Raw genomic sequence first — 43,978 nt, forward strand, 5'->3', positions numbered from 1 at the left:
CGGTACGGGTGCGCTGTTCTCGGCGATGTCCTATCTCGACGATTCCGATGTCCTGCACATCTATCTCGCCTGCGCACTGGTGTTCGCGGCGCTCGTCTTCGACGTGCTCGACGGACGCATCGCGCGGTGGCGTCAGAAGGCGTCGCTGCTCGGCAAGGAACTGGATTCGCTCGCGGACGTGATCTCGTTCGGCGTCGCGCCGGCGATCATCGCGTATGGCTTCGGCATGCGCGGCCTGTATGACCGCGTGATCCTGGCGTATTTCGTGGCGTGCGGCGTGTCACGTCTCGCGCGCTACAACGTGACGACGGAAGAGATGTCGGGCGCCGCCGGCAAGGTCACGCATTTCGAAGGCACGCCCATTCCCACGTCCTTCCTGATCGTGCTGTTGCTGACAGTCGGAGCGGCGCTGGGCGCGATCGGCGAGAACATGTGGTTCGGCTCGGCGCGCATCGGCGGGTTCGTGCTCCATCCGCTCGTGCTGGTCTACGCCATCTCCGGTTCGCTGATGATCAGCCGCATCCGCATCCCCAAGCCCTAAACGCCCGACGGGCTGCGTCAGTGGTGCGACGCGTGATGCCGCCCGACCAGCAGGAAATGCACGAGCGCGAGCAGCGGAAACACCGTCGCGCAGACTGCGACGAGCGGCCAGCCGCCATGCTCGTAGATCTGGCTGGCGAACGCCGAGCCGAATGCCCCGCCCACGAAGATACTTGTCATGTAAACCGCGTTCAGCCGGTTGCGGCTCGCGGCATGCAGCGCATAGATCTCGCGCTGGCCGAGCACCATGTTCATCTGCACCGCGAAGTCGAGCAGGACGCCCGTCACGACCAGCGCGCCCACGCCCCACGCAGGGTGAATCAGAACCGGCAAGTACGCGAGCGCGGCCAGGATCAGCGCGGCGAAGGTGGCGCGCACGGTGTGGCCGGCATCGGCGAGACGTCCGGCGATCGGCGCCGAGGTCGCGCCCATTGCGCCGATCAGCGCGAAGATGCCGATAGCGGTCTGCGAAAGCCCGTAATGCCGCGTGAGTTCGATGGGAATCGCGGTCCAGAACAGGCTGAACGAGGCGAACATCAGCGCCTGATACAGCGAGCGATGACGCAGCACCGGCATCGTGCGGACGAGATGGCCGAGTGAGCCGATCAACTGGAAGTAGGTTGCCTGGTGATTCGGCTGGCGGCGCGGGATCGTGAGCGCCAGGACGGTCGTGATGACGACCATCAGCACGGCGGCTCCGGCGAACATGGCGCGCCAGCCGAAGTGGCCCGCGACGATGCTCGACACCGGCCGCGACAGCAGGATGCCGAGCAGCAGTCCGCTCATGATGGTGCCGACCACCTTGCCGCGCGATTCGTCCGGCGCGAGGTGCGCCGCGAGCGGAATCAGGATCTGCACCGCGACTGACGAAAAGCCGATCAGCAGCGAAATCACCAGGAACCAGCCGGGCGTGTGGGTGAACACGGCGGCCGTCAGGCTCGCGATGGAGACGAGCGCGGTCGCGATCATCAGCTTGCGGTTTTCGAGCAGATCGCCGAGCGGCACGATGAAGAAGAGGCCGAGCGCATAGCCGATCTGCGTGAGCGAGACGATCAGGCTCGCCGTGCCGCCCGCCATGTGCAGTTCGGGCGCGATGAGTTCGGTGATGGGCTGCGCGTAATACAGATTCGCGACGATGGCGCCGCAGCAGAACGCGAACAGCGCGATCAGGCCGCGCGTGAGTTCGATGTGTTTGGTGCCGTCGAGCGTGGTCGATGTGGGTGTCGACATGAGAATTCCTTGAATGGCAGAGAGCGACTATACGGTGTTGCGGCGCAGCCTGCTTGGGACGCCCGCAGCTTGATGGGAAGCGTAATCGTTGCGTCCGGGTGACGGAATCACTCTAGAATGCAAGCTTGCGTTGCGTGCGATGCAACGAAAAAAAGGCACTGAATGGACAAGCTCCAGGCACTCAATACGCTTCTCGAAGTGGCCCGCGAAGGCGGGTTTGCCAAGGCCGCGCGGCGTCTTGGGGTCGCCACGTCGTCGGTGACGCGGCTGATGGACGCGCTCGAAGCATCGCTCGGCGCCGCCTTGCTCACGCGCACGCCGCGCAAGGTGAGCCTGACCGACGCCGGCGTCGCCTATGTGGACCAGGTCGGCCGTCTGCTCGACGATCTCGCCGAAGCCGACGAAAGCGTCTTCGACAGCGGCGCTGCGCCGGTCGGCGTGTTGCGCGTCGCGGTGCCGTCCACCTTCGGGCGGCTGCGGCTGGCCGGGCATCTGGCGGCGTTCATGGCGGAGCATCCGCGCGTGGTGCTCGACCTCGTCGTCGCGGATCACTACGCCGACCTCGTGACCGAGCGTATCGACGTCGCGGTGCGCATCGGCGTGCCGGACCGAGACGGCACGCTGATCGTGCGCAAGCTTGCGGACAATCCGCGCGTCGTCGTCGCGAGCGGCGGCTATCTCCGGCAGCGTGGCACGCCAGCGTCACCCGCGCACCTTGCCGAGCATGAATGTCTGCGTTTCGCCTATGGCGGCGGCCCTCGCGCGCGGCAGGAATGGACCTTTCGTGCGAAAGGCGGTGAGACGCGCGTGGAAGTGCAGGGGCACCTGCTGTCGAACAATCTGGACATGCTGCTTCAAGCCGCGCTCGCCGGACGCGGCATCGCACTGTTGCCCGCCTGGCTCGTGGATGCCGACGTGCGCGCCGGACGGCTCGTGCGGCTGTTCGATAGCCACGAAGCGAGTCCGCACGAGAAGGCCGTGGTGATCCATGCGGCGTATCTGCCGAACCGGCGGCAGTCGAGCAAGGTCCGGGCGCTCGTGCGTTTCCTTGAGGCGCGCCTTGCCGCTCCGGACACGACCTGAACTCGCGTACCGGCTTCCTCTACATATGATTTGCCGCTGCCCGGCCGCTGCGAAAGAGGGACTTCATCGAGCCTGAGGCCGGTCCAGTGCCCGCCGATCTCATCTGCACGGTTCAGGATCACGCCCTCCGAGCAGTGCGGCCAGTCCGCGGCGTCACAGCGAGCGGTCGCGTTCCTCGAGCCCCGTGACGGCCTGCACGCCGTCCTGCGATGCGATTCGGTACGTGCCTCGCGCACACGTCTTCGCTTCGAAGAGCGCGGCGTCGGCGCGCTTCAAGGCGCTTTCGAACAGCTCGCCCGGTCCGGCGAGCGCCATGCCGGCGCTCACGCCCACTTGCTCGGCGATCCCGTCCGTCAGGTCATACGGCTCCGAGAGTTCGCGCAAGATCTTCTGCACGAAGGCCTCGCCGGAGCTGCTCGCGATAAAGGTCGCGACGATCGCGAATTCGTCGCCGCCCAGCCGCGCGGCCAGTTCGCCGCGCCGCATCGCATTGCGCAGGCGGTCGGCGACCTGGCGCAGCAGTTCGTCGCCGGCGTTGTGGCCGTAGGCATCGTTGATGCGCTTGAAGCCGTCCAGATCCACGTACATGACGAAGACTTTCTCGCGTCCCGCGCCGCCCGTCATCAGGCGTTCGGCGTGATCGGACAGATAGCGGCGGTTCGGCAGGCCCGTCAGCGAATCGTGATGCGCCCAGTGCAGGATCTTCGCCTCGGTCCTGCGGCGCTCCGTCACGTCCTCGATGATGATCACCGTGCTGCCGTCCGGCACCGGATTGCGGATCAGCTGGAGCTGGCGGCCATCGCCGAGCGGCAAGTCGAGCGGTGCGTGGCCGTCCTTCAGCCATTGCGCAGATCGCGTGGCGAACTCGCGGCGCAAGGTCTCGCCGAACCTCGCAATGCCCACTTGGCCGATGAAATCCGGCAACGACACGTTCAGGCGCAGCGTGTCGTCGCTCACGCCGAACAGGTCGGCCGCCCGGCGATTCGCGATGATCACCTTGCCCGCCTGATCCACCGTGCACAGGCCGTGCGGCATGTGGGCGAGCGCGGCGTCGAAGCGCGCGGCGATCTCGGCATGGCGATGTTCGGCGGTCATCATCGCGACGAGACCGCGATAGTGGCGGCGCACGACCGCGGACATTGCAGCGAGATAGAGAAAGAGCGGCGGCACCAGAATGCCGTAGCCGGCTGGCGCCAGCAGCGCGCCGATGCCGATCGGCGCCGCGCCCAAGCTGACCTGGGCGAGCGCCAGGTGCGGCGTGCCCGCATTGCGGGAGCCGATGCCGCCGAGCGAGCCGGCTGTCACCATGATCGCGAGGGCGGTCAATACGGCGTCGCCGGACGCGACGCACGCCATCGTGCCGAGACCCGGCGCGAAGCATGCCGCGAGCGCGAACGGCGCATAGCGCCGGGCCCACGGAGCGGGATGCGCCAGCGCGGTGGCGCGCAAGGCGCGATACCGGCACACGATCCCCAGGCGCACGGCGAGCAGCAGGACATCGGTGGCCAGCCAGGCGACGGTCCAGGGCGCATGGAGCCGCACGCAGGCGATGACCGCGACGAACGCGCCCGACAGCCCGGACAGCAGCAGCGGACGCACATCGACGACGAGCGTCGACAGCAGTGCCGCGCGCATGGCGGGCGTGATCGTGCCGTCCTCTGTCGCCGGGGTGGCGAGAATCGAATCGATCAGGGACGGGGTACGTTGCATACAAAGGACCGGCGCGCCGGGAAGAGGAAATGACAGCACCGGCGGTGAGAGTACCGCCGGTGCACGTAATTACGGCAGTGCCTGCAGAAATCTTGAGCGACGGCCGCCGTTCAGCCGTCGCTGGCGCATTGTGCCCGTTCCGCATGATCGTTTGACGACCGCGCGCTGCAAAACACGCGCGACGCGGGTTTTGCCTCATCGAAAGCTTCCGGTTCACGGACGATGATGGATGACGGCCGGCGGCGCGCCGGTCGGTTGCGCCGGGCGCATTGTGATATCGATGTAGAGACAACGTCGTGAAGAAGGCCCGAGAGCCGTCAGGCGATCGATAACAAGGAGACGTCATGAACACGAATTCACGCTCATCCGGCGCACCGGACGGGTCGCACGCCGAACACCGCAAGCAGACCAGGAAGGCCACGGCGAGCGGCTGGATCGGCTCGGCGCTCGAATACTACGACTTCTTCATCTATGCGCAGGCTGCGGCGCTGATCTTCCCGCAACTGTTCTTTCCGTCCGGGAATCCGAAGGTGGCGATCGTCGCGTCGCTCGCCACTTATGGCGTCGGCTATGTCGCGCGGCCCATCGGCGCCTTCGTGCTCGGCCATTTCGGCGATACCCACGGCCGCAAGACCGTACTCGTGCTGTGCATGTTCATGATGGGCTTCTCGACGATGGCCGTCGGCCTGTTGCCGACGTATCACAGTGTCGGCATGCTCGCGCCCGCGCTGCTCGTGATCCTGCGTCTGGTGCAGGGCTTCGCGGTGGCGGGCGAGATTTCCGGCGCGAGCTCGATGATTCTCGAACACTCGCCGTTCGGCCGGCGCGGCTATTTCGCGAGCTTCACGTTGCAGGGCGTGCAGGCCGGCCAGATTCTCGCCGCCGCCGTGTTCCTGCCGCTCGCGTACTACATGCCGGAGGACGCCTTCAATTCATGGGGCTGGCGCATCCCGTTCCTGCTCTCGGCGGTCGTGCTGATCGCGGGCTACATCATCCGGCGTGAAGTGCACGAAACACCGGCCTTCGAGAAGGAAGGCGAGCGGGGCGCGGTGCCGCGTTCCCCGATCGTCGATGCCTTCCGCTACAACCTCGCCGACATGATCCGCGTGGTCTGCATGGCGCTGATGAACGTGATTCCGGTGGTTGCGACCATCTTCGGCGCGGCGTATGCGGTGCAGGCGGCGTACGGCGTCGGCTTTCACAAGAGCGTGTACCTGTGGATTCCGGTGGTCGGCAACATCCTCGCCGTGATCGTCATTCCGCTGGTCGGCAATCTTTCCGACAAGATCGGGCGCAAGCCGCCGATCATCGTCGGAGCGATTGCCTCAGGGCTGCTGTCGTACCTGTATCTGTATGCCATCAGCATTCATAGCGTCGGCATGGCGATCATCGCGTCGCTGCTGATGTGGGGCGTCGTGTATCAAGGCTATAACGCGATCTTCCCGAGTTTCTATCCGGAGCTCTTTCCCACTCGCACGCGCGTGTCCGCCATGGCCATTGCGCAGAATGTCGGCACGACCATCACGGCGCTGCTGCCCGCGCTGTTCGCCACCGTCGCGCCGCCGGGATCGACCAACATCCCGCTGACCATCGGCTCGATCACGCTGGCCGTCACGATCATCTCGGCCATCGCCGCATGGAGCGCGCGGGAAACCTACCGCATTCCGCTCAGCCAGCTCGGCGAGGCCGATGCGCGGGAAGTCGAGAAGTCCGAATACGAGCGGCTGCGCGCGGAGTCGGTGGCGAATGCGCGCGCTTCGTGAGTTTTCTTTGTCATTACACAGGTGAACGCCGGTGATTCCAGCAGCAGGCAAGACGCGCATTGCCGTGGCGGGCGCGGGGTATATCGGTCAGGCGCACATGGGCGTGGCGCAGCACAGTGCGACCTGCACGCTCGCCGCGATCGTCGATCCGGCGCCCGCCGCCGAGGCCATCGCGGCGCAGGCGCAGGTGCCGCTCTACGCGACGCTCGATCAACTGCTCGTTGAAGACCGTCCCGATGGCATCGTGCTCGCGACGCCCAATCAGCTTCATGTGGAGCAGGCGCGCACATGCCTGGCGGCGGGCGTGCCGGTTTTGCTGGAAAAGCCCATCGCGCCGACGGTCGCCGAGGCGCAGGCGCTCGTCGATGACGTGGAGCGCTCGGGCGCGAGGATGCTGATCGGGCATCATCGCGCGCATAGTCCGATCATGGCGCGCGCGAAGCAGGTGATCGAGGAAGGGCGGCTCGGGCCGCTGGTCGCGGTGATGGGCAGCGCCGTGTTCTTCAAGCCCGACGAGTACTACGCCGGCGCGCCATGGCGGCGCGAGCCGGGCGGCGGTCCGATCCTGCTCAACATGATCCACGAGATCCACAACCTGCGGATGCTGTGCGGCGATATCGTCGCGGTACAGGCGTTCGCTTCGCACGCGACCCGCGGTTTTGCCGTCGAGGATACTGTCGCGATCAACCTGCGCTTCGCCAGCGGCGCACTCGGCACCTTCATGCTGTCTGACACGGCCGCGTGCCCGCGCAGCTGGGAGCAGACGTCGCAGGAGAATCCGGCCTACTCGACTTATCCCGACGAAGACTGCTACGTGATCGCCGGCACGTTCGGCTCGCTTTCGGTCCCGACGATGCGCCTCAAGTCCTACGCCACCCCCGCCGACCGCTCTTGGTGGAAGCCCTTCGACGAGGAAATCGTGACGATGCAGCGCGCCGATCCGCTCGCATTGCAGATGGAACATTTCGGGCGAGTGGTGCGCGGCGAAGCTGAGCCTATTGTCAGCGCGCGCGACGGACTGCAGAATCTGCGGATCACCGAGGCCATCGTCGAGGCCGCGCGCAGCGGCAGAATCGTCGAGACCGTCTGAATTTCCCATCCCATCGAGGACAAGTCATGGCAAAAATCCTGACGCTGCACGGCGTCAATCTCAACATGTTCGGCAAGCGCGACCCGAAGCAGTACGGCACGGCGACGCTCGCGCAGATCGATTCCGAAATGAGCGCGCTTGGCAAGGAACTGGGTGTGGACGTGGAGGGCTATCAGACGAACATCGAAGGCGAGATGTGTTCGCGCATTCATCGAGCCTTCGAGGAAAAGGTCGATGCCATCGTCATCAACGCGGGCGCGTGGACGCATTACAGCTATGCGATCCGCGATGCGCTCGCCATTCTGACGGTGCCGGTCATCGAGGTGCACATGTCGCACGTGCATGCGCGCGAGGAGTTTCGCCACAAGTCGGTGTTCGCGGAGATCGCGAAGGGGCAGATCTCCGGCTTCGGCGTGGACAGCTATCTGCTGGGATTGCGAGCCGCTGTTTCCGCGATCGGCGCGGGGAAGTGAGGCTCGGGAAGAATGGCTTCTGAAACGTGTCCGGCGTGGCGGTCAATCAGGCCGCGCCGGTGTCGGGCAAAGGCGTTGCGGTCGGGTGGGTCAGACCGTGTGGCCGAAATCCTTGGGCTTGGCGCCGGATTTGCGTTCCGCCGCACGCACGCGCACCGGTTGTTGATCGCGCCGGGTGGCGCCCCGGATGAACAGCACCGCACAGAGTGCGCTGATGGCCCAGACAGCTGCAATGATCGTCAAGTAGTTCATGTCGTTCTTCCTGATGCTTCTTCGTGCTGCCTGTGCGGTCCGTCGACGCGGGCGGCGGTCCTGAGGTCCAGTCCGTCCCGCGCGCTTTAGCCGTCTTGTCTCAAACTCAAGCCTGCGAGGCCGGCATCGTCAGAAGACGGCCGATCAGCTGTTCCGCGATCGCGTGTTGCTCGGTGAGGGTGATGGCGTCGTCGCTTGCGGCGTCCGGCGCGGCGCGCAGCGTGCCCGCCAGGCGCATGATGTTGTCCGACACCGACTGCAGCTCTTTCAACAACTCGGCTTGCGTCGCCGACACGTTCTGCTGACTGTTCCCTGCAAGCACTTCAGCCGTGCGATGCGGCCTTGCGTTACCTTCCATCGTCTGAAACATGTCGACCCCCGTGAGTGGATGATGCGATTCTCCCGCCGCTGCTCGAAAAGCAATCCTCCGAACAACACCTGATTCCGGCCTCAAATCATTTTGTGGCCCGTAACCGATGCCTCGCTGAAGTTGCAGCAGGTCCGCCCAGCAAGGCTTTGCGGCCATCGGGCAAAAACATCGCGAATTTTTCGTGGCTTCTTTTTCAGACTGACAGCACGAGCGTGCTGGACGGAAAGGGTGGGCCGCTCAAAAAAACAACACTTTTTACACGAAAGGGCGCGGCGGCAGGTGGGCGAAATGACCCAAATTTTTGGGGTCGCAAGAGGCGTGCGGTAAATATTGCGGCGTGGCGCGCGCTTTGGGGGAATCCGCGAGGCGGATAACGGGCGGAATCGGCTACTATCTCGGAACCATAAAGACTCATCAGGCGGTCACGCACTGCGCGTCAATCGTCCCAACCCTCGCTGATCTCTCGTCCTGACACGCTCACCATGTTCGAACACATCGATGCCTATCCCGGCGACCCCATCCTGTCGCTGAACGAAAACTTCCAGAAGGACCCGCGCACCAGCAAGGTCAACCTGAGCATCGGCATCTACTTCGACGACGAAGGCCGTCTGCCCGTCATGAAGGCGGTGCGCGAGGCGGAACTGTCGATCCTGAAGGATCTCGGTCCCAAGCCCTACCTGCCGATGGCCGGTTTTGCCCATTACCGCGACGCCGTGCAGGCGCTCGTGTTCGGCAACGACAACCCGGCGCGCGCCGCCGGCCGCATCGCCAGCGTGCAGACGCTTGGCGGCTCGGGCGCGCTGAAAGTGGGCGCGGACTTCATCAAGCGCTATTTCCCGCAGTCGAAGGTCTGGGTGAGCGACCCGACGTGGGAAAACCACCGCTTCATCTTCGAGCGCGCGGGCTTCGAAGTGAACACCTACCCGTACTACGACGAGGCCAGCGGCGGCCTGCTGTTCGACGCCATGCTCGCCGCCATCGACAAGCTGCCGGCAAAAAGCGTCGTGCTGCTGCACGCGTGCTGCCACAACCCGACGGGCGTCGACCTCGACGACAGCCAGTGGCTCAGGATCATCGACGTATTGCAGAAGCGCGATCTGCTGCCCTTCGTCGACATGGCCTATCAGGGCTTCGGTTCCGGCCTGGATGAAGACGCCTTTGCCGTGCGCGAACTCGCGCGCCGTGGCGTTCCGGGCTTCGTCGCCAATTCGTTCTCGAAGAACTTCTCGCTGTACGGCGAGCGCTGCGGCGGCCTGCACGTGATCTGCGACGACTCCGCCGCCGCCGACCGCGTGCTCGGCCAGCTGACGAGCGCGGTGCGTTCGAACTACAGCAATCCGCCGACGCACGGCGCGAAGATCGTGACGCAGGTGTTGAACACGCCGGAACTCAGGCAGTCGTGGCAGGACGAGCTGGCGTCGATGTGCCAGCGCATCGCGCGCATGCGTCAGGCTATCCATGACGGCCTCAAGGACCACGTTCGAGGCGAAATGCTGACGCGTTACATCAAGCAGCGCGGCATGTTCACCTACACCGGACTCGTGGCGGAACAGGCGGACCGCCTCAAGGAGGAATTCGGCGTGTATATCCTGCGTTCGGGTCGCATGTGCGTCGCGGGCCTGAACGACAGCAACGTGCAGATCGTCGCCGATGCGATCGGCAAGGTGCTGGCGGCCAAGTAAGTCTCCTCCCCGGCGCTACATCGCGGGACAGGACAGTACTTTCTGCGGCGGCAGGCTGCCCGGTCCCGTGTCCACTTTCGTCCCGCGTGTCGGCGTCAGGATGAGCCGCACGCTGTTCGTGCCTTCGTTCGCGAGTACGTAGACGTCGCCGCTTCCCTCCGGCTGCCAGTACACGCGATACACCTCCCCTTCCTTGTAGACATGCAGCGCGCCATGCCGCACCGCGCCGCTGCGCCAGAAGTTCACGCTTTCGCCCTCGCGCAGGGTGATCGGTGCGTCCTGTCCGCCGGTCGCGCTTTCGAGCGTGCCACAGACGGCGTCGTCGGCGCGGGCGGACAGGCTGACCGTAAGCGCCATCAGCGCGCCGGCGCAGATCGTCAGGGATGAGCGTTTCATCGTCATGCGTCTCCTTTCAAGAACACCGGCGCGCGTGCGCCGTGCCGCGCTGGTTGCAAGATACGCGCCGCCGTTCTTTTTCCCGTGTGCTACTTTGAATGAAGCAGGCCGGCCCGGATGCCTGCATGCGAAGGCGGCCGGCCCGGCAGGCGGCGTTCGATCATGGAGGCCCTCATGTCAGTGATCGCACCGGACGAAAGAGCGGAGTTTCTGGCCATCCTGACGCGCCATCGGCTCGACGAGCAGGATTTCCTCGTGCAGGAGGGCGGTCAGAACGATGTCGTCGATGACGTGTATCCGTTACAAGGGCTCGTCACCATCACGCGGCGCTCCACGCTCAAGGAGCGCGAATATCGCATCGGACACGGCACGAACTGGACCGCTGCGTTCGAGAAGGATCTGAACAAGGGCGTGTTCCGTTGAGCAGCACGCCTGAAGGAAGTGAGCTGAAGCAGTCTTCCATCACGCATCTTTTTGACGCGGAGCAGGCGATGAGACCCATCGAATTCAAGTCGTTCAAGGCGCATGTCGCGATGATGCTGCGCGATCTGCCGCGCGGCGTGACCGCCGATCTGACCGACGTCGCCGTCGCGTACTGGAACGGGACCCAGGTGGTGGGCGCCTATCTGCGCGACCACGGCCGCCTCGACGAGGACTTCGACTTCGACGAAAACGCCTGGGGCAACTGGGGCGAAGAGTTCCTGATGTGGCTGGAAGCGCCGCGCTTCACCGAACGCGCCGACCTGAAGGCGGCGTTTGCCGCCGGTGCGGTCGCGGCGTTGCCGCCCGGCGGACTCTGGCCGCGACCACGCTGACTTTTATCGTAAGTCACCTGTAAAGCTTTATCCATGGCGCGCTTTCATCCGCCGAAACGGCACGTTGATTGCTCCTGACGACGACGCGACAGCGTCCGAACCACGACCGCCCGCCGGCCGTGTCTCGCCATTCATCGTCACTGAGGGAGTCCAGCATGGCTGGCAACGGAAGACTTCATTCGCTCACGTTCTTCACGGCCATCGTGTTCGTCGTCATCGGCGTGCTGCTGGGGATCGGCGGCGCTTACCTCGTGGCGGTGAAAGGCTCGTGGTACTACGTGGTCACGGGCGTGGCCATCGTCCTGACCGGATTGCTGCTGCTGATCCGGCGCCGCTCGGCGCTCCTGCTGTTCGCGCTCGTGCTGTTCGGCTCGACGCTGTGGGCCGTCTTCGAAGTGCATTTCGATTTCTGGCAACTGATGCCGCGCCTGTGGGTCTGGCTCGTGCTCGCTATCTGGCTGCTGATTCCGTTCGTGCATCGCGGGGCCATGTTTGGGCCGCCTTCCACCGCGCGGGCCGCGCGTACGCCGCTGGCGGCGGCGATCATTCTCACGTCGCTGCTCGGCGCCGGCACGTATTTCCGCGATCCGCACGACCTGTCCGGACGCATCGACGTGGAAGCCGCCGCCGATGCCAATCAACCCGACACGAACGCCGGCACCGGACGCAAGCCGGGCGACTGGACCGATTACGGCGGCTCGCCGCTCGCGCAGCGTTATGTGCCGCTGACGCAGATCACGCCGGAGAACGCGCATCAGCTGAAAGTGGCCTGGACCTATCGCACCGGCGACATGCCCGGTTCCGGCGATCCCACCGAGACCACCGACGAGAACACGCCGATCAAGGTAGGCGACACGATTTTCCTGTGTACGCCGCATAGCAAGGTGATCGCGCTGGATGCCACGTCGGGCAAGGAAAAATGGCGCTTCGATCCGCAGATCCAGAGCCCGGTCGGCTTCAAGCATTGGGAGCATATGACTTGCCGGGGCGTCGCTTATTACGATCCGGCAATGCATGCGGCTGCTGCTCCTTCCGATGCGGCCGCTTCCGCGCCTTCAGACGCCGCCGCATCAGCTCCTTTGGATGTGGCCGCTTCCGCTCCAGCCGATGCCGCCGCAGCATCAGTACCCGCCGCACCCGCACCCGTAACAACGCCCGCACAAACCACCGCGCTTGCCGAGTGCCCGCGCCGCCTGTTCCTGCCCACCGCCGACGCCCGCCTGATCGCCCTCGACGCCGACACCGGCAAGCCCTGCGCGAGCTTCGGCAAGGACGGCGCGATCGATCTGCGCGCCAACGTCGGCCCGTTCACGCCGGGCGGCTATTACTCGACTTCGCCGCCGGCGCTGTTCCACAACCTCGTGATCGTCGGCGGCCACGTGACCGACAACGAATCGAACAACGAACCTTCCGGCGTGATCCGCGCGTTCGACGTGAACGACGGCCATCTCGTCTGGAACTGGGATCCGGGCAATCCGGACGCCACCGAGCCGATCGCCGCGGGCGGCACCTACGTCCGCAATTCGCCGAACATGTGGTCGATGTTCAGCGTCGACGAGAAGCGCGGCATGATCTACCTGCCAATGGGCAACCAGACGCCGGATCAATGGGGCGGCCAACGCACGCCGCAGGCGGAGAAGTTCGGTGCGGGACTCGTCGCGCTGGACGGCGCGACCGGCAAGCTGCGCTGGAACTATCAGTTCACGCATCACGACCTGTGGGACATGGACGTGGGCGGGCAGCCGACGCTCGTCGACCTGCAGACGGCGCAGGGCACGCAGCCGGCGATCATCGCGTCGACGAAGCAGGGCAGCATCTACGTGCTGAATCGCGAGACCGGCCAGCCGATCGTGCCGATCAATGAAGTGCCCGTGCCGCAGGGCGCGGCCAAGGGCGACCATACATCGCCGACGCAGGCGGTTTCCGCGCTCAACTTCAATCCGCCGCGCATCCGGGAGGCGGACATGTGGGGCACGACGCCGTTCGATCAGCTCTGGTGCCGTATCAAGTTCAAGAGCCTGCGCTATGACGGGCCGTTCACGCCGCCGTCGGAGCAGGGCACGCTGGTGTTCCCCGGCAACTTCGGCGTGTTCGACTGGGGCGGCATCTCAGTCGATCCGGTGCGGCAGATCCTGATCGCGAATCCGGACTATATGGCGTTCGTGTCGAAGCTGATTCCGCGCGAGAAGATCCCGGAAGGCAAGAGCGACGGCGTGGTCAGCGAGACCAGCGGCATCAAGCTGGCGCGCGGTACGCCGTTCGGCTTCGAGATCAACCCGTTTCTTTCGCCGCTCGGCATTCCCTGCCAGGCGCCGCCGTGGGGTTACATGGCGGGCGTCGATCTGCGCACGAACAAGATTGCGTGGCAGCACAAGAACGGCACGATTGTCGACAGCGCGCCCTTGCCCATTCCGATGCCGCTCGGCGTGCCGAGTCTGGGCGGAACGATCGTGACGGCGGGCGGCGTTGCGTTCCTGACCGGCACGCTCGATCAATACGTGCGCGCCTACGACGTCCACGACGGCCGGAAGCTGTGGGAAGCGCGCTTGCCGGCGGGCGGACAGTCGACGCCGATGAGCTATGCAGACGCCAGCGGCAAGCAGTATTTGCTCGTGACCGCAGGCGGACATGGCTCGCTCGGCACCAAGGCCGGCGATTACGTCATTGCCTACACGCTGCAATGACGGTTGGGGCGCGAGATTACTGCGCGCGCCGGTAGGCTTCGGCCATCAGCGCGCTGACCTTGGCGCGGGTATGAAGCGCGTCGCGCGTGGCTGCGCGAAGCTTGGCGGCGAGGAAGGAAACGAGGGCGATCGGGGTGGCGGCGATGATTCCCATGGCGGACTCCATACTAGGGGTAACTAACTAGGTAATAACCCTAGGTTAGCATACTTTGATGCGGTGCAATAAAACGCTTTCATAAAACCGCATCCGTGTGGGCATTTCGTAAGCTGATTAGACGGATCGCCGTCGCGTTGAAGTGTCGGCGCGATGGTTCCAGGTCGTCCCGTCTCTCCGTCGAGGAGTTGCACATGAAAGCGCTCGTTCCTGCCTGTGCCGCTGCTATCGGCGTCACGCTGCTCGCGATCATCATCGGCGCATGCAGCGGGGGCGGCTCCGGCGGGGACGCCTCCTCATCCGCGGCGGGCGGCGGAGCGGCTTCGGGGGCATCGAGCCCAGCGGGGGCATCGAGTGCATCAGGTGCATCAGGCGCCTCGGGCGCTTCCAGTCCTTCCGGCAGCAACGGCAACGGCAACGGCTCGACCACCGCCGTCAGTCATCCGATGGACGTCACCACCTGGCACAACGACATCGCCCGAACCGGCCAGCAACTGGCCGAAACCGTCCTGACGCCGTCGAACGTCAATACGGTGACGTTCGGCAAGGTGGGCGTGTTCAACGTGGACGGCGCCGTCGATGCCCAGCCGCTCTTTCTGGCCGGCGTGCCGATCGCGGGCGGCACGCGCAATGTGCTGTACGTCGCGACCGAGAACGCGAACGTCTATGCCTTCGATGCCGACAGCGGCGCCGTGCTCTGGAAAGTCTCGACGCTCGGCAACGGCGAGTCGCCCAGCGACGACCACGGCTGCGCTCAGATCACGCCGAACATCGGCGTCACGGCGACGCCGGTCATCGACCGTTCGCGCGGCCCGCATGGCGTGATGTACTTGATCGGCATGTCGAAGGACGGGTCGGGCGGCTATCACCAGCGCATCCACGCGCTCGACGTCACCACGGGCGCCGAGCTCTTCAACGGTCCGACCGAAATCACCGCGAGCTATCCGGGCAACGGCGCGGGCAGCCAGAACGGCCAGGTGCCGTTCACGCCGGGCCAGTACGCCGAACGGGCCGCGTTGCTGCTGTTGAACGGCGTCGTGTACACGTCCTGGACTTCGCACTGCGATTTCATGCCGTACACCGGCTGGGTCATCGGCTACAACGCCGACACGCTCCAGCAGGCAAGCGTGCTCAACCTGACGCCGAACGGCCAGATGGGCGCGATCTGGATGAGCGGCGCGGGGCCGGCATCGGACGGGCAGGGCATCTATCTGCTCGATGCCAACGGCACCTTCGACCCGACGCAAAACGCCCAGGAAATGCCGATCAACGGCAACTATGGCAATGGCTTCCTGCGCATCGACCCAAATCCGCTGCGGGTGCAGGATTACTTCCAGGCGTCGAACACGGTGCAGGAGTCGAACGAAGACGAGGATCTCGGCTCGGGCGGCGCGATGGTGTTGCCCGATTTCACCGATGCAAACGGCACCGTCCAGCATCTTGCGGTGGGCGCGGGCAAGAACTCGACCATCTACGTGGTCAACCGCCTGTCGATGGGCAAGTTCGATTCGAACGCCGACCACATCTATCAGGAACTCGTCGGGCAGATCACGGGGCCGATGTTCGCCGGGCCGGCCTACTTCAACAACACGGTGTACTTCGGTTCGATCGGCGACAGCATCAAGGCGTTCGCGGTATCGAACGCTGCGTTGTCCGCGACGCCCACCAGCAAGACCGCGAACACCTTCGGCGCGCCGGGCGCGACGCCGAGCATTTCCGCCAATGGCGCCACGAACGGCATCCTGTGGGCTGCGGAGAACGGCACCATCGCCGGGCTGCGCGCCTACGACGCAAGCAACCTGGCGACCCAGCTCTACAACAGCGGCGACACCAGTGGACGCGACCAGTTTGGTCAGGGCAACAAATTCATCACGCCGACCGTCGCGAACGGCAAGGTCTATGTGGGCACGAAGAGCGGCGTCGGCGTGTTCGGGCTGCTGGCGAAGTGAGCGCGCGATCTCACGGCGCCGGATGCGCCGCGACGAACGACTTGAACGCGCTGTAGGCCGGCTTGGGCGTCTTGCCGTCGTTCAGCATGATGCCGTACGGGCCTTCGCCGCCGCTGGGGTCGTCGTAGAGTTCGTAGACCTGCAGTGACGTGATGCCGTATTGCGTGGAGATCGACTTGAGCGCGCCCAGCATGTTGACCGACAGGTAATCGGCGGCCTGTTGCTGGGTGCCCGGAAAGCTCGGCCGGATACCGACTTCGTTGATCCACACCGGCTTGCCGAAACTCTTCAAGGTGCCGATCACGTTGTAGCAGCCCGTGCCGCCGCACGCGTGGGTGATATCGCCTTGCTCGGAATACCAGTGCCAGGCCGTCACGTCCCAGGTGACTTTCGGATGACCGGTCGTGCCGTCGGGCTGCGTGCCGTTCGCGAGCATGACATCGAAGCCATAGTGCATCCAGGTGTTGCCGCCGATCACGATCTTGCCCAGCGGATCCAGCGACTTGATCCCCGCGATCAACCCGCGCACCACGCCGCGTGCAATCTGGAAGCGCGTGTTGTCGAAGTCGGTGCTGCGCACGCCGTCCACCCAGCCGACGAGACATTGCGCCGCGAGTTCGTTGGTCACTTCGTAGTACGCGTAGCGCTGCACCGCGACGATCTGCCGGGCGATGGAATACGCGGCGCTGTAGGCATCGCTCTCGCCGGCGAAATTGAGTTCGAGCAGGATGACCGGATACACGGTGATGCCGCTGGCGGCCATCGTCCTGGCGACGTTGGCGAGGGTTCGGGCGCCTGGCGCATCGCGCACCTCGATGCGGTACATCTTCACGTTGAGATCGCGCAATTGCGACCGTTGCAGCGCCGGGCTCGAAAGGGCGTACGCGCCGGTGTTGTTGTGGCCGTTGATGCCGTAGGCGATGTCGCGGGCACTCGGGTACGTGAGCGGCGCGGGAATGACCGGGCGCGCGGCATCGCTGACCGCGGCGGGGCCGGCGCTGTCCGAGCCGCCGCCGCACGCCGCGAGCAACAGGGGCAGCGTGAGCGCGCCGAACTTGTGGACGAGTTTCATGATGAGGAAGGACGCGAGAAATATCGAAGCGATACCCCGAACCGTTGCCGATATCGAATTAGTTGGGCGGATGCGAACCGGAGGGACGCGGCGTTGTGATGGTTCGATGGGAATGCGCGTCGGCGGCGGGCGTCTGGCCGGTGCACGCACGTTCTGCGGAAGGGACAGGAAGAGGCCGCGAAGGCCTTGTTTGGCGAAGCTGCGGGAACGTGTGGGAGCGTGCGTAGAAAACTATAGACGCTGGTTGCGCGCGAAATCAAGGCGTGGCGTCGCCAGGCAAACGCACGAAACGGTAGACCTCCGGAAGCCCTGCTTTTGATTGGGCCGAACGGTCGGAATGCCGTGTCGAAGACGGATGCGTTATATTTCAAAATACATAGCGCATTGCATTCGACGCAAAGAACCTGTCACTGGCTACCATGTTGACCCGCACACGATCACGATCACCCGCCACGTCCGCCCCGGCCGATTCCAGCCTGGGCGCCAGCATCATTACCGTGCAGGCCGCGCGCGATCGCGAACGCGCCGAGCCGCTTCGGGATCTCGTCGATGCGCATCGGCGCTTGCAGGGCAGCGTGTTGCGCTTTCTCTCGTTATTCGTGGAGAGCGTGGAGCCCGCGCCGCTGGACCAACTGGTGGCCTGTCTGGAAAAGAAGGCGCGCGCGGCGGGCTTTGCGCGCATGCCGGAATTGAGCGAAGCCGTGCAGGCGACGCGCGAAGCCGCCCGGCAGCGCGAGTGGCTGTTCTCCGATTCCTTCGGCACCGATGCCGCCGCGCTCCGCGAAGCCGCTCGCGCGCTGGAGCGCCTGGACGCGACGCTCGTCGGCTTGTGTGTCGAACATGTGGTGCGGCAGACCGCCTCGCGCGGCGCGAAAGGCAAGGCGCGGCGCGCCTGAGCATCAATCCGGAAGTACGTTCAGGGCGATGGCCTGATCCCGGACGGCACGGCGTCGAGCTGGCGGAATACGCTGAGCCAGTCTTCAAGATGCCAGGTTTTCGAGACGCGGTCGCCGCGTATCTCGTGGAAGGAGTGAATCGCGAAACGAAGCGGCTTGCGGGTGGCGGCGATGCCCATCAGCGGCCCGGCCTGTGTGCCGCTCACTTCGGCGCGTACGCCCACGCGATCATCCTGCACCAGCATGTCCAGGATCTCGATGCGCATGTCGGGCAGCGCAATGGCGAGATCGGCGAAGATGGGAATCATCTGGTCGGGACCTGGACGCTCTCCGGGCGGTTCGGGAAGATACGCCCAGTCCGGTGTGACGGCCTCGCGCAGCAGCATGAGATCGTGCGTGGCAAATGCGCGATAGAGCCGTTCGACTGCGTCTTTCGCAGCCGCGTGGGTAAGCTGGCCTGCCTGCATGGCGCCTCCGTCATGAGCGGGTTGGCATGCGGTGGAAACTGCGGCATAACGTACCCACTGTACCGCAACCTGTCGTGAACGCGCAGGAACGGCCCAGGAGTCATGTTAAGCTCACGGCTCTTCGCTGGGGAGTAGCCGGCTTTCCGTTCGGGAAAGCGTCCATGTCAACACGCTCGGTCGTTCGGACCGTGGCATGGGCAACCGTCAAGGGTTGGCAAGACCATCGACAGATCCGCGACCGGTCGGGCGCGCGTTCTGTCGTTCCATCTTGCCCGACCAGAGCGCTACTCGATGAACCTCGCCTCCACACTATTCCTCGCCTTCGCCATGTCCACCGACGCCTTCGCGGCCGCCGTCGGCAAAGGCGCCACGTTGCACAAGCCGCGCATTGCCGAGGCCCTGAAGACCGGCGTGATCTTCGGTGTGATCGAGGCGCTGACGCCGCTCGTCGGCTGGGCGCTTGGCAAGGCGGCCGCGCAGTACGTCACCGCGTGGGACCACTGGATTGCGTTCGCGCTGCTGGGTCTGCTCGGCGCGCGCATGATTCGCGAAGGCCTGCGCGCCGTGGAGCATGAGGAAGAAAAGCCCAACTCCCACTCGTTCTGGGTGCTCGCGCTCACCGGCTTCGCCACCAGCATCGATGCCATGGCGGTCGGCGCGGGCCTCGCGTTCATCGATGTCGATATCTTCTCCACGGCCGCGACCATCGGCTTCGCGACCATGCTGATGGTGACCATCGGCGTGATGGTCGGGCGGCTCGTGGGCGCGACCATCGGCAAGCGGGCGGAGATTGTCGGCGGGGTGATCCTGATGGGCGTCGGCTGCGTGATCCTGGCCGAGCACCTCGGCTATCTCAACTGAGCTTGCCTGCCTGCCCGCGGCGCGGCGTGAAGTACGCGAGCGCGGCGGCGACGATGAACAGCGCCGGCACATCGCCGGCCAGATGGCCGATATGCGCATGAGACTGCGTGCCGCCGAATGACTGCACGGCCATGATGGCGCCGTGCACGATGCTCGACCACACCGTGAACCAGATGAGACTCAGGTGCCGCAGCGGATCGCGCGAGGCGATCAGCAGGAACACGCCGAGCGTCGCGTAGAGGCCGACGATCATCAGCGCGTACTCCGAGCGGCCTTCGTGCGTGCCTTCCCAGGCCCAGCCGGAAGGCCAGAGCAGCATCAGGGGATAGACGGCGAACAGCGCGATCAGCCCAACGATCACGAGCACGATGCGCAGGCAGGCAAGACGACGGGCGTCGGTCATGGCGATCTCCTTCGCCCCATGCGGCGTGAGCCTCACGATACGCCGGAAAGCACGCGTCGCGAAGCTTGGGCTGCGTGTTTGGCGGGCAGCGTCTTCCACCAAAATTCGGCGCGAATACGATAACAAAAACTGCCTTCCGGCCGATACGATTCGTGCTTCCACTGCCTTCTTTCACAAAAGCAGCATGGCGCGTCCGATCAGGCGGCCCATGCCGGGGAGCACGCATGCCACGTCCGATTTCCGCACGCATTCTTCTCGACGCCATCCGTCACAACCTGCAATTCGTCCGGGACACGGTGCCGACATCGCGCGTGTGGGCCGTGATCAAGGCGAACGCGTATGGTCACGGCATCGAGCGCATTTATCCGGCGCTTGCCGAGGCCGACGGCATCGCGCTGCTCGATCTCGACGAAGCCGTGCGCGTGCGCGAGCTCGGCTGGCACAAGCCGGTGCTGCTGCTGGAAGGCGTTTTCGAACCGGCTGACGTGCTGGTGGCGGACCGGTATCGCCTGCATGTCACCGTGCACTGCGACGAACAGCTCGACATGCTCGAAGCCGCCCGCCCGCGTGAGCGCATCGACATCCAGTTGAAGATGAACTCGGGGATGAACCGGCTGGGCTTCCGTCCGGCGGACTATGAGCGTGCGTGGCTGCGTGCGTCGCGGATCGGGTCGATCGGTTCGATCGGGCTGATGACCCATTTCGCCAACGCCGATGATGGCGCGATCGACTGGCAAGTCGACGCCTTCGACGCCGTCACGCGCAACCTGCCGGGCACGCGGTCACTGTCGAACTCGGCGGCGGTGCTGTGGCACCCGCGGGCGCATCGCGACTGGGTGCGGCCCGGGACGATCCTCTATGGCGCGTCGCCGAGCGGGTGCGCGCGTCATATCGCGGGCAACCCGCTGCGCGCGGCGATGACGCTGGAAAGCCGCATCATCGGCGTGCAGACGATGCAGCCCGGCGAGACGACCGGCTATGGCCGAACCTTCACGACGGATCGACCGATGCGCGTCGGCGTGGTGGCGTGCGGTTACGCGGATGGCTATCCGCGGCACGCGCCGGCCGGCACGCCGGTCATGGTGGCGGGCGTGCGGACGCGGATCGTCGGGCGCGTGTCGATGGACATGCTCACGGTCGATCTCACGCCCTGCCCGGCGGCGGGTATCGGCGCGCCGGTCGAGCTGTGGGGCGCGCATGTCAGCGTCGATGAAGTGGCGGAGCCGTCCGGTACGATCGGCTACGAGTTGCTGTGCGCGTTGGCGCGTCGGGTGCCGGTGCGGTGCGAGGTGGCTGAAGGGGCAGCGGCGATCGTCTACGAGTGACCCGGGTGACGTGCCGCTGCGCGAAGAATCAGCGCGTCGCCGCCATGAAGAACGCCGTGGAACGCTGCGGCGTCACGCCCACGATGCTCATCTGATTGTTCACGACGGTCGCCTCGACCGGCATCGTCACGCCGCCGCCGGTGGCGCACGCGGCGCTGGTGAAGTTGAGCGAGCCGTCGAGAATGTGCTTGCCGGTCGCGCGCGGCTTGAAGTTGCCGGTGAACGTGCAGGCGCCCTGCGAACCGGTAACTGCGCCGTTTGCGGCGAAGGTGATCGTCGAGACGGTCGTGATGCTGCCCGGGTTGGTCCACGTGCCCAGCACATCGCCGATGGCGAGCGGCGCGTCGTAGGTGGCGTTGTAGTTGCCGTTGAAGTTCAGCGCGGTGGTGTTCGGCTTGGTGTTGATCGAACTCGTCGCCGAGAACGCGCTCTTCGCCGTGAAGGTGCCGCTGAGCGTGCCCGCGATGATCTCGCCGGTGTAGTGCAGCGCGACGACCGCCGGATCGGTGAATGCGCCGTTGGTGGCGGTGACGAAGCCTTCGGTCATCCAGACCAGATCCTGATTCAACGTATAGATGCTGAAGTACTGCCCGGTCTCGAGCACGATGGTCTGCGCGGCAAGGCCCGTGTCCGTCGCGCCGAACCAGATGCCTTCGGGAATCGCATGCGACGTCCTGGCGACGCAGGTCTTCGTGAGGTCTCCGTTCGTGACACATGTTTCGTCGCTTCCTCCGCCTCCGCAGGCGGCGAGAACGGGCAGGGCGAGCAGCATCACTTTCGGGAGCAGTTTCATGGGAACGTTGGAGGTTGTTCTTGTCGATGAGCGTGGTGGGCGCGCGGGAAGGCGCGCCTGCCACGCGTTATCGGAACGTTCGGACGAAACTTGAGATGAGGTTTGTATTCAGGCCGCTATGCCATTCCTGATCGGCACGCTGTGGCATTGATTGGCGGGACATTCCTCACCACCGCGCCTCCCCCGCCCCCGGCCTGACCGATTCCCGCGCATACCCCGCCGGCGTCCGCGCCAGTTGCGCGCTCGGCGTCACCGCCACCAGCTCGCCAAAGCCCGACGCATACCGCGTCATGAACGGCGCGACCTCCGGCGTCGGTGCGGCGATTCCGCCTTCCACGCGCCCCAGTCCGCGCAACCACTGCCCCGTCTGCGCGAGCGAGACCTGCACATGCCAGCTCCCGCCTTCGCGCTGTTGCCGCCACAGCGCCGCCGCCGCGCCGAACGCCATCAGGAAGCCGCTCGCCATGTCGAGCATCTGCATGGGCAATGCACGCGGCTTGCCGTCGCCGGCCGCTTCGCCTTCGGCTGCGTTGAAGCCCATCGCCGTCTGCACGAGCGAATCGAACCCGCGCCGTTGCGCCCACGGTCCTTCCGTGCCGTACGCCGTCAGCGAGACATAAGCGATGCCCGGCCGCCGCGCCGCCAGCGCATCCGGCCCGAAACCGAGCGCCGCCAGCCCGCCCGGCCGATAGCCCTGCGAGAACACATGCGCCTCGTCGATCAGTTGCCCGAGCGCCGCACGATCCCGCTCCGTGCGCAAGTCGAGCAGCGCCGAACGCTTGCCGCGACTCGTGTCCGCGATCGCCGGAATGTTCGGCAGATGCGGCGCGTTCACCAGCATGACGTCCGCGCCGAACGCAGCCAGCGCGCGCCCGCCGACCGGTCCCGCAAGAATGCGCGTGAAGTCGAGCACGCGAATGCCGTCGAGCGGCCGGGCGGCTTCTGCCAACGCAGGCAGCGCGCGCGGCGGCGCATCGCCGATACGGGTCAGCGTCATCAACGGCTGCGCGGCGATCGCACGCGCCTGAGGCGTCGCGTCCCATTCGTCGAAGGTGCGCAGCATCGTGACGACCAGCCCTTGCGCCGCCGCAGCGTCTTCGAATTCGCGGCCGCGCCAGGCCAGCATTGCGTGCTCTGCGTCCGCGCGCGTCGCCGTCTTCGGATCGAGACCGAGCAGGCGCAGCGCGCCATCCTGATGATGTTCGAAGTTCGCGTGAATGCGCACGTAGCCGTCGGCGCAGCGATACAGGCCGGAGAAGCGTCCCCATGTCTCGGGTGCTTGCCCATCGACGGTGAAGGCGCCCGTGCATTCCACGGCCGCGTGCGTCATGTCCACTGACACGCGCTGCCGCTCGACGCCCCGCGCATGCGCCAGTTCGCACGCGGCAAGCGCCGCTGCGGCGACGCTCGCCTGCGCCGCCGTGCCAATGGCGAAGCTCGATGGAAAGACCGGCTCGCGGCCCGGGAGGTCGATGAAAGAAAGCGCATCGTCGGGCAAGCCGGCGATGCGCCAGAGCGCGTGAAGCGTATCGGAAGCTGAAGCGGACGTTTGAGCGGACATGATGGATGGGCGCGCGTGCTTCGTGAGGAAGAAGCCCCCATTGTCGCGCTGACCGCGCGCTCGCGCTCGACCCGCCGCTCAGTGACGTAGCTCAGTGACGTAGCTCGGTGACCTAGCTCAGTGACGCCGCGTCGCCAGTTCCGCGCCTTGCCGCAGCGCTTCGAGCATGCTGCCTTCATCGGCGATGCCCTTGCCGGCGATATCGAATGCCGTGCCATGATCCACCGACGTGCGGATCACCTCCAGCCCGACCGTCACGTTGACGCCCGCTTCGAGACCCAGCACCTTCACGGGACCGTGCCCCTGGTCGTGATACATCGCGACGACGAGATCGAAATCGCCGCGTCCGGCGCGATAGAACAGCGTATCGGCGGGCAGCGGGCCGGTCACGTCGAGGCCGCGTTCCTGCAGCACCTTCACCGCCGGAATGATCTTCTCTTCTTCCTCGCCATAGCCGAACAGACCGTTCTCGCCCGCATGCGGATTGATCCCGCATACGCCGATGCGCGGCTTGCTGATCCCCGCCTTGATGAGCGTCGCGTTGCCGCGTTCGATCGTGCGCTGGACCAGACCCGGCTCGATCTTGCGGATGGCGTCGATGATGCCGATATGCGTCGTCACGTGGATCACGCGCAGTTGCGGAGCGACCAGCATCATCGAGACTTCGTCGACGCCCGTCAGGTGCGCCAGCATTTCCGTGTGGCCCGGATACTTGTGGCCGCCCGCATGCAGCGCTTCCTTGTTCAGCGGCGCGGTGCAGATCGCGTCGATCTGGCCGGCCTGCGCGAGTTCGACTGCGCGCGCGATGTATTGATACGCGGCATCGCCCGCGACGGCGGACAGCTGGCCGAACGGCAGATCATCGGGAATCAGGCCGAGGTCGATGCAATCGATCGTGCCGCGCTCATAACGCGCTTCCGGCGCGCCCTGGATGCGTCGCACGCTGGCGCTGACGCCGGTGAGTTCGATCGCGCGTTCGAGGCGGCGCGCATCGCCGATCACGAGCGGACGGCACTGCTGGTAGACCGCATCGTGCGCGAGGCTCTTGACGACGACTTCCGGACCGACGCCGCTTGCGTCGCCCATCGTGATGCCGATTACGGGGAGGTAGTTGCTCATGATGTTTCGTCTGGATTCGGGGTGAATTCGGTTACTGGCGCGCGACGGGAAGGTCCGCGCCGCGCAAGTGCAGGTAGGCGCCAAGCAGCGCATGCTCGCTGCCGAACGCGCCCGCCTTGGTGACGATGGCCGGCCCCGCGCCGTTCGCGGGCCTGCCGAGCGCGACGCCGGCTTCCACCTCGCGCAACAGCTCGAGACTGCCGACACGGGCGGCAGCGAGCATCGCGCGCGCGGTTTCGCCGCCGGTCGCGATCAGGCCGCCCAACTCGTTGAAATGAGGCGCGACGAGCGCGGCAAGAGCGTTCGACAGGCGCGCGCCTTCGGCCGGATCGAAGGCATCGTCGCGGCCGATGCGCACGATCGCGTCCTCGCGATCCCGCACCGTTCGGCCAATGCGCTCATGCCACGCTTGCCACTCCGGATGACGCGCGCCGTCGCGCAGGACGGCGGGCGGCACGATCATCTCGCGGACGCCGGCTTCCGCGCCGAGCAGCGCGCACTGGCGCTCCGAGATCGCCGAGAGACTGCCGACCAGCGCGAGGATCGGGCCTTGCGTGCCGTCGAACGGACGGGCGCCGTGGGTATCGGCTTCGGTGGCGAAGAGATCGGGCAACGCGGCGAGTTCGCGCGCAAGCCCGCCCGAGCCGACCCAGAAGAACGACGCATCGAGCGCCGCCGTCACGCGGGCGAGCGAGGCGAGATCCTCGCTGTTCTCGGCATCGACGATGATGGCATCGACGCCGTCCGTTGAAGCCGCCGCCGCCATCACCATCGCCGCGACATCCTGCGGCGCGGCGCGGAACGCTTCGAGCGATACATGCGCGACGCGCAGTCCCACCATGTCGAGCATCGCGCGCAGTTCGGGGTTCTGGCCGGCGTGTTCCAGCTGCCAGGTCTCGGTTTCTTCGAGCGGCACGCCGCGCACGATCACGCGGCCATCGCGCACCGCGCGGCCGGTGGCCGGAAAGGCGGGCGCGACGATGGCTGGTCCCGCGAGCCGCGCGAGCGCCGCGACTTCGGCGGTCCAGTTGCCGCGCAAGGTCGAATCGATCTTCTTGTAGAGCCGCCGGCCCGGCGCGCGCAGTGCCTGCCACGCAGCAGCCACGCGCTGCGCGGCTTCGGCGGGCGCGAGGCGGCGCGTGTCGGTATCGGCGGCGATCACGGCTGCGTCCTGAGGCGGCTTGTGCGCGTCGAGCGACACCACCGTCCTGCGGCCCGCCGCCGCAAACGCGATGGCGCAGTCGGCGGCGCCCGAGAGATCGTCGGCGACGATCAGCAAGCTGTTCATTGCGTGGCCTCGCGTGTCTTCGCGGTGGCGCGCGCCTGATCCCGGGCGTTGGCGCGTTTCGCGATCGACGCTGTCAGGATCGGCGAGACGATGGCCGTCACCACCACGCAGGCGGCCACCAGCAGCGTCGCCGATTTGGCCGCTTCGTTATAGACCGGATTGGCCGCCGCGATCAGCGCCGGCACCGCCGCTGCATTGCCCGCGGTATTCGCGGCCGCCGCACCGGCGACACCCGTGCCACCACTGAGACGGTCGGCGAAATACAGCGGAATGCCCGTCACGATCACGACCGCGAAACCCAGACCAATGCCGAGCAGTCCCGCCTGCCAGACCTTGTGGAGATCGAGGCTTGCGCCGAGCGCCAGCGCAAAGAACGGAATCATCACCGGCACGGCACGGCCGAGGAACGCGCGCATCTCGCGGTCGAGATTGCCGAGCAGCATGCCGACTGCGAGCGGCAGGCTGCTGCCGACGAGCGTCGGCCACGGACACGCCGAACGGCCCGCGACACCCCGAGTGACCATGGTCAGGAACGGACCGGATTCGAGCGACATGATCGTGTACGCGCCCACGTCCTCCGAGCGGCCGTACTGGCCCATCAGCGCCATGTAGAGACCGCCGTTGGTGTCGTTCATCGCGGCGACGACGGCCAGCGTCGAGATGCCCGCGAACAAGCCCGAGCTGACCGGCTGCTCGCCGAGGAAATGCCCGAGCACGATGCCCGCGACAATCGCCGTCCCGACCTTGGTCGCGAACAGCGCGCCGCCCTTGCGCAGCAGGTAAGGCGTCGCCTTCACGTCGATGCCCGCGCCCATGCAGACATAGAACACCGCGAGAATCGGCAGCGAACCGGTGAACAGCGCGTTCGTGAACGAGCCGAAGAACTTCGGCATGCCCGGCGCGAAAGTCGCGATCAGCGAGCCGATCAGCAGGGGGACGATCATCATCCCGCCGGGCACGCGCTCGACGGCGCGCTTGATGTGAATCTGAGCCATGCATGTCTCCAAGTGGTTTCTGGCCGAATCACGCAGAATATGATTGATTCGATCAATTTGGAGTGTAGCGCTATCGCCCGATTCGCGCAATTTGCGCAGTGTGCGGGTTTCTACTGATCGTTTCGATCATTTGGTGTATCGGAAGATGAGCGAAACGATCAAACGGCAAGCATGCGGCGAGCCCGCCGGGTTCGCTACACTGTGCGTCCCGCCGGGAAGCCATCGAATCAGGAAACAGGATGAAAGTAGAGAAACGCCGCGAAGCGATGCTCAAGGCCGTGCTGTCCGGCATGAACGACGTCGCCGCGCTGTGCGAGCACTTCGGCATGTCGGAAGCGACGGTGCGCCGCGACCTGAGCGCGCTCGCCGGCGAGCGGCGGCTCGTGCGCACCTACGGCGGCGCGGCGTCGGTGGGCATGCATGAACCGGAGGAATCGCTGGACACGCGCCGCGAGAGTTTCCGGGAACAGAAGGAAGCGATCGCCCGCGCGGCGGTGCGTCACGTGCAGGACGGCGACACCATTTTCCTCGACGGCGGCACCACGACCGCCGCACTGGCACGCCTGCTTGCCGGGCGCACGGCGATTCATGTGGTGACCAACAATCTGCTCGCCGTGGGCGCGCTCGCGGCGGCGGATGTGCGCGTGACGCTGATCGGCGGCGATGTGCGGCCGTCCAGCATGAGCACGCTCGGACCCATCGCGCAGGTGGGGCTGACGCGCGTCACCTTCGACAAGGCGTTCCTCGGCGCGGACGGCGTCGTCGCGGGCCGCGGGCTGTGCGAGGCGACGGCGGAGCAGGCGTATCTGAAGGAATGCATCGTTGCGCAGGCGGCGGGCGTGTTCGTGCTGGTCACGTCGAACAAGCTCGAACGCGCGAGCCAGCAGCACTGGACGCCGCTGGACCGCAACTGGACGCTCGTCACCGATGCGCTGGCCGAAGCGCCGCTGCTCGCCCGTTTCAGCGAGCGCGGCAATGTGACGGTGGAAGCGGGGCCGCTTACGTCGAAAGAAGCGTGACCAGCGCGACCGCCGAGTCGCCCGCGAGCTGACCGCCGTTGTTTTCCGCGAGCGCGACCTTCGCGCCCGGCCGCTGCCGCGCGCCGGCCTGGCCGCGCAACTGCTGCGTCAGCTCGACGATCTGCGCCACACCCGTCGCCCCGACCGGATGGCCACGCGACAGCAGACCGCCGCTCGGATTCACCGAAATCCTGCCGCCGATGCCGGTATCGCCCGAACGGATCAGCTTCGGTGCATCGCCGGGCGCGCACAGGCCGAGGTTCTCGTAGTGGATCAGCTCGGCGGGCGCCGAGGCATCGTGCAACTCGACCACATGCACGTCCTCCGGACCGATGCCGGCCTGTTCATACGCCTCGCGCGCGGCGCGCACCGCGACCAGTTCGCCCGTGCCGTCCGCTTTCGCCGATACGATCGAACTCGCGCGAATGAACACCGGGCGGATGTCGTGCCGCGCCGCGAAGGTCTCGGAGCAGATGAACACGGCCGCGCCACCGTCGCCGATGGATGAGCACATGAACAGCGTCAGCGGATCGCTCACCATGCGGCTCGACAGCACTTCCTCGACGCTCGTCTCCTTGCGAAACTGCGCGTGCGGATTGAGCGAGCCCGCATGACGGCTTTTCACGACGACTCGCGCGAAGTCGCTGGCCTCGGCGCCGGTCTTGGCCATCCACTTGCGTGCCTTCGCCGCGTACAGATCCATGAACAGCGAGCCGGTGCCGGCCGTCACGCCTTCGGGCAGCGGCTCTTCGAGATCGACGGCCTTGGCGAACGCGCCGAACGACACCGCCTTGTCTTCGTGCGAGAGCTTTTCCACGCCGACGACCAGCGCCGTTTCCGATTGACCCGACGCCACCGAAAGCCACGCGAGATGCAGCGCCGAACTGCCGGACGCACAGGCGTTCTCGACGTTGAACATCGGCTTGCCGTCGAGTCCGGTATGGCGCAGCGACGATTGCGCCCGGATCATCTCCTGTCCCGTGACGACGCCCGCCGCTGCATTGCCGAAGAACACGCGATCCACGTCATCGACGTGCACATGCGCGTCCTTCAGCGCGAGCGACACCGCCTCTTCCGAAAGCGACTTGAGATTGCGTTCGAGAAACTTGCCGAATGACGTCATGCCGACGCCGCCAATCACCACGTTGCGCATCATTGCCTCCATTGCATTGGGATAAGGAGATCGGTCAAGCGGGTCTTAGTCGAGCGTCTTGCCGCGCGTTTCCGGCATGCGCGCATAGACGATGCAGCCGAGCACGCAGACGGCGGCCACATAGATCCACAGGTAATCGACGATGCCGGCGTTCGCCATCGCGGTGACGATGGTGGGCAGCGTGCCGCCGAAGAGCGCGGCCGAGAGCGCATAGGGCAGCGCGACGCCGGTGGCGCGGACGTGCGCCGGGAACTGTTCGGCCATCACGGTGGCGCAGGTCGCGGCGAATCCGGACGAAAGCAGCATGCCGAGGGTGACGATGACGGTCGCGCTCCAGTAGTCGTTCGAGAGGAAGTGCAGCGCCGGCCACGCGAACAGCGCGGAACCGGCGGCGAACGCGAGCAGCACGGGCTTGCGGCCGATGCGGTCCGACAGCATGCCGAGCAGCGGAATCGCGACGAGCGACACCACGATGGACACCACGCTGGCACTGAAGGCATCGCGCAGCGGCAGGCCGCGCATGTGGGCGAGGGTCGGGAACAGCACGAGCCAGAGATAGATGCAGAGATTGCCCGCCATGGCGATGCCGATCACGCGGAGCGCCGCGCGTCGATGCTCGCGGATGATCGTGACGAACGGATGCCGCGTGTGTTGCCGGGCGGACGCGGTCTTCCTGAAGGCATCCGTTTCGGCGACGGCGAGCCGCACCCATAGCGCGACGAAGCCCATCAGGCCCGCGATCGCGAAGCCGATGCGCCAGCCCCACGCGGCCATCGCGGGGGCATCGATGACCGACGTCAGCAGCGCGCCGATGGAGGCCGCCACGAGCACGCCCGCGTTGACCGCGAAGTGCTGCCACGAGCCCGCGAAGCCGCGTCGCGCGGGCGCCGCCGATTCCATCAGGAAGGTCGATGCCGAGCCGAACTCGCCGCCGGCCGCGAAGCCCTGCACGAGCCGCGCGGCGACCAGCACGAGCGGCGCCGCGACGCCGATCGACGCATGGCCCGGACACACGGCGATCACGAGCGAGCTGCCCGCCATCAGCGCGACCGAGAGTGCGAGGCCGTTCTTGCGGCCGTGCCGGTCGGCATAGGCGCCGAGCAGCGCGCCGCCGATCGGCCGCATCACGAAGCCCACGGCGAACACGGCGAAGGCCGCGAGCAGCGCGATGCCGGGGTTGTGCGCGGGAAAGAACTGCCGCGAGAACAAAGAAGCGAAGGTCGCGTAGATGATCCAGTCCGTGAACTCGACGATGGTGCCGAGCGTGGCCGCGACGATCGCTTTCTTTTGCGTTCGGCTGAGCGGCGTCGCGGCGGGTTCCGCGACGTGGGGCAAGGTGGTGTGCATGGCGGCGTCTCCGTGTGGGTATGTGCTGGACGCATCCTAGGTTCGGCCCGCCGCGCGCTCAAACGACATTTTTTGCGTGCTCGATTGACTTCTTCTCAATCGAAAACGCCATCACGAAAACTCAATCAAGCGCGCAAAAAATGTCGTTTGAGCGCATGACAGGGTGCGGCCTACGATCAGGGCATTCGTTCACGGAGACAGCAATGAATGCTTCAGCAAGCGAGGTCGCCATCGTCACGGGCGGCGCGAAGGGAATCGGCTTCGGCATCGCACAGGGCCTGGCGCGCGACGGCCGGCACATCGCGCTGTTCGATCGCGATCGTGCGGCGCTCGACGAGGCCGCCACGACGCTCGCCGCAGCCGGCGTCGACGTCATGGCGCTGGCCGTCGATGTAACCGACAGCGCATCGGTCAGCCAAGCCGTGGAAAGCGTGATGGAACGCCATGGACGCATCGACGTGCTGGTGAACAACGCGGGCATCGTGCGCGACAAGCGCATCACCCGCATGAGCGACGACGACTGGGACGCCGTGATCGACGTCAATCTCAAGTCGCAGTTCCTGTGTTGCCGCGCGGTGCTCGGACACATGAGCGCGGCGCGTCATGGGCGCATCGTGAACATCTCGTCGCGTGCGTGGCTCGGCGGCGTGGGCCAGGTGAACTATTCGGCGGCGAAGGGCGGCGTCGTGAGTCTCACGCGCAGCCTCGCGCTCGAATGGGCACGCGATGGCGTGACGGTCAATGCGGTCGCGCCGGGCATCGTCGATACGCCGCTGTTCCAGGCCTTCGATACCGCGCTTCAGGAGAAGCTGAAGCAGTCGGTGCCGGTGCAGCGCATCGGCACGCCGGAGGACATCGCCGAGGCCGTGCGTTTCTTCGCGCGGCGCGAGGCGTCGTACATCACCGGCCAGACGCTTTATGTGTGCGGCGGGCGCTCGCTTGCGTCGCCGAGCGTTTGAGACACGGAGGCCATCATGACGATTCGCTATGCCGTGTCCGCGCACGTCGCCACGCTGACACTCGACCGGCCCGAAGCGCTCAATGCGCTCGATCTCGATACGCTGATTGAACTGCGCGCGCGTCTCGCCGATGCCCGCGACGACGATGACGTGCGCGTGATCGTGATCACCGGCGCGGGGACCAAGTCGTTCTGTGTCGGCGCGGATCTCAAGCGCAGCTTGCCGCCTTCGACCTCGTTCGGCGCGTCCTTCGTGAAGCCGCTCGAACGCGCCGGCGCGGAGGGCATCTACGTGCGTCTCATGGAACTCGGCTCGCTGCGCATCTTCAAGCCGCTGATCGCCGCGATCAACGGCTATTGCCTCGGCGGCGGCCTCGAACTGGCGCTGCAATGCGATCTGCGCATCGCGTCGAAGAGCGCGGTGTTCGGCTTGCCGGAAGCGGTGGTTGCGAGCATTCCGGGCGTGTGCGGGATTCAGGCGCTGCAACGCGCCGTGCCGTCGGCCATCGCGATGAAGATGCTGCTCACCGGCGGCAGGATCGACGCAGCCTATGCGCATCGAGTCGGTCTCGTATCCGATCTGACGGAACCCCAAGCGCTGCTGGAAGAAAGCCTGCAACTCGCGCGCACGATCGCCGCGAACGGACCGCTCGCCGTGCAGATGATCAAGAAGGTCATCGAGACCAGCGCCAACGTACCACTCGCGCAGGCGCTCGAATTCACGGAGATGGCGTGGGGCGCGCTGCGCGATTCCGAAGACCGCATCGAGGGGCGCAAGGCATTCGCGGAAAAGCGCGCGCCGCGCTATGCCGGGCGCTGATGCGTCAGCGTTGCGCGTCGTCGCCGCTGGACAGCAGCCAGGTGCGGAACGCGGCGAACTCCGGACTCGCAAGATGGGCAGGCGGATAGATCAGGTAGTAGGTGAACGCGCCGAGATCCAGCACGAACGAAAACGGCATGACGAGCGTGCCCGCGCGCAGTTGATCGGCGACCAGCACGCGCTGCGCGATCGCGATGCCATGCCCCTGCGTCGCCGCGAAGTACGCAAGGATCGAGCTTTCGTAGGAGAGCCCGCCCAGCGGATTCACGCCGCGCACGCCGGCTGCGTCGAGCCACTTGGCCCAGTCCTCGGGACGCGCAAGCGAATGCAGCAGCGGAACGTGACGCAGCGCTTCGGGCGTGGCGTCGTCGAGTCCGGGATGGGCGCGCAGGAAATCCGGGCTGCATACCGGCACCAGTTCGTTCGGCACGAGCCGGTCGAAGCCGAACTCGGAGGACGGCGCGTGCGACAGGCGGATCGCGCCATCGACGTCCTCGGTGTTGAAGTCCACCGGCTGCAACGAGGTGGTCAGGCTCACTTCGATATCCGGATGGTCGCGATGAAACGTCGACAGGCGCGGCAACAGCCAGTTCATCGAGAAAGTGGTGTAGGCGCGGATCTTGAGCGTGCGGCGGCGTCGCGCCTCGGTGAGATTCACGGTCGCGGCGCGCAGCGTCTCGAAGCTGCGGATGACGTCGGCGAGATAGCGCGAACCCATGGGCGTCAGCGTGATCGCGCGATGGCCCCGCTCGAACAGCAGCACGCCGAGCTGGTCTTCCAGCAGCTTGATCTGCCGGCTGACGGCGGCGGGCGTGACATTCAGCTCGTCGGCGGCGAGCTGGATGCTGAGCAGCCTGCCGCAGACTTCGAAGGCGCGCAGGGCATTGAGTGACGGAAGGGTTCGCATCGAAAAATGGTAGCAATGCGCGCGCGGGCGCGCCAGCCGTGAAGACACGGAGAAGGAGACGATCATGCTGGACGGTGTGCGGGTTCTCGCGTGCGGAGCGCGCGATGCGGTGCGCTTGTGCGCGGTGCTGCTCGAACAGGCGGGCGCGTGCGTCGGGTTCGACGGCGCCGATGCGACGGGTTACGACGTCATCGTGGTGTCGTCGGATAGCGGCGAGACGGGCGGCATCGCGGGATGGAAGGCGGGAGGCACGCATATCGTGTGCGATATCACCGCGACCGGGCCGCAGGATTCGCGCGCCGGCACGGCATGGACGGACGCGCAAATCCAGGCGATGAGCGGCCTGATGGACACCACCGGTTTCACGCAGGGCGCGCCGGTGCGGATCGGCATTCCACTGACGGAGATCTCGGCGGCGCTGTACGCGGCGGCGGCGATTGCTGCGGCGGTGCGCGTGAAGCGCCTGGGCGGCGGGGTGCAGAACATCGACGTCACGCTGAGCGGTTGTGCGGCGAACGCGCTCACTACCTTTTTGCCCGCCGTCTTTGCGCGCCGCATGGCGGGGCGCGTGGGCAACCGCCATCCGGCGAGCGCGCCGTGGAATGCGTATCGCACGCGCGACGGCTGGATCCTCATCTGCACCAGCACCGACGAGCAATGGCGCAAGCTGAAGTTGGCCGCGGACATGCCGCCGCTCGACGACGCGCGTTTCGCGACGCTCGCAGGCCGCGTGCGTCACGTCGACGAACTCGATGCGCTGCTCGAGAGCTGGACCATGACGCTCGGTACCGAAGAATGCGTGCGCGTGTGCGAGCGTATCGGCGTGGCCGCGGGACCGATTGTCGGCATGCACGAGCTGGCGGCCGAACCGAATTTCCGCCTGCGTCATGCGGCGGCGGCACATGCTATCGATACGGCGGGCGTCGGTGCGCAGACGTATCGGCAGGTGCCGATTTTCACGGAGTCGCCGTTGAGCGAGGTGCATGGCGTCGCTCGGCCGGACCTGCACGCAAGCGGCAATCCGGCGCCGCTCGCGGGCGTGAAGGTGATCGAGATCGGCCAGTACACGACGGCGCCGCTCGTCGGCAAGCATCTGGCGGCGCTTGGTGCAGAGGTCGTGAAGATCGAGCCGCCCGATGGCGAAGCGGCCCGCGCGTGGGCGCCCGGGCAAGGCGGGACCAGCTATTTCTTCGCGCTGAACAACACGGACAAGCAGACCCTCGCGCTCGATCTCAAACAGGAAGCCGACCGCGCTCACTTGCGCGAACTGCTCGCGGACGCCGACGTGCTCGTCGAAAACCTGCGTCCCGGCGCGCTTGCCAAACTCGGCTTCACACGCGAGACGCTCGGCGCCATTAACCCGACTTTGATCTATTGCTCGATCTCGGGATTCGGGATGGCGTCGGCGTATCCGTCGCGGCCAGCCTTCGACACGGTCATACAGGCGATGAGCGGCCTCATGGACCTGACCCGCAGCGATGGCATACCGGTCAAGATCGGCGCGTCGGGCGCAGACATCCTGGGCGGGCAGACCGCGCTGTTCGCGATCCTGGCGCGGCTTGCGGGGCGTGCGAGGCGTGCATCGGGCACGGGCGCGTTCATCGAGATCTCGATGCAGGACGTCGCCGCGTGGTGCGCGTTGTTCGCGGCAGGCCGATCGCCCGTGCGCGGCGAAGTGCTCGCCTGTCTGGACGGTCATGTATGGATCGAACGCGAAACCTCGGACGCCGAGCGTGAGCGGTGCGCCGGATTGCCGAAGGCGCGGGCCGCGCAACAGATGGCGTCAGCCGTGCCCGTGGTCCGCGTGGACGAATTGCTGCACGACGGCAATTTTCTCGCCGACGTGCTCTCCGCCGCACGCGATGAACATGGTGGGTTCTGGCCCGTGCTGAAGCCGCCCTATCGGCTGGCGAAGACGCCTGCCTGCGTGCGTGGCATTCCGGGCGCGCCGCGACGTGTCAGTGAGTTCAGCCCCGTCCCGCCAGCGCCAGCACGCGTTCCAGTTCCGGAAGATCGACCGGCTTGACGAGATGCGCATCGAAGCCCGCGGCGCGGGTGCGCGCGCGGTCTTCATCCGAGCCGAGCCCGGTCATCGCCGCGACGACCACGCGCGCGCCATCATCGCGCATGCGGCGGATGACATCGAAACCGGTCAGGCCGGGCATCGAGAGATCGAGCAGCACGACCTGCGGCCGCTCCGCCTCGAACAAGGCGAGCGCTTCAGAACCGTCATAGGCCGGGCGCGTGCGATGGCCCAGCATGTCCACGAGCAAGGTCATGCTGTCGGCGGAATCGCGGTTGTCGTCGACCACGAGCACGTCGAGCTGACGGGTCGCGGCCGTGCCGGACGTCGTGCTCGCGGGCGCGCCCGTGGCCGGCGGTTCCGCGAGCGGCAGCCACAGCGAGAACGCGCTGCCCTGGCCCGCACCGCTGCTCCTGGCTTCCACATGGCCGCCGTGCAGTTCCGTGATTGCCCGCACGAGCGTCAGGCCGATGCCCAGCCCGCCTTCATCCGGATGCGCGCCCGGCGGATGTTCCTGCACGAACAGGTCGAACACGATGGCGAGCGCTTCCGGTGAGATGCCGCGCCCCTGGTCGATCACGCGCACCATCACCGACGAGCCGCGCGGACCCACTTCGAGCGTGATGGTCGAGGCGGGCGGACTGAACTTCGATGCGTTGTTGAGCAGGTTGTTGAGCGCCTGCACGAGGCGCGTGGGATCGCCGTTGACGTACAGCGGCTGGCCGCTGTCCTTCACGACGATGCGCTGGCCGCGTGCGTCGATCAGCGGCTGGCTGGCCTCGACGCTCAGATGCACGACCGTGGCGATGTCGATGAGGTCGGTACTGAGGCGGATCTTGCCCGAGCTCACGCGGCCGGCTTCGAGGAGATCGTCGACGAGCCGCGTCAGGTGCGCAAGCTGCCGGTCGACGATCTGACGGCTGCGGATCACTTCTTCGTCGCTGGTGGCCTTGAGCTTCAGGATGCTGACCGCGTTGCGGATGGGCGCGAGCGGATTGCGCAATTCGTGGCCCAGCAGCGCGAGAAATTCGTTCATGCGCCGGCTCGACGCCTCCAGTTCCTCCAGACGCCGCCGCGCGGTCATGTCGCGCGTGATCTTGACGAAACTGCGCTCGCCGTCGGAACCGTTCGGCAGCGCGCTCAGCATCACGTGCGCCCAGAATTCCGAGCCGTCGCGACGCATGTGCCAGTCTTCGTGTTCCACCCGGCCGCGTTCGGCGGCCAGCATCAGGTCGTCCATGGGACGGTCGCGGCCGTGTTCGTCCGACGGGTAGAACAATGCGAAATGCCGGCCGATCGCCTCGCTGGCCGTGAAGCCATAGATGGCGCGCGCGCCCTCGTTCCACGAGCGCACGTAGCCGTTCTGGTCGAGCATGCAGATGGCGTAGTCGCTGACCGAATCGATCAGCAGACGCAGGCGTTCGTTCGCCTCGCTCGCGCGCCGCCGGTCGGTGATGTCGTGCACGAAGCAGGCGAACTGGCGCTGGCCTTCGTACCAGACTTCGCTGATGGTCAGTTCCGCGGCGAATTCGCTGCCGTCGCGGCGCAGCGCGGGCAACTCGACGCGCCGGTTGATCATGCGCGCCTCGCCGGTGGCGAGATAGCGCGTGAGCCCGGCGCGGTGCGCGTCGCGCAGACGTTCCGGCACGATCAGCGCCGCCAGTTCGCGGCCCGCCGCTTCCGGCGCTTTCCAGCCGAACAGCAGCGCGGCGGCCTCGTTCCAGTCGACGATCATGCCCGCTTCGTCCATCGACACGAACGCGACATGCGCGTTGTCGAGCACGGTCTGGCGGCGGCGCATGGCGTCGGCGAGCTTCTTCTCGTACTCGAGCCGCAGCGACGACTCCACCGTGAGATCCGCCGCGACGCTCGCGTTTTCCTTGAGCAGCTTGCGGTTTTCCTGCGCGAACTCCTCGCGCGCGATGGTTTCCGCGATGCAGGCGCAAAACGCGTTGAGAATGCTGATGTCGGACGGACCGAAGAAATCGGTTTGCCCGGAAATCAGTTTCAGGACAGCGACCGAACGGCTTTCATAGATGACCGGAGCCACCACCATCGACACCGCGCCGACCGCCTTGCACGCGGCGCGGTCCACGCGATGATCCGTGGCTGTATCACGGCAGATGAGGGCCTGCTGCCGCGTGATGCACAGTCCCGACAGGCTGCCGGCGGTAGGCAGACGCACGCCGATATGCGCGGCCGCCGCGCCGCTCGCCGCCTGATAGACGAGTTCGTCGCCCTCGATCCATTCCACCACCGCCGATGCGACGCCTGCGACTTCCCTCAAGGTTTCGGTGACTTTTTGCAGATAGGCGGGCAGCGGCAGCCGCGAATGCGCGAGACTGGCGAAGGTGGCGAACCAGCGCTGGAAATGCGCCTGACGCCCGTCTTCCGCATTGTTGCGCTTTTCTGAAGTCGATGCCTCGGATTGAGTCCGCATGAGCCGAATATCCAATCGATGATTCGCGATGGTAATCGCGAAAGTAATCGCGGGGTTTAAACAGATAATCAGATCAATTGGAACACAAAACAGCGACCAAACGTTTGCTCTGTGAGGGTTTTTATTAAAACAGATTCGGAACCGGGCGTTCGCCAAAATCCTCGGAGCGCATGGCTGACCCCTTTGCGAATGCCCGATTCGAGGCTCCTTTTATTCGGTTGCCCATTGCTGCGCACATTCGGCAGCGAAATCGCGGTATGTACGCGGCGCACGTCCGAGCAGTCCGGACAGACGCTCGATTTCATGCGCGTTCGCCACGGCGCCATCCTGCTGGTAACGCTGCATCATGAGGCGGATGTCGTAGGCGAGCCAATCGGGTCCTGCGCCTTTCATTCGCGCTTCGAGCATGTCGAGATCGTCGCCGCCGTAGTGGATCTCGCGATTCAGCGCGGCGCTCCAGATCGCTGCGATGCTGTCCGCCGTCAGCGCATCCGGTCCGACGAGCTCGTAAGTGACGCCCGGCAGCGGTTCCGCGCTGCGTTCGCGCCGCAGCAGTTCGCGAGCGGCGACCTCGCCGATATCGCGCACGTCGACCATCGAGATGCCTTTCGCGCCGATCGGCATGCCGTAGACGCCGTGCTTCAGGAGCGCCTCCTTCATGCGTGCGTCGTTCTGCATGAAGTACGCGGGGCGCAGGACGGTCGCGGGCAGGCCGGCCTGCTCGATCATGCGTTCCACTGCATGCTTGCTGGTGAAATGCGGCACGTCCGCATACGCTTCGCCCTTGAACACCGACAGATACACGATGCCTCGCACACCGGACTCGCGCGCGATGCTCAGCGCCTGCAATGCCTGCGTGAGTTCGTCCGCCGCGTTGGGCGCGAGGAGGAACAGCGTGTCGACGTCCTTCAATGCGTCGCGCAGCCCGCCGATGTCGCCGAGTTCGCCCTTGATGGCTTCCACCCCGGCGGGGAATTGCGCGCGCTCCGGCGAGCGCGTCAGGGCGCGCACGCTCGCGCCGCTGCCTTGAAGATGGCCGAGAACCTGATTGCCGATTACGCCGGTGCTGCCCGTCACGAGAATGGTCATTTCAAAGCTCCTTACTGATCGGGTTGGGATGCTGCTACGATAATCGTTCCGATTGGGCGTCGATAGACCTCGGTTCGAGACGCATCGTCTCGTGGATGGAACGAAAATGGACCTGGTTGCACTCGTCGATTTCAATGCCGTCGCGTTGCATGGCGGTTTCGGGCCTGCGGCGCGCCAGACCGGACGGCCCAAGGCGACGCTGTCGCGGCATGTCGCCGAACTGGAGCAGAGCCTGGGCGTGCGGCTGATCGAGCGCGGTGCACGCACGCTGCGCCTCACCGAAGAGGGCCGCGCGCTGCATGAACGCACGCGCGGCCTGCTTGCCGAGATCGATGACGCCGGAGAAGCGCTCGCCGCGCGCGCCCCTGTGCCGCGCGGACGCCTGCGCGTGAGCGCGCCGATCGTGTTCGCGCACGTGATGTTGCCGGGCATTGCGTCGCGTTATGCGCGGCACTATCCGCAGGTCGAGCTGGAAATCGTTGCCGAGGATCGCGTGGCGGACCCCGTGCAGGATGGCTATGACCTCGTGATCCGCGTCAATCCGGACGCCGATGAATTGCTCGTCGGACGTTGTGTCGCGACTGACCGGCGCACGCTCGTGGGGCCGCGCGGCTTCAAGGCGGAAGCGGACGCGCCGACACTGCCTGCGGTCGTGCTGGCGCGCATGGCGAACGAAGTGTGGCGGATCGAGGATCCGGATGGCGGCACGCGCGCGCTCACGCCTGAACCGGTGTTGCGGCTGTCGTCCTTGCTGATGGCGCGCGAGGCCGTGCTGCAAGGCGCGGGCGCGGCGTTGCTGCCGGGCATGCTGGTCGAAGCCGATGTGGCGGCGGGCCGCCTCGAACTGCTCGGATACGAAGCCGGGCCGCCCGTGGAGCTTTGGGCGCTCTATAGTTCGCGGCGTCTGTTGAGTGCGAAAGTCCGCGCGTTCATCGACATGTTGAATGCGGATTACGACGCTTGATTTGCATCCTGTCAGCAGTAGTGTCGGGCTTTGAATCTCCTGAAAACAGGTTGATCTCGATTAATGATGCTCATTGGCATTGATTAATTCGGATGCCTGTTCTTGACTGCATGCGTACTTTGAAGAATTAAGAATCGTCGCGTTCAGTCGCATGCGCTCGCGGGGATACATTGGCAGTCGGTCGAATACGCAATCTCGCGTGTTCCGCTTCAGATCGATTGTCGAGGTTTCATCGTGTCGAATGCCGGGATGCAGAATAGTGGAATGCTCGAGCGCAGCGCGGCGGACATCGCCGGGAGCGTGCTCGGCTCGAAACGCAGCACGATTACCCTGAGCGGGGCAGCGCTGCCCGTCGCGGCCATAGGCGAACCTGCGTTGCGCTTGCGGTCGATCGAGGGCGAGGAAGTGCTGTCCCGGCTGTATGCGTACACCATCAAGTGCGCCACGCCGCTCGATTCCGTGATGCCCGGTCAGGCGGCGGCGAACCTCGACCGGAACGCGATGATCGGCAAGGAACTGACCGTGTCCATCGAACTGGAGGGCATGGGATTCGGCGGCGTTGGCAATATCGGCGCGGGCGTGCGCGAGATCAGCGGCCTCGTCACGCATGCGGACTACATAGGCCAGTCCGACCGTCAAAGCCTCTACCGGCTCGTGCTGCAACCCTGGCTGGTGCTGCTCGCGCAGCGCTCCGATTACCGGATATTCCAGCGCAAGACGGTGGTGGAAATCATCGAGGAGGTGTTCGAGAACTACCTGTACTCGTATGAAATGCGTCTGTCGGAATCCTACCCGGTGCTGGACTACCAGGTTCAATATGGCGAAACGGATTTCGAGTTCATCCAGCGGTTGATGGCGGAGCACGGCATCTACTGGTTCTTCGAGCACAGCCAGTCTTTCCATCGCATGGTGCTGGTGGATCAGGTCGGCGCGCATCGGCCTGTACAGAGTGCGGCGTATCAGACGCTGGGGTACTTTCCTCCGGGGCACAAGACCGACGCCGAACACATCAGCAAGTTCGAGGTCAACGGCAGTCTCCAGCCGGGGCGTATCACCACCAACGACTTCGATTTCAAGAAGCCGCGCGCCACGCTGATCAAGCAAAACGAACTGCCGCTGGAAACCGATCACAACCGTCTGGAGCGCTACGAGTGGCCAGGCGACTACACCGATCCCTCACACGGTGAACAGTTCGCGCGGATGCGCATGGAGGAGTGGCGCGCGCAGGGTGAACGCGCTTCCGGTTCGGGCAATGTGCGCGATATCGTCTGCGGCACGACCTTCAAGCTCGAAGGCTATCCGCACGAAGCGGCGAACCGGGAATATCTGGTCATCGAATCGCGGATCACCGCGTCCGAACCGGATCAGACCAGCAACTCGGGCCACTATCTGTTCGTGGCCTCGTTTGTGGTGCAGCCGGCTACGGTCGCGTTTCGGCCCTCGCGCAAGGACTATCCCAAGCCGCGCACCAGCGGGCCGCAAACCGCCATCGTCACGGGACCGGCCGGCCAGGAAATCTGGACGGATCAATACGGCCGGGTGAAGCTGAGCTTTCATTGGGACCGCTCGGGCGTGAAGGACCAGAACTCGTCGTGCTGGGTGCGCGTGTCGTATCCGTGGGCCGGCGGCGGCTATGGCGGCGTGAATATTCCGCGCATTGGCAGCGAGGTGATCGTCGACTTCGAGAACGGCGATCCGGACAGGCCGATCGTCGTGGGACGCGTCTATAACGCGGAGTCGATGCCGCCCTGGCCGCTGCCGGCCAACGCGACGCAGAGCGGAATGTTGTCACGTTCGATGAAAGGGGGCGTCGAGACGGCGAACGGTATCCGCATGGAGGACAAGCAGGGCGGTGAGGAACTCTGGGTGCAGGCCCAGAAGGACATGAACACGACGGTCAAGAACAACGAGACGCACAAGGTTGCGGCGGATCGCACCAAGTCCGTGGGAGGGAACGAAGTCACAACGGTCACCGGCACCCGCACCGAGACCGTGACGAAGGACGAGACCATCACCCTCAAGGCCAACCGCAAGCGCGAGGTGACGGCGAACGATACGTTGACCATTGGCGGGGATCAGAAGACCGACATCACCGGCACGCAGACGCATACCGTCGGCAAGGATCGCACATCGACTGTGGTGGGGAAGGACACCTTTACGGTTCACAAGGATCGCGAGGCCGAGGTTATCGGCGCGGAGCACGAAACGGTTCACCTGGCCAAGACTTCGGACTTCCTGAACAGCCACACGGTGAACGTCACGGGTCATCAGAAGTTCGTTGTCGGGGCCGGTCAGGAAGTTCACGTAACGGATAACGTGGTGCTTACGTCGACGACGCAGATCAAGCTTCAGTGCGGCGCGTCCAGCATCACGATGATGCAGGACGGCACCATCACGATATCGGGCGTCAAGATCACATCGACAGGCACGGACAGTCATGCGATCAACGGCTCGACCGTCACCTTCGAAGGCTCGACCATCACCAGTAGCGCAACGGGCGAACACACGGTTCAGGGCGCCAAGCTGAAGCTCAATCCTTGATGCCGTCCTCATGCAAGACTGGAAACCCACCAATCCGGTAGAGCGCCGGCTGATGGCCGCGCATGAAGACTGGCTTCGCTTCGCCCACGACCCCGCCGCGCGTTTGCTCTATTGGCACGCCAATCCAACCGACGTCGAACTGCTGAAGACGTTCTTTCAGGGGCAACGGGAACTGTCGAATGCCGTGCTGGAGTTGAGCGCGCCTTTTGAAGACGCGGATCAATACGTCAATGCTTTGACCGACGAGGTCATCCGGTTCTATGACGCGCGTCGCGAGGGGTCTGCAAGGGCGGGCATCGTCGCGGACTGGCAGCCTCCAGTGAGAAATCGTGAGCCGGCAGCGGCTTATTTTCTCGCGATGCTTGCCAGTCTGATGCGGCATCACCCGGAGGTATTTCCGGGCGTGGTGCTGGTGCTCGTTCCTGAAAGCATCAAGAAGCCCAAGGCGTTCGAGGCGTGTCTCGAGAGCCTGTTGCTCTTGCTTGAAAGCACTATTGCGGAACTTTCCCGGCGGCTCAGGCTGACGCTCTACGGAACCGAGCCGACGTTGCTCGACCGACTCGCGCAACGGCAAGCTCACGCCGTGCGCCTGATCCATGGACGCTATCAAATGGATGCGCTGCCTCGGGAACTCGCTGCGCAATCGGGCGAGCGTGGGACGTCGGGGCAGTTCAGGCGGCTGTTCGTCGAACTCTCGGAAAGCGTGTCGCACGGGGATGCCGCTCGCCTCGAACGCTTGCGTGTCGCCGCGCTTGCGGTGAGCAACGGCCGTCAATGGTTCGATCAGAGTGCGACCGTGCATCTGCTGGCGGGCGCGGCGTATCTCAAGTGGGGCGACACCGACCGTGCGTTGCATGCCTATCGCGAAGCGGCCGCTTCCGGGCAGCAGGCGCGCGCCGCAGCGGCGCCCGCTGGCAACAAGCTCGTTCTCAACGGCTTGTTCGGCGAAGCGAGCGTGCATGTCATGGGCGAGCGCTATCTCGACGCAGCGCGCTGCTACGCCGGTGCGGCGCCGTATGCGCAGGCGGAGAACGACGCCATCATGCTCGTCGAGGCTTTTCGGATGCAGGCGTGGTGTCTGGATCGCAAGCGCGAACGCGCGGCCGCGCTCGAAGCGGGCTTCAACGCGCTGAACGCCGGCATGGGCATCGATCCGGCGTTGCGCGCGAACAGCAACCTGCAACTCGCGGTCGCGTGGATGCTGGCGCGGATCGACTGGCTGCACGCGCAGCGCAGTCAACTGGAAGGCGCACTGCGATCGCTCTATGGCATTGACTGGAAACAGGCAGTCCAGCCGCTGGCGCCCGCTGAGGTCTCGGCCCGCCTGACTGCGCACGACGCCGACAACAATAACGCAGGCACGGGGACGCAAGCGAGATGACGATGCTGGCAGTGAACCACCTGACGCCGGTGGTCGGCATCGACGTGCATTGGGTCAATCTCCCGCCGTCGCCCGCGCCTGTTCCGCTGCCGCATCCTCACGTGGGCATGGTGCTGGATTTGCGCGAATACGCGAATGCGGCGCTGGCGGTCATGGGCAGCATCGTGTTCAGCTTCGTCGAGGAGCAGGTCTCCAATGTGATGCAAAGCGATCTGGTCCAGTCGGGCCTGGGCGCCGTCGATGCCGTCATGAACAATGACGTCGTTAAAGGCGGCATGGACGCGCTGAAAGCGGCGAACGCGCTGCAGCGCAAGGTGAGCGATGCCTTGGGTGGCCACGTCGGGTCGGGCGGCGGGGGCGCGCCG

The 43,978-nt window shown here is 65.7% G+C and carries 40 protein-coding genes and 1 riboswitch (1 of these 41 cut by a window edge); of the genes, 21 read left to right on the forward strand and 19 right to left on the reverse strand.

What is annotated here, in order from left to right; genetic code table 11:
* A protein-coding gene (pssA, locus tag QCE62_RS21840; RefSeq protein ID WP_309818240.1) for a CDP-diacylglycerol--serine O-phosphatidyltransferase crosses the window boundary here: on the forward strand, positions 1–541 show its 3' portion. Its footprint begins 68 nt before the window's first position; 541 of the gene's 609 nt are visible here — the last part of the coding sequence; its start codon lies beyond the left edge, outside the window; it ends in the stop codon at positions 539–541.
* A gap of 17 nt (positions 542–558) precedes the next feature.
* Here the strand turns inward: pssA and QCE62_RS21845 are convergent, their stop codons facing one another.
* Positions 559–1,770, reverse strand: a complete 1,212-nt coding sequence (locus QCE62_RS21845; protein WP_309923126.1) for an MFS transporter — start codon at positions 1,768–1,770, stop codon at positions 559–561.
* Between the two features lie 162 nt (positions 1,771–1,932).
* Between QCE62_RS21845 and QCE62_RS21850 the strand changes: the two genes are divergently transcribed.
* Entirely contained in the window at positions 1,933–2,853 is a 921-nt protein-coding gene (locus QCE62_RS21850; protein ID WP_309923129.1) for a LysR family transcriptional regulator, read from the forward strand.
* Positions 2,854–3,006: 153 nt separating this feature from the next.
* On the opposite strand, the gene QCE62_RS21855 is transcribed toward QCE62_RS21850, so the two are convergent.
* Positions 3,007–4,563, reverse strand: a complete 1,557-nt coding sequence (locus tag QCE62_RS21855) for a diguanylate cyclase domain-containing protein (RefSeq protein ID WP_309923131.1) — start codon at positions 4,561–4,563, stop codon at positions 3,007–3,009.
* A 344-nt stretch (positions 4,564–4,907) separates the two neighbouring features.
* On the opposite strand from QCE62_RS21855, the gene QCE62_RS21860 reads away from it, so the two are divergent.
* The 3 genes from QCE62_RS21860 to aroQ are packed head-to-tail and all read left to right on the forward strand — an operon-like array spanning position 4,908 to position 7,889.
* The gene (locus tag QCE62_RS21860; protein ID WP_309923133.1) at positions 4,908–6,326 is read left to right on the forward strand and encodes an MFS transporter; all 1,419 of its coding nucleotides are present in this window, start codon (positions 4,908–4,910) and stop codon (positions 6,324–6,326) included.
* A gap of 31 nt (positions 6,327–6,357) precedes the next feature.
* Complete coding sequence (locus tag QCE62_RS21865) at positions 6,358–7,416, forward strand: Gfo/Idh/MocA family protein (protein ID WP_409017894.1); 1,059 nt, start codon at positions 6,358–6,360, stop codon at positions 7,414–7,416.
* 26 nt (positions 7,417–7,442) lie between these two features.
* Positions 7,443–7,889: a type II 3-dehydroquinate dehydratase gene (aroQ, locus tag QCE62_RS21870; protein WP_309923135.1), complete on the forward strand. Its 447-nt coding sequence runs from the start codon at positions 7,443–7,445 to the stop codon at positions 7,887–7,889.
* A gap of 90 nt (positions 7,890–7,979) precedes the next feature.
* Here the strand turns inward: aroQ and QCE62_RS21875 are convergent, their stop codons facing one another.
* The gene (locus tag QCE62_RS21875) at positions 7,980–8,141 is read right to left on the reverse strand and encodes a hypothetical protein (RefSeq protein ID WP_309923136.1); all 162 of its coding nucleotides are present in this window, start codon (positions 8,139–8,141) and stop codon (positions 7,980–7,982) included.
* Between the two features lie 106 nt (positions 8,142–8,247).
* Positions 8,248–8,667 (reverse strand): hypothetical protein, encoded by a 420-nt coding sequence (locus tag QCE62_RS21880; RefSeq protein WP_309923138.1) that lies wholly within the window; start codon positions 8,665–8,667, stop codon positions 8,248–8,250.
* 326 nt (positions 8,668–8,993) lie between these two features.
* Between QCE62_RS21880 and QCE62_RS21885 the strand changes: the two genes are divergently transcribed.
* Positions 8,994–10,193, forward strand: coding sequence for an amino acid aminotransferase (locus QCE62_RS21885; protein WP_309923140.1), 1,200 nt, complete (start codon positions 8,994–8,996; stop codon positions 10,191–10,193).
* A 15-nt stretch (positions 10,194–10,208) separates the two neighbouring features.
* Here QCE62_RS21885 and QCE62_RS21890 read toward each other — a convergent pair whose 3' ends face one another.
* Positions 10,209–10,589, reverse strand: a complete 381-nt coding sequence (locus QCE62_RS21890) for a hypothetical protein (RefSeq protein ID WP_309923142.1) — start codon at positions 10,587–10,589, stop codon at positions 10,209–10,211.
* Positions 10,590–10,763: 174 nt separating this feature from the next.
* On the opposite strand from QCE62_RS21890, the gene QCE62_RS21895 reads away from it, so the two are divergent.
* The 3 genes from QCE62_RS21895 (at position 10,764) to QCE62_RS21905 (ending at position 14,088) form a co-directional block, all read left to right on the forward strand.
* The gene (locus QCE62_RS21895) at positions 10,764–11,012 is read left to right on the forward strand and encodes a hypothetical protein (protein WP_309818267.1); all 249 of its coding nucleotides are present in this window, start codon (positions 10,764–10,766) and stop codon (positions 11,010–11,012) included.
* A 68-nt stretch (positions 11,013–11,080) separates the two neighbouring features.
* On the forward strand, positions 11,081–11,404 hold the full coding sequence (locus QCE62_RS21900) for a hypothetical protein (RefSeq protein WP_309923144.1): 324 nt from the start codon (positions 11,081–11,083) through the stop codon (positions 11,402–11,404).
* Between the two features lie 155 nt (positions 11,405–11,559).
* Positions 11,560–14,088: a glucose/quinate/shikimate family membrane-bound PQQ-dependent dehydrogenase gene (locus QCE62_RS21905; RefSeq protein WP_309923146.1), complete on the forward strand. Its 2,529-nt coding sequence runs from the start codon at positions 11,560–11,562 to the stop codon at positions 14,086–14,088.
* A 16-nt stretch (positions 14,089–14,104) separates the two neighbouring features.
* Here the strand turns inward: QCE62_RS21905 and QCE62_RS21910 are convergent, their stop codons facing one another.
* Positions 14,105–14,242, reverse strand: coding sequence for a hypothetical protein (locus QCE62_RS21910; protein ID WP_309923147.1), 138 nt, complete (start codon positions 14,240–14,242; stop codon positions 14,105–14,107).
* Between the two features lie 194 nt (positions 14,243–14,436).
* Between QCE62_RS21910 and QCE62_RS21915 the strand changes: the two genes are divergently transcribed.
* Positions 14,437–16,191: a PQQ-binding-like beta-propeller repeat protein gene (locus QCE62_RS21915; RefSeq protein ID WP_309923149.1), complete on the forward strand. Its 1,755-nt coding sequence runs from the start codon at positions 14,437–14,439 to the stop codon at positions 16,189–16,191.
* Between the two features lie 10 nt (positions 16,192–16,201).
* On the opposite strand, the gene QCE62_RS21920 is transcribed toward QCE62_RS21915, so the two are convergent.
* Positions 16,202–17,263, reverse strand: a complete 1,062-nt coding sequence (locus QCE62_RS21920; RefSeq protein ID WP_309923151.1) for a lipopolysaccharide biosynthesis protein — start codon at positions 17,261–17,263, stop codon at positions 16,202–16,204.
* Positions 17,264–17,682: 419 nt separating this feature from the next.
* Between QCE62_RS21920 and QCE62_RS21925 the strand changes: the two genes are divergently transcribed.
* Positions 17,683–18,159 (forward strand): hypothetical protein, encoded by a 477-nt coding sequence (locus QCE62_RS21925; RefSeq protein ID WP_309923153.1) that lies wholly within the window; start codon positions 17,683–17,685, stop codon positions 18,157–18,159.
* A gap of 20 nt (positions 18,160–18,179) precedes the next feature.
* Here QCE62_RS21925 and QCE62_RS21930 read toward each other — a convergent pair whose 3' ends face one another.
* Positions 18,180–18,626, reverse strand: coding sequence for an ester cyclase (locus tag QCE62_RS21930; protein WP_309923155.1), 447 nt, complete (start codon positions 18,624–18,626; stop codon positions 18,180–18,182).
* Between the two features lie 114 nt (positions 18,627–18,740).
* Positions 18,741–18,908, forward strand: a riboswitch (yybP-ykoY riboswitch).
* A 9-nt stretch (positions 18,909–18,917) separates the two neighbouring features.
* On the opposite strand from QCE62_RS21930, the gene mntP reads away from it, so the two are divergent.
* Entirely contained in the window at positions 18,918–19,487 is a 570-nt protein-coding gene (gene mntP / locus QCE62_RS21935) for a manganese efflux pump MntP (protein WP_309923157.1), read from the forward strand.
* Here the strand turns inward: mntP and QCE62_RS21940 are convergent.
* Positions 19,480–19,890, reverse strand: a complete 411-nt coding sequence (locus QCE62_RS21940) for a DUF6632 domain-containing protein (RefSeq protein WP_309923159.1) — start codon at positions 19,888–19,890, stop codon at positions 19,480–19,482. The two genes, mntP and QCE62_RS21940, sit on opposite strands and share 8 nt — an antisense overlap.
* Before the next feature lie 224 nt (positions 19,891–20,114).
* Here QCE62_RS21940 and alr point away from each other — a divergent pair, with 224 nt between their 5' ends.
* Entirely contained in the window at positions 20,115–21,215 is a 1,101-nt protein-coding gene (gene alr, locus QCE62_RS21945; RefSeq protein ID WP_309923161.1) for an alanine racemase, read from the forward strand.
* A 28-nt stretch (positions 21,216–21,243) separates the two neighbouring features.
* Here the strand turns inward: alr and QCE62_RS21950 are convergent, their stop codons facing one another.
* The 5 genes from QCE62_RS21950 to QCE62_RS21970 all read right to left on the reverse strand — a co-directional run bounded on the left by QCE62_RS21950 (position 21,244) and on the right by QCE62_RS21970 (position 26,971).
* Entirely contained in the window at positions 21,244–22,008 is a 765-nt protein-coding gene (locus QCE62_RS21950) for a hypothetical protein (RefSeq protein ID WP_309923163.1), read from the reverse strand.
* Positions 22,009–22,174: 166 nt separating this feature from the next.
* Entirely contained in the window at positions 22,175–23,569 is a 1,395-nt protein-coding gene (locus QCE62_RS21955; RefSeq protein ID WP_309923165.1) for a CoA transferase, read from the reverse strand.
* 117 nt (positions 23,570–23,686) lie between these two features.
* Positions 23,687–24,688, reverse strand: a complete 1,002-nt coding sequence (gene pdxA / locus QCE62_RS21960) for a 4-hydroxythreonine-4-phosphate dehydrogenase PdxA (protein WP_309818294.1) — start codon at positions 24,686–24,688, stop codon at positions 23,687–23,689.
* 31 nt (positions 24,689–24,719) lie between these two features.
* Positions 24,720–25,976, reverse strand: a complete 1,257-nt coding sequence (locus tag QCE62_RS21965; RefSeq protein WP_309923167.1) for a four-carbon acid sugar kinase family protein — start codon at positions 25,974–25,976, stop codon at positions 24,720–24,722.
* Entirely contained in the window at positions 25,973–26,971 is a 999-nt protein-coding gene (locus QCE62_RS21970; protein ID WP_309923169.1) for a 2-keto-3-deoxygluconate permease, read from the reverse strand. The genes QCE62_RS21965 and QCE62_RS21970 overlap by 4 nt, the downstream gene beginning before the upstream one ends.
* 239 nt (positions 26,972–27,210) lie before the next feature.
* On the opposite strand from QCE62_RS21970, the gene QCE62_RS21975 reads away from it, so the two are divergent.
* Entirely contained in the window at positions 27,211–27,990 is a 780-nt protein-coding gene (locus QCE62_RS21975) for a DeoR/GlpR family DNA-binding transcription regulator (RefSeq protein WP_309923170.1), read from the forward strand.
* Here the strand turns inward: QCE62_RS21975 and QCE62_RS21980 are convergent.
* Both QCE62_RS21980 and QCE62_RS21985 read right to left on the reverse strand, forming a co-directional pair.
* Entirely contained in the window at positions 27,971–29,146 is a 1,176-nt protein-coding gene (locus QCE62_RS21980) for a thiolase family protein (protein WP_409017895.1), read from the reverse strand. The two genes, QCE62_RS21975 and QCE62_RS21980, sit on opposite strands and share 20 nt — an antisense overlap.
* Before the next feature lie 42 nt (positions 29,147–29,188).
* Positions 29,189–30,490 carry an MFS transporter gene (locus tag QCE62_RS21985; protein ID WP_309923172.1) on the reverse strand — a complete coding sequence of 434 codons (1,302 nt, stop codon included), beginning with the start codon at positions 30,488–30,490 and terminating at the stop codon, positions 29,189–29,191.
* A 203-nt stretch (positions 30,491–30,693) separates the two neighbouring features.
* Here QCE62_RS21985 and QCE62_RS21990 point away from each other — a divergent pair, with 203 nt between their 5' ends.
* Both QCE62_RS21990 and QCE62_RS21995 read left to right on the forward strand, forming a co-directional pair.
* A complete protein-coding gene (locus QCE62_RS21990) occupies positions 30,694–31,449 on the forward strand; it encodes an SDR family NAD(P)-dependent oxidoreductase (RefSeq protein WP_309923174.1) in 756 nt (251 codons plus the stop codon).
* A gap of 15 nt (positions 31,450–31,464) precedes the next feature.
* Complete coding sequence (locus tag QCE62_RS21995; RefSeq protein ID WP_309923176.1) at positions 31,465–32,268, forward strand: enoyl-CoA hydratase-related protein; 804 nt, start codon at positions 31,465–31,467, stop codon at positions 32,266–32,268.
* A 4-nt stretch (positions 32,269–32,272) separates the two neighbouring features.
* Here QCE62_RS21995 and QCE62_RS22000 read toward each other — a convergent pair whose 3' ends face one another.
* The gene (locus QCE62_RS22000) at positions 32,273–33,175 is read right to left on the reverse strand and encodes a LysR substrate-binding domain-containing protein (protein WP_309923178.1); all 903 of its coding nucleotides are present in this window, start codon (positions 33,173–33,175) and stop codon (positions 32,273–32,275) included.
* A 64-nt stretch (positions 33,176–33,239) separates the two neighbouring features.
* Here QCE62_RS22000 and QCE62_RS22005 point away from each other — a divergent pair, with 64 nt between their 5' ends.
* On the forward strand, positions 33,240–35,201 hold the full coding sequence (locus tag QCE62_RS22005) for a CoA transferase (protein ID WP_309923180.1): 1,962 nt from the start codon (positions 33,240–33,242) through the stop codon (positions 35,199–35,201).
* On the opposite strand, the gene QCE62_RS22010 is transcribed toward QCE62_RS22005, so the two are convergent.
* A complete protein-coding gene (locus QCE62_RS22010) occupies positions 35,143–37,638 on the reverse strand; it encodes a PAS domain S-box protein (RefSeq protein WP_309923182.1) in 2,496 nt (831 codons plus the stop codon). The genes QCE62_RS22005 and QCE62_RS22010 overlap by 59 nt on opposite strands.
* A gap of 210 nt (positions 37,639–37,848) precedes the next feature.
* A complete protein-coding gene (locus tag QCE62_RS22015; protein ID WP_309923185.1) occupies positions 37,849–38,727 on the reverse strand; it encodes an NmrA/HSCARG family protein in 879 nt (292 codons plus the stop codon).
* Positions 38,728–38,833: 106 nt separating this feature from the next.
* Between QCE62_RS22015 and QCE62_RS22020 the strand changes: the two genes are divergently transcribed.
* The 4 genes from QCE62_RS22020 to QCE62_RS22035 all read left to right on the forward strand — a co-directional run.
* Positions 38,834–39,691, forward strand: coding sequence for a LysR family transcriptional regulator (locus tag QCE62_RS22020; RefSeq protein ID WP_309923187.1), 858 nt, complete (start codon positions 38,834–38,836; stop codon positions 39,689–39,691).
* A 264-nt stretch (positions 39,692–39,955) separates the two neighbouring features.
* On the forward strand, positions 39,956–42,232 hold the full coding sequence (locus tag QCE62_RS22025; protein ID WP_309923189.1) for a type VI secretion system tip protein TssI/VgrG: 2,277 nt from the start codon (positions 39,956–39,958) through the stop codon (positions 42,230–42,232).
* A 10-nt stretch (positions 42,233–42,242) separates the two neighbouring features.
* Positions 42,243–43,613, forward strand: a complete 1,371-nt coding sequence (locus tag QCE62_RS22030; RefSeq protein WP_309923191.1) for a hypothetical protein — start codon at positions 42,243–42,245, stop codon at positions 43,611–43,613.
* Between the two features lie 2 nt (positions 43,614–43,615).
* A partial coding sequence (locus tag QCE62_RS22035; protein ID WP_309923192.1) for a hypothetical protein occupies positions 43,616–43,978 on the forward strand: 363 nt, incomplete at its 3' end.

This window comes from Caballeronia sp. LZ033, assembly GCF_031451265.1.
In the GTDB taxonomy this organism is placed as follows: domain Bacteria; phylum Pseudomonadota; class Gammaproteobacteria; order Burkholderiales; family Burkholderiaceae; genus Caballeronia.

What these genes read in the sequence shown, in the direction of transcription:
- QCE62_RS21845 (WP_309923126.1), bottom strand. Translation starts at nt 1,770, where the DNA reads ATGTCGACACCCACATCGACCACGCTCGACGGCACCAAACACATCGAA.
- QCE62_RS21850 (WP_309923129.1), top strand. Translation starts at nt 1,933, where the DNA reads ATGGACAAGCTCCAGGCACTCAATACGCTTCTCGAAGTGGCCCGCGAA.
- QCE62_RS21855 (WP_309923131.1), bottom strand. Translation starts at nt 4,563, where the DNA reads ATGCAACGTACCCCGTCCCTGATCGATTCGATTCTCGCCACCCCGGCG.
- QCE62_RS21860 (WP_309923133.1), top strand. Translation starts at nt 4,908, where the DNA reads ATGAACACGAATTCACGCTCATCCGGCGCACCGGACGGGTCGCACGCC.
- aroQ (WP_309923135.1), top strand. Translation starts at nt 7,443, where the DNA reads ATGGCAAAAATCCTGACGCTGCACGGCGTCAATCTCAACATGTTCGGC.
- QCE62_RS21875 (WP_309923136.1), bottom strand. Translation starts at nt 8,141, where the DNA reads ATGAACTACTTGACGATCATTGCAGCTGTCTGGGCCATCAGCGCACTC.
- QCE62_RS21880 (WP_309923138.1), bottom strand. Translation starts at nt 8,667, where the DNA reads ATGGCCGCAAAGCCTTGCTGGGCGGACCTGCTGCAACTTCAGCGAGGC.
- QCE62_RS21885 (WP_309923140.1), top strand. Translation starts at nt 8,994, where the DNA reads ATGTTCGAACACATCGATGCCTATCCCGGCGACCCCATCCTGTCGCTG.
- QCE62_RS21890 (WP_309923142.1), bottom strand. Translation starts at nt 10,589, where the DNA reads ATGAAACGCTCATCCCTGACGATCTGCGCCGGCGCGCTGATGGCGCTT.
- QCE62_RS21895 (WP_309818267.1), top strand. Translation starts at nt 10,764, where the DNA reads ATGTCAGTGATCGCACCGGACGAAAGAGCGGAGTTTCTGGCCATCCTG.
- QCE62_RS21900 (WP_309923144.1), top strand. Translation starts at nt 11,081, where the DNA reads ATGAGACCCATCGAATTCAAGTCGTTCAAGGCGCATGTCGCGATGATG.
- QCE62_RS21905 (WP_309923146.1), top strand. Translation starts at nt 11,560, where the DNA reads ATGGCTGGCAACGGAAGACTTCATTCGCTCACGTTCTTCACGGCCATC.
- QCE62_RS21910 (WP_309923147.1), bottom strand. Translation starts at nt 14,242, where the DNA reads ATGGGAATCATCGCCGCCACCCCGATCGCCCTCGTTTCCTTCCTCGCC.
- QCE62_RS21915 (WP_309923149.1), top strand. Translation starts at nt 14,437, where the DNA reads ATGAAAGCGCTCGTTCCTGCCTGTGCCGCTGCTATCGGCGTCACGCTG.
- QCE62_RS21920 (WP_309923151.1), bottom strand. Translation starts at nt 17,263, where the DNA reads ATGAAACTCGTCCACAAGTTCGGCGCGCTCACGCTGCCCCTGTTGCTC.
- QCE62_RS21925 (WP_309923153.1), top strand. Translation starts at nt 17,683, where the DNA reads ATGTTGACCCGCACACGATCACGATCACCCGCCACGTCCGCCCCGGCC.
- QCE62_RS21930 (WP_309923155.1), bottom strand. Translation starts at nt 18,626, where the DNA reads ATGCAGGCAGGCCAGCTTACCCACGCGGCTGCGAAAGACGCAGTCGAA.
- mntP (WP_309923157.1), top strand. Translation starts at nt 18,918, where the DNA reads ATGAACCTCGCCTCCACACTATTCCTCGCCTTCGCCATGTCCACCGAC.
- QCE62_RS21940 (WP_309923159.1), bottom strand. Translation starts at nt 19,890, where the DNA reads ATGACCGACGCCCGTCGTCTTGCCTGCCTGCGCATCGTGCTCGTGATC.
- alr (WP_309923161.1), top strand. Translation starts at nt 20,115, where the DNA reads ATGCCACGTCCGATTTCCGCACGCATTCTTCTCGACGCCATCCGTCAC.
- QCE62_RS21950 (WP_309923163.1), bottom strand. Translation starts at nt 22,008, where the DNA reads ATGAAACTGCTCCCGAAAGTGATGCTGCTCGCCCTGCCCGTTCTCGCC.
- QCE62_RS21955 (WP_309923165.1), bottom strand. Translation starts at nt 23,569, where the DNA reads ATGTCCGCTCAAACGTCCGCTTCAGCTTCCGATACGCTTCACGCGCTC.
- pdxA (WP_309818294.1), bottom strand. Translation starts at nt 24,688, where the DNA reads ATGAGCAACTACCTCCCCGTAATCGGCATCACGATGGGCGACGCAAGC.
- QCE62_RS21965 (WP_309923167.1), bottom strand. Translation starts at nt 25,976, where the DNA reads ATGAACAGCTTGCTGATCGTCGCCGACGATCTCTCGGGCGCCGCCGAC.
- QCE62_RS21970 (WP_309923169.1), bottom strand. Translation starts at nt 26,971, where the DNA reads ATGGCTCAGATTCACATCAAGCGCGCCGTCGAGCGCGTGCCCGGCGGG.
- QCE62_RS21975 (WP_309923170.1), top strand. Translation starts at nt 27,211, where the DNA reads ATGAAAGTAGAGAAACGCCGCGAAGCGATGCTCAAGGCCGTGCTGTCC.
- QCE62_RS21980 (WP_409017895.1), bottom strand. Translation starts at nt 29,146, where the DNA reads ATGATGCGCAACGTGGTGATTGGCGGCGTCGGCATGACGTCATTCGGC.
- QCE62_RS21985 (WP_309923172.1), bottom strand. Translation starts at nt 30,490, where the DNA reads ATGCACACCACCTTGCCCCACGTCGCGGAACCCGCCGCGACGCCGCTC.
- QCE62_RS21990 (WP_309923174.1), top strand. Translation starts at nt 30,694, where the DNA reads ATGAATGCTTCAGCAAGCGAGGTCGCCATCGTCACGGGCGGCGCGAAG.
- QCE62_RS21995 (WP_309923176.1), top strand. Translation starts at nt 31,465, where the DNA reads ATGACGATTCGCTATGCCGTGTCCGCGCACGTCGCCACGCTGACACTC.
- QCE62_RS22000 (WP_309923178.1), bottom strand. Translation starts at nt 33,175, where the DNA reads ATGCGAACCCTTCCGTCACTCAATGCCCTGCGCGCCTTCGAAGTCTGC.
- QCE62_RS22005 (WP_309923180.1), top strand. Translation starts at nt 33,240, where the DNA reads ATGCTGGACGGTGTGCGGGTTCTCGCGTGCGGAGCGCGCGATGCGGTG.
- QCE62_RS22010 (WP_309923182.1), bottom strand. Translation starts at nt 37,638, where the DNA reads ATGCGGACTCAATCCGAGGCATCGACTTCAGAAAAGCGCAACAATGCG.
- QCE62_RS22015 (WP_309923185.1), bottom strand. Translation starts at nt 38,727, where the DNA reads ATGACCATTCTCGTGACGGGCAGCACCGGCGTAATCGGCAATCAGGTT.
- QCE62_RS22020 (WP_309923187.1), top strand. Translation starts at nt 38,834, where the DNA reads ATGGACCTGGTTGCACTCGTCGATTTCAATGCCGTCGCGTTGCATGGC.
- QCE62_RS22025 (WP_309923189.1), top strand. Translation starts at nt 39,956, where the DNA reads ATGCTCGAGCGCAGCGCGGCGGACATCGCCGGGAGCGTGCTCGGCTCG.
- QCE62_RS22030 (WP_309923191.1), top strand. Translation starts at nt 42,243, where the DNA reads ATGCAAGACTGGAAACCCACCAATCCGGTAGAGCGCCGGCTGATGGCC.